This is a genomic window from Falsibacillus albus (assembly GCF_003668575.1).
Taxonomy (GTDB): Bacteria; Bacillota; Bacilli; order Bacillales; family DSM-25281; genus Falsibacillus; species Falsibacillus albus.
This window is the reverse complement of the sequence record NZ_RCVZ01000006.1, coordinates 173,015-230,685: the sequence shown is the minus strand read 5'-3', so window position 1 is coordinate 230,685 and position 57,671 is coordinate 173,015. Positions and strand designations below refer to the sequence as shown.

Annotated in this window: 53 protein-coding genes, 1 pseudogene and 1 riboswitch (2 of these 55 running past the window's edge); of the genes and pseudogenes, 11 read left to right on the top strand and 43 right to left on the bottom strand. The window is 41.3% G+C overall.

What is annotated here, in order from left to right; all coding sequences use genetic code 11:
• Together pepF and D9X91_RS11030 are read right to left on the bottom strand one after the other, a co-directional pair.
• Positions 1 to 1,507 carry the 5' portion of an oligoendopeptidase F gene (gene pepF / locus D9X91_RS11040; protein ID WP_121680672.1) on the bottom strand. The gene continues 281 nt to the left of window position 1, outside the view, so the window shows 1,507 of its 1,788 coding nt (coding positions 1–1,507); the start codon lies at positions 1,505 to 1,507; its stop codon lies beyond the left edge, outside the window.
• A gap of 410 nt (positions 1,508 to 1,917) precedes the next feature.
• The gene (locus D9X91_RS11030; protein ID WP_121680670.1) at positions 1,918 to 2,190 is read right to left on the bottom strand and encodes a hypothetical protein; all 273 of its coding nucleotides are present in this window, start codon (positions 2,188 to 2,190) and stop codon (positions 1,918 to 1,920) included.
• A 195-nt stretch (positions 2,191 to 2,385) separates the two neighbouring features.
• Here D9X91_RS11030 and D9X91_RS11025 point away from each other — a divergent pair, with 195 nt between their 5' ends.
• The 4 genes from D9X91_RS11025 to D9X91_RS11010 are packed head-to-tail and all read left to right on the top strand — an operon-like array spanning position 2,386 to position 7,218.
• Positions 2,386 to 3,390 (top strand): DUF3231 family protein, encoded by a 1,005-nt coding sequence (locus tag D9X91_RS11025; RefSeq protein WP_121680669.1) that lies wholly within the window; start codon positions 2,386 to 2,388, stop codon positions 3,388 to 3,390.
• 14 nt (positions 3,391 to 3,404) lie between these two features.
• Positions 3,405 to 4,886, top strand: a complete 1,482-nt coding sequence (locus D9X91_RS11020; protein ID WP_121680668.1) for a spore germination protein — start codon at positions 3,405 to 3,407, stop codon at positions 4,884 to 4,886.
• Positions 4,876 to 6,084: a Ger(x)C family spore germination protein gene (locus D9X91_RS11015; RefSeq protein ID WP_121680667.1), complete on the top strand. Its 1,209-nt coding sequence runs from the start codon at positions 4,876 to 4,878 to the stop codon at positions 6,082 to 6,084. Before D9X91_RS11020 ends, D9X91_RS11015 begins: the two co-directional genes overlap by 11 nt.
• Before the next feature lie 15 nt (positions 6,085 to 6,099).
• Positions 6,100 to 7,218 (top strand): GerAB/ArcD/ProY family transporter, encoded by a 1,119-nt coding sequence (locus tag D9X91_RS11010; RefSeq protein ID WP_121680666.1) that lies wholly within the window; start codon positions 6,100 to 6,102, stop codon positions 7,216 to 7,218.
• An 11-nt stretch (positions 7,219 to 7,229) separates the two neighbouring features.
• Here the strand turns inward: D9X91_RS11010 and efeB are convergent, their stop codons facing one another.
• The 5 genes from efeB to D9X91_RS10985 form a co-directional block, all read right to left on the bottom strand.
• Positions 7,230 to 8,486: an iron uptake transporter deferrochelatase/peroxidase subunit gene (gene efeB / locus D9X91_RS11005; RefSeq protein WP_121680665.1), complete on the bottom strand. Its 1,257-nt coding sequence runs from the start codon at positions 8,484 to 8,486 to the stop codon at positions 7,230 to 7,232.
• Positions 8,487 to 8,503: 17 nt separating this feature from the next.
• Positions 8,504 to 9,661 carry an iron uptake system protein EfeO gene (gene efeO / locus D9X91_RS11000; protein ID WP_121680664.1) on the bottom strand — a complete coding sequence of 386 codons (1,158 nt, stop codon included), beginning with the start codon at positions 9,659 to 9,661 and terminating at the stop codon, positions 8,504 to 8,506.
• Between the two features lie 21 nt (positions 9,662 to 9,682).
• Positions 9,683 to 11,116 carry an FTR1 family iron permease gene (locus D9X91_RS10995; RefSeq protein WP_121680663.1) on the bottom strand — a complete coding sequence of 478 codons (1,434 nt, stop codon included), beginning with the start codon at positions 11,114 to 11,116 and terminating at the stop codon, positions 9,683 to 9,685.
• Positions 11,117 to 11,312: 196 nt separating this feature from the next.
• Positions 11,313 to 12,221 (bottom strand): DMT family transporter, encoded by a 909-nt coding sequence (locus tag D9X91_RS10990; protein ID WP_121680662.1) that lies wholly within the window; start codon positions 12,219 to 12,221, stop codon positions 11,313 to 11,315.
• Between the two features lie 117 nt (positions 12,222 to 12,338).
• Complete coding sequence (locus tag D9X91_RS10985; protein WP_121680661.1) at positions 12,339 to 12,932, bottom strand: DedA family protein; 594 nt, start codon at positions 12,930 to 12,932, stop codon at positions 12,339 to 12,341.
• A gap of 132 nt (positions 12,933 to 13,064) precedes the next feature.
• Here D9X91_RS10985 and D9X91_RS10980 point away from each other — a divergent pair, with 132 nt between their 5' ends.
• The 3 genes from D9X91_RS10980 to D9X91_RS10970 all read left to right on the top strand — a co-directional run bounded on the left by D9X91_RS10980 (position 13,065) and on the right by D9X91_RS10970 (position 14,919).
• Positions 13,065 to 13,442: a hypothetical protein gene (locus tag D9X91_RS10980; protein WP_121680660.1), complete on the top strand. Its 378-nt coding sequence runs from the start codon at positions 13,065 to 13,067 to the stop codon at positions 13,440 to 13,442.
• Between the two features lie 257 nt (positions 13,443 to 13,699).
• Positions 13,700 to 14,491 (top strand): metalloregulator ArsR/SmtB family transcription factor, encoded by a 792-nt coding sequence (locus tag D9X91_RS10975; RefSeq protein ID WP_121680659.1) that lies wholly within the window; start codon positions 13,700 to 13,702, stop codon positions 14,489 to 14,491.
• A complete protein-coding gene (locus D9X91_RS10970) occupies positions 14,488 to 14,919 on the top strand; it encodes an SRPBCC family protein (RefSeq protein WP_158598294.1) in 432 nt (143 codons plus the stop codon). The genes D9X91_RS10975 and D9X91_RS10970 overlap by 4 nt, the downstream gene beginning before the upstream one ends.
• Before the next feature lie 115 nt (positions 14,920 to 15,034).
• Here D9X91_RS10970 and D9X91_RS10965 read toward each other — a convergent pair whose 3' ends face one another.
• Positions 15,035 to 15,262, bottom strand: coding sequence for a hypothetical protein (locus D9X91_RS10965; protein ID WP_121680657.1), 228 nt, complete (start codon positions 15,260 to 15,262; stop codon positions 15,035 to 15,037).
• Between the two features lie 113 nt (positions 15,263 to 15,375).
• Here D9X91_RS10965 and D9X91_RS10960 point away from each other — a divergent pair, with 113 nt between their 5' ends.
• Entirely contained in the window at positions 15,376 to 15,582 is a 207-nt protein-coding gene (locus tag D9X91_RS10960; protein ID WP_121680656.1) for a uracil phosphoribosyltransferase, read from the top strand.
• Between the two features lie 385 nt (positions 15,583 to 15,967).
• Positions 15,968 to 16,072, top strand: a riboswitch (SAM riboswitch).
• A 164-nt stretch (positions 16,073 to 16,236) separates the two neighbouring features.
• Positions 16,237 to 17,010 (top strand): alpha/beta hydrolase, encoded by a 774-nt coding sequence (locus D9X91_RS10955; protein WP_121680655.1) that lies wholly within the window; start codon positions 16,237 to 16,239, stop codon positions 17,008 to 17,010.
• Here D9X91_RS10955 and D9X91_RS10950 read toward each other — a convergent pair.
• The 11 genes from D9X91_RS10950 to D9X91_RS10900 form a co-directional block, all read right to left on the bottom strand.
• A complete protein-coding gene (locus D9X91_RS10950; RefSeq protein WP_233569771.1) occupies positions 16,981 to 17,577 on the bottom strand; it encodes an MFS transporter in 597 nt (198 codons plus the stop codon). The genes D9X91_RS10955 and D9X91_RS10950 overlap by 30 nt on opposite strands.
• Positions 17,574 to 19,010, bottom strand: coding sequence for an FAD-dependent oxidoreductase (locus D9X91_RS10945; protein WP_407644188.1), 1,437 nt, complete (start codon positions 19,008 to 19,010; stop codon positions 17,574 to 17,576). The genes D9X91_RS10950 and D9X91_RS10945 overlap by 4 nt, the downstream gene beginning before the upstream one ends.
• Before the next feature lie 89 nt (positions 19,011 to 19,099).
• A complete protein-coding gene (locus D9X91_RS10940; RefSeq protein WP_158598293.1) occupies positions 19,100 to 19,507 on the bottom strand; it encodes a sporulation protein in 408 nt (135 codons plus the stop codon).
• Positions 19,508 to 19,608: 101 nt separating this feature from the next.
• Complete coding sequence (locus D9X91_RS10935) at positions 19,609 to 21,069, bottom strand: DUF4153 domain-containing protein (protein WP_121680652.1); 1,461 nt, start codon at positions 21,067 to 21,069, stop codon at positions 19,609 to 19,611.
• Between the two features lie 75 nt (positions 21,070 to 21,144).
• Positions 21,145 to 21,786, bottom strand: a complete 642-nt coding sequence (locus tag D9X91_RS10930; protein WP_121680651.1) for a hypothetical protein — start codon at positions 21,784 to 21,786, stop codon at positions 21,145 to 21,147.
• Positions 21,773 to 22,114 carry a PadR family transcriptional regulator gene (locus D9X91_RS10925; RefSeq protein WP_121680650.1) on the bottom strand — a complete coding sequence of 114 codons (342 nt, stop codon included), beginning with the start codon at positions 22,112 to 22,114 and terminating at the stop codon, positions 21,773 to 21,775. Before D9X91_RS10925 ends, D9X91_RS10930 begins: the two co-directional genes overlap by 14 nt.
• 106 nt (positions 22,115 to 22,220) lie before the next feature.
• Complete coding sequence (locus D9X91_RS10920; RefSeq protein WP_121680649.1) at positions 22,221 to 22,691, bottom strand: (2Fe-2S)-binding protein; 471 nt, start codon at positions 22,689 to 22,691, stop codon at positions 22,221 to 22,223.
• Positions 22,688 to 23,533, bottom strand: a complete 846-nt coding sequence (locus D9X91_RS10915; RefSeq protein ID WP_121680648.1) for an FAD binding domain-containing protein — start codon at positions 23,531 to 23,533, stop codon at positions 22,688 to 22,690. The genes D9X91_RS10920 and D9X91_RS10915 overlap by 4 nt, the downstream gene beginning before the upstream one ends.
• Before the next feature lies 1 nt (position 23,534).
• The gene (locus D9X91_RS10910) at positions 23,535 to 25,859 is read right to left on the bottom strand and encodes a xanthine dehydrogenase family protein molybdopterin-binding subunit (RefSeq protein WP_121680647.1); all 2,325 of its coding nucleotides are present in this window, start codon (positions 25,857 to 25,859) and stop codon (positions 23,535 to 23,537) included.
• Positions 25,810 to 26,508, bottom strand: a complete 699-nt coding sequence (locus D9X91_RS10905) for an NTP transferase domain-containing protein (protein WP_158598292.1) — start codon at positions 26,506 to 26,508, stop codon at positions 25,810 to 25,812. The genes D9X91_RS10910 and D9X91_RS10905 overlap by 50 nt, the downstream gene beginning before the upstream one ends.
• Complete coding sequence (locus D9X91_RS10900) at positions 26,429 to 27,493, bottom strand: XdhC family protein (protein ID WP_121680645.1); 1,065 nt, start codon at positions 27,491 to 27,493, stop codon at positions 26,429 to 26,431. The genes D9X91_RS10905 and D9X91_RS10900 overlap by 80 nt, the downstream gene beginning before the upstream one ends.
• 495 nt (positions 27,494 to 27,988) lie before the next feature.
• Here D9X91_RS10900 and D9X91_RS22870 point away from each other — a divergent pair, with 495 nt between their 5' ends.
• Positions 27,989 to 28,948, top strand: a complete 960-nt coding sequence (locus D9X91_RS22870; RefSeq protein WP_233569769.1) for a M15 family metallopeptidase — start codon at positions 27,989 to 27,991, stop codon at positions 28,946 to 28,948.
• Between the two features lie 239 nt (positions 28,949 to 29,187).
• Here D9X91_RS22870 and D9X91_RS10890 read toward each other — a convergent pair whose 3' ends face one another.
• From D9X91_RS10890 to D9X91_RS10835, 11 genes are all read right to left on the bottom strand, one after another.
• Entirely contained in the window at positions 29,188 to 30,300 is a 1,113-nt protein-coding gene (locus D9X91_RS10890) for a toxic anion resistance protein (protein ID WP_121680644.1), read from the bottom strand.
• Between the two features lie 17 nt (positions 30,301 to 30,317).
• Entirely contained in the window at positions 30,318 to 31,931 is a 1,614-nt protein-coding gene (locus D9X91_RS10885) for a YceG family protein (protein WP_121680643.1), read from the bottom strand.
• Positions 31,932 to 32,372: 441 nt separating this feature from the next.
• On the bottom strand, positions 32,373 to 33,476 hold the full coding sequence (locus tag D9X91_RS10875) for a cysteine protease StiP family protein (RefSeq protein ID WP_121680641.1): 1,104 nt from the start codon (positions 33,474 to 33,476) through the stop codon (positions 32,373 to 32,375).
• Positions 33,477 to 33,502: 26 nt separating this feature from the next.
• On the bottom strand, positions 33,503 to 34,879 hold the full coding sequence (locus D9X91_RS10870) for a phosphoribosyltransferase family protein (RefSeq protein WP_121680640.1): 1,377 nt from the start codon (positions 34,877 to 34,879) through the stop codon (positions 33,503 to 33,505).
• Positions 34,821 to 36,038 (bottom strand): HpcH/HpaI aldolase/citrate lyase family protein, encoded by a 1,218-nt coding sequence (locus tag D9X91_RS10865; protein ID WP_121680639.1) that lies wholly within the window; start codon positions 36,036 to 36,038, stop codon positions 34,821 to 34,823. Before D9X91_RS10865 ends, D9X91_RS10870 begins: the two co-directional genes overlap by 59 nt.
• Before the next feature lie 96 nt (positions 36,039 to 36,134).
• Positions 36,135 to 36,872, bottom strand: a complete 738-nt coding sequence (locus D9X91_RS10860; protein WP_121680638.1) for a TerC family protein — start codon at positions 36,870 to 36,872, stop codon at positions 36,135 to 36,137.
• Positions 36,873 to 36,974: 102 nt separating this feature from the next.
• Entirely contained in the window at positions 36,975 to 37,556 is a 582-nt protein-coding gene (locus tag D9X91_RS10855; protein WP_121680637.1) for a TerD family protein, read from the bottom strand.
• A 506-nt stretch (positions 37,557 to 38,062) separates the two neighbouring features.
• Positions 38,063 to 38,641: a TerD family protein gene (locus D9X91_RS10850; RefSeq protein ID WP_121680636.1), complete on the bottom strand. Its 579-nt coding sequence runs from the start codon at positions 38,639 to 38,641 to the stop codon at positions 38,063 to 38,065.
• Between the two features lie 31 nt (positions 38,642 to 38,672).
• Complete coding sequence (locus D9X91_RS10845) at positions 38,673 to 39,266, bottom strand: TerD family protein (protein ID WP_121680635.1); 594 nt, start codon at positions 39,264 to 39,266, stop codon at positions 38,673 to 38,675.
• Between the two features lie 432 nt (positions 39,267 to 39,698).
• Positions 39,699 to 40,541 carry a DUF1206 domain-containing protein gene (locus D9X91_RS10840; protein WP_121680634.1) on the bottom strand — a complete coding sequence of 281 codons (843 nt, stop codon included), beginning with the start codon at positions 40,539 to 40,541 and terminating at the stop codon, positions 39,699 to 39,701.
• Positions 40,542 to 40,950: 409 nt separating this feature from the next.
• On the bottom strand, positions 40,951 to 41,940 hold the full coding sequence (locus D9X91_RS10835) for an LCP family protein (protein ID WP_121680633.1): 990 nt from the start codon (positions 41,938 to 41,940) through the stop codon (positions 40,951 to 40,953).
• 334 nt (positions 41,941 to 42,274) lie between these two features.
• Between D9X91_RS10835 and D9X91_RS22725 the strand changes: the two genes are divergently transcribed.
• Entirely contained in the window at positions 42,275 to 42,418 is a 144-nt protein-coding gene (locus tag D9X91_RS22725; RefSeq protein WP_199738098.1) for a hypothetical protein, read from the top strand.
• 51 nt (positions 42,419 to 42,469) lie between these two features.
• Here the strand turns inward: D9X91_RS22725 and D9X91_RS22865 are convergent, their stop codons facing one another.
• The 13 genes and pseudogenes from D9X91_RS22865 to D9X91_RS10775 all read right to left on the bottom strand — a co-directional run.
• On the bottom strand, positions 42,470 to 43,393 hold the full coding sequence (locus D9X91_RS22865) for a lamin tail domain-containing protein (protein WP_233569773.1): 924 nt from the start codon (positions 43,391 to 43,393) through the stop codon (positions 42,470 to 42,472).
• Positions 43,379 to 44,572 (bottom strand): annotated as a pseudogene (locus D9X91_RS22860) (Ig domain protein group 2 domain protein); the annotation flags it as partial. The gene D9X91_RS22865 and the pseudogene D9X91_RS22860, both read right to left, overlap by 15 nt.
• Before the next feature lie 183 nt (positions 44,573 to 44,755).
• Positions 44,756 to 45,340, bottom strand: coding sequence for an ATP-dependent Clp endopeptidase proteolytic subunit ClpP (gene clpP / locus D9X91_RS10825; RefSeq protein ID WP_121680631.1), 585 nt, complete (start codon positions 45,338 to 45,340; stop codon positions 44,756 to 44,758).
• A 20-nt stretch (positions 45,341 to 45,360) separates the two neighbouring features.
• Positions 45,361 to 46,023, bottom strand: coding sequence for a sigma-70 family RNA polymerase sigma factor (locus D9X91_RS10820; RefSeq protein WP_158598291.1), 663 nt, complete (start codon positions 46,021 to 46,023; stop codon positions 45,361 to 45,363).
• Positions 46,024 to 46,584: 561 nt separating this feature from the next.
• Positions 46,585 to 47,940: an aspartate aminotransferase family protein gene (locus tag D9X91_RS10815; protein ID WP_121680629.1), complete on the bottom strand. Its 1,356-nt coding sequence runs from the start codon at positions 47,938 to 47,940 to the stop codon at positions 46,585 to 46,587.
• 35 nt (positions 47,941 to 47,975) lie between these two features.
• Positions 47,976 to 49,442 carry a CoA-acylating methylmalonate-semialdehyde dehydrogenase gene (locus D9X91_RS10810; RefSeq protein WP_121680628.1) on the bottom strand — a complete coding sequence of 489 codons (1,467 nt, stop codon included), beginning with the start codon at positions 49,440 to 49,442 and terminating at the stop codon, positions 47,976 to 47,978.
• Between the two features lie 124 nt (positions 49,443 to 49,566).
• On the bottom strand, positions 49,567 to 51,192 hold the full coding sequence (locus tag D9X91_RS10805) for a PucR family transcriptional regulator (protein ID WP_121680627.1): 1,626 nt from the start codon (positions 51,190 to 51,192) through the stop codon (positions 49,567 to 49,569).
• Positions 51,193 to 51,303: 111 nt separating this feature from the next.
• Positions 51,304 to 51,510, bottom strand: a complete 207-nt coding sequence (locus D9X91_RS10800) for a hypothetical protein (protein ID WP_121680626.1) — start codon at positions 51,508 to 51,510, stop codon at positions 51,304 to 51,306.
• 18 nt (positions 51,511 to 51,528) lie between these two features.
• On the bottom strand, positions 51,529 to 53,007 hold the full coding sequence (locus D9X91_RS10795; protein ID WP_121680625.1) for an NCS1 family transporter: 1,479 nt from the start codon (positions 53,005 to 53,007) through the stop codon (positions 51,529 to 51,531).
• Positions 53,008 to 53,142: 135 nt separating this feature from the next.
• Complete coding sequence (hydA, locus tag D9X91_RS10790; RefSeq protein WP_121680624.1) at positions 53,143 to 54,567, bottom strand: dihydropyrimidinase; 1,425 nt, start codon at positions 54,565 to 54,567, stop codon at positions 53,143 to 53,145.
• Positions 54,568 to 54,585: 18 nt separating this feature from the next.
• Positions 54,586 to 55,872, bottom strand: coding sequence for an NAD-dependent dihydropyrimidine dehydrogenase subunit PreA (gene preA, locus D9X91_RS10785; protein WP_121680623.1), 1,287 nt, complete (start codon positions 55,870 to 55,872; stop codon positions 54,586 to 54,588).
• Positions 55,873 to 55,901: 29 nt separating this feature from the next.
• Positions 55,902 to 57,266 (bottom strand): NAD(P)-dependent oxidoreductase, encoded by a 1,365-nt coding sequence (locus D9X91_RS10780; RefSeq protein WP_407644187.1) that lies wholly within the window; start codon positions 57,264 to 57,266, stop codon positions 55,902 to 55,904.
• 94 nt (positions 57,267 to 57,360) lie between these two features.
• Positions 57,361 to 57,671 carry the 3' end of a nitrilase-related carbon-nitrogen hydrolase gene (locus D9X91_RS10775; RefSeq protein ID WP_121680622.1) on the bottom strand. The gene runs 580 nt beyond the window's last position, so 311 of the gene's 891 nt are visible here — the last part of the coding sequence; the start codon falls outside the window, past its right edge; the stop codon is at positions 57,361 to 57,363.

Sequence of the window (57,671 nt, the reverse complement as noted above, 5' to 3'; positions counted from 1 at the left end):
CGTCAAAGACGAGATCCTCACCTTGATATTGGCGATATATATCTTCATAAATGGTATTGAAGACCTCGGTGTTAAGAGGTTCGCCCCCTTCTGTTTTTTCATGAATTACTTTTTCAAATTCGGAAAACATGACCTGTGTAAAGAAAGTCCCTTTGAAGCTGTCAATAAAATGATTTATAAGGTGCTTTCGTAAATTTTCATCTTCTGTTGTTTTTAATAAATAGCGGATGAGCAGGACTTCATTGACGGTTGATGCAACTTCAGCAACGAAGATGGAATAACCGGCGCTGATCTGCGGCTGATATTTTGAACTATAGTATGAATGCATGCCATGTCCGCATTCATGTGTCAGTGTAAATAGGCTGTCAAGATCATCGTGGTGATTCAACAAGATGAATGGATGGACTCCATAAAGCCCGAGGTTATAGGCTCCAGAGCGCTTCCCCGGGGTTTCGCGCACATCAATGAAGCATTTTTCCTTAAATCCAGCCAATGTTTTCACATATTCTTCCCCTAGGGGCTCAAGGCTCTTCAGCATGATCGCAAAAGCTTCATCGTAAGAAATATTCTGCCTTACCCCTTGAACCAACGGGACACTTAAGTCATACGCACGCAGTTCCTCAACACCGAGCGTCTTTTTTCTAAGTCGATTATAGGCTTTCATCGTGTCAAGGTTATCTTTTGTTGCTGCAATTAAATTTTCATATACTTCTTTCGGGACCATATCCCCGAACAGCGATTTTTCCAATGCAGAAGGATAATTGCGCATTCCAGCCATCAGCACATTATTTTTCACTGCTGCAGTGAGGGTCGCGGCAATGGTATTTTTGGACTCCAAATACGGTTTGTAGTAAGCTTTATATGCTTCTTTTCTTTTCCCGCGGTCTTCATCCTCGATCAGTTTGGCATACATGCCCCTTGTCAATTCTATCTTCTCTCCGTCATCCTTGGTCACTTCTCCAAATTTGATGTCTGCATTATTAATCATCCCAAAGATGTTTTTCGGAGCAGCCAAAGCTTCGCCCATTTGTGATAGGACCTCTTCCTTCTCTTTGCTCAATACATGCTTTTTATACCTGTATGTTTCATACAAGTCTTCCTTGAAGTATTCCAGCCCTTCCACTTCCTGGATGTACTCTTCCAACTTATGTTCAGGAAGGCTCAATAAGAAAGGCATAAAAAAAGCAGTGGCGCCACTAATTTTTTGGCCCAATTGGCTTGCTCTGTCCAGTAGAGCGTGTGAGGAAGATACACGCGTATCCAAATCCACCTGCAGCATGGCATAGACGTACAGCTTTTTATAAATATATCCCATTTCCTCTCCAAGCTTTAAGTATTTGAAAAGGGATTGCCCGTCAATGATTTTCCCATCAAAGTCTTTTAGTTGCCCCGTCATTGTTATGACAGTTTCATAGTCTCTGTTCCAAGCATCAACATCTTTGTATATATCTTCAAGATTCCATTTTTCTTCTGATGGCACTTCATTTCTTGATTTGTATGTATTCATCGTTCATTCCCCTTTGCAATAAATTCTAAATCCTTCTTTTCACAATTTTCCTAGAAAGCGCTGTTGATCGCAACACATAATGATAACATTATTTGAGAAAACAGCTTTTCTTAAAGTGTATTGTAATTCATCGAAGGTTGATTATTTTCCACGCCAGGATGCTCGCTTTCCGATGGGCCACACCTGACCCGTTGGTCTCTCCGGAGTCTTGCACCATCCGCTCCAATCATCATCAAAGGAAGAAAAAAATCGAAAAAAACCAAACAATATTTGCAAATAGGCCCATTCGAAATACTCTTTTAAATTCATCCTATGCTTCTCCTTTTTCCTTAAGCCCAAAAAAAATAGGCATTGACCTTCATGATGATCAATACCTGTCCAATTTTTGGGCTGTGGAAATTCACTTACAATTAAATCCAAGAAAAGCCATTTCTTCTTCGGTGATGACGATTTTTATTTCGCTCTGCTTCAGCTGCTGCCCGTTCCGCTTCTTCCCGTTCTAGCGCAGCCCGTGCTGCAGCTTCTGCCTGTGCAGCTGCCACTGCTCGATCATCCGCTGAGTCTTGCGCAGACATCACATTATTGTTCCAATTATGTTCATCGACCACTATTACTCTATTAGCGCGAATGATGACTTGATCCGCATTAATTACTCTTCTTCTTCTACGATTTTGCTCCGACATTATTTCCCCTCCTTATTTTTAGATACTATACCCTATGTGAGTGTGGAGGATATGGAGTGGACAAATCATCCCTTTTTTAAAAAAATAGGCCGATACAGTAGACTGATTTCAAAATGCTCTAATATGACAAATTTGGATAAATACTATCCTCTCGGTAACCCTATAGAAAACATGTTCTTTTGAGGTGAATGATCGATGACTGAACATATTGGATTGACCAGCCCTGAAGTGACGGGATTATGGGGTACATATATGCAGAATAGTGCGATGATCTGTTTTTTTCAGCACTTCCTCCAGCATATGGAGGATGAAGAAATAAAACCGATTGTTGAAGAATCGCTTTCTAATGCCAAGAGAAGTGTCCAGGAAATCAAAGCATTATTCGAAGAAGAAAGCTTCCCCGTGCCGAAAGGTTTTTCAAATAATGATGTGGATTTGAACGCGCCTCGGTTATATTCAGATCTATTCTCGTTGAGCTTTGTCTATCGGTTGAATCAAATGACCGTCAATTTTTACGGAACGACGTTGACAAAAGTGGCCCGTTCGGATGTAGTCAAACTGTTTCAGTCATATTTGCAATCATCGACAGCTACCTTTGTCAAATCACTCAATCTAATGCTGTCTAAAGGAATATACGATCGGCCGCCCAAAATGACATATCCTGATGAAGTCATCATGATGAAAAAGCAGGAATCCCTACTTGAAACCTTATTTGGAGAAAAAAGAGCGCTGAATTCGGCAGAACTTGGCGAGATTTTTTATATTATCGAAAGGAATTATATCGGCCTTATTTTATTGGTCGGTTTAATCCAAGTTACGAAAGACCAGGAAGTAAAGAGCTTTTTCCTTAAGGGCAAAAAGCTGGCAGAAAAACAGATTGATGCATTCAATGGAATTTTGAGGAAAGAAGAAGCATTCGGCACCCTCCCCATCAGCATGGAGGTCACTGCTTCCATGACAGCGCCTTTTTCAGAACGATTGATGTCCTTCATCATCGCCACTACGACAGGGACAGGGGTATATTTAATCGGCTATGCCATATCTGTTTCTACAAGAAAAGATCTAACGGCGCACTATTTGTTATTAATGAGCGAAGTCATGGCTTACGGCAAGGAAGGAATGAGCTTGATGATCAAAAGGGGATGGATGGAGCAGCTTCCACAGGATATTAATCGAAAGAGCCTGATTAATAAAGAATAAGCGAGTTGAGAACGATGAAAAATATCAGTGAGCATGAAATGATTCAAAACCACATTGACATAAACCTAGACAACATAAAGAAAACACTATGCAATAGCTCAGATATACATGTACGGAAAGGAGTTACCGCTGATTCCATTCCGTTTGCCCTGATGTTCATTGATGAAATTGTCGATTCTGTAAGGATTGAGCAGTTAATCATCGATCCTCTCTTAACAATCTCGATACAAAAAAAGGACACTAAAGACCATTATTTAGTACAAATTGAAACAAGTATTTTAAAGATTAAATCAGTCAAATCTATTTCCAATATTAATGTCATCTGCGAGGATCTTTTAGATGGGAAAACGATCATTTTCTTCGAAGGTTTTTCAACTGCCCTTTCAACAGGAACATCACGCTGGCCGGAAAAAAGCCTTGAGGAGCCAAAAGCACAACGTACCCTTAAAGGTCCGAATGTAGGCTTTAATGAATCACTGCAATCCAATATTGGCCTGATCAGGAAAACCATTAAATCCCCAAAGCTAAAAATTGAAACGAAGCGATTCAACGAGACAATGGATACGGAAATCTCTCTCATTTACGTCGAAGGTATTGCTGATGAGGAAATCGTGAAGGAAGTCAAAAACAGATTAAAAAAAATCAATATCCCGATGATCCTCGATTCCAATTATCTCGAGGAAACGCTGACAAGTGAATCAAAATCCATCTTTCCTTTGACACTCTCAACCGACAGGCCTGATGTCGTTTGCGCTGAAATCATCGGCGGGAAGATTGCCATCATTGTGGATGGCACGCCATTCGTGATTACCCTGCCAACCGTGCTCATGCAACTAATCCAATCACCGGATGATTATTATACAACGACAAAATCCATCTTACTAAGGAGAGTATTACGATTTTTTTCATTTTTCCTTTCCATTATTCTACCGGGTCTATATATTGCCTTTGTGGTAGCTCAGCCTGGACTGCTACCGACTAGTTTATTGGTGAGCATGATGGCTCAAAGGGAATTGGTGCCGTTTCCGACATTGGTAGAAGTATTAATATTTTCGATCCTGATTTTATTCATTACAGAAAGTTCATTACGGCTGCCGCAAGGTGTGGTCTTCACTGTATCGGTTTTTTCGGCTATTTTGCTTGGCCAGGCAGCAGTGGAAGCACAGCTAGTCCAGCCTCAGACTTTGGTTGTTTTAAGTGCCTCCTTCATCATGAGAAGCATCGTCCCGATCAATTCCTTAAGAAGAGTGGCCAATGCATTGTCTTTTTCATTCATAGCCGTTGCTGCGTTTTTAGGTTTATACGGTGTCATCATCCAATGTATCTTCTTAGTCGTTCACCTTGTTTCATTGAGGTCTTTTGGAGTCCCTTATTTATCCCCGATGGCACCGTTTAATTTGGCCGATCAAAAAGATACATTACTCCGGGTCCCAATGGAACAAATCATAGATAATAAGAAAAAATATACGAAGGAAGATCCGATGAATGAAAAGTAACGGAACTGGCTTTAAAAAAAGGATTATAAGGTATACATGGCTTTCATTGCTCTGCATCGTGATTACCATCTCTTTAGGGAAAACGCTCAATGGAGCACCAATTAAAAAGATTGGCATCGTTTCCGGCATTGGCATCGACCTTGATGGAGATCAATATAATGTGACACTTCAGGTGATTTCGCCTGCTCTAAATGGAAAAACCAATACAGGTTCGTTGCCGACGACTGTTTACCATGAATCCGGAAAAACCATTCTAGATGGAATAAGAAAGATTAAACGGATCTGTTCACGTCGACTTTTTTTTGATGATACAAAGTTGATCATCATTCAGGATGAAGCGGTGAAAAAAAACAAACTTCCAGAAATCATCCATCTCTTGATACGGGAAAAAAATATATCCTCCTTGCTTTCGATCGTCATTACCAAAGACGTAAAAGCAAATGTAATATTAAGGACCTTCACCCCTGTTCAAAGCATCAATGCAGATCGGCTTCTTCAAATGCTTGAAACAGAGCAGGATATCGAGGGAGATATTTATATCGTCCACCCAAACAGCATTCAAAATGATCTGTTGGACAAGAAACGTGAATTGGCCATTCCATATATGACCATAAATGGAGACCCCAACGAGGGTACCGAACAGTCCAATGTGGAATCTTTTGAACCTCCATCATTGTACGAGATCCGAGGCATGGCTTATTTTAAAGGCACAAAACTGAAAGGGATGTTATCTCCTTCTGAAAGTAAGATGCTCGTCCTTCTGGAAAATAAATTGAATAGTTCCAGCTATGAATCAAAATGCAATGATGGAGAGGGCTTTGTCAACATGTTCATCAACCAGTCAAAGACTAAATTAAATGCTTCCATGAAAAATGGAAAGCCAGTTCTCTCGGCAAACATTTCGATTAAAGGACAAATCTTGGACAGCAACTGCCATCAGTCATTTTCAGGTGAAACAATTGAAAAGTACAATGGAATGTTTTCAGCCTCAATAAAGAAAAACGTCAAGAAACTCATCAAGAAAAGCCAAGAGGAAAAAAGTGATTTTATTGGTTTCGGAAAAGCTCTTTATATTCATGAACCTTCACAATGGGTAAAAGCAAAAAAACATTGGAATGAAATCTACCCCGAAGCCCGAGTTTATGTAAATGTCCATGTCAATCTGACCGATGCCGGTGATTCCTATAAACTAGAATAAAGCAGGGTGAAAACCATGAATGATAAAACCATAACCATTTTCCAAGTTTTTTCCATGATGGTGCTGTTTCTCCTCGGAAGCACCCTTGTGGCCGGCTTGGGCACTGAGAATGAAGGCCTTGCGTGGCTGATAATTTTGGTTACAATGATGATTGGAATCGCAATTTATTACGGCTATACGTATTTAAGCGTAAACCATCAATCGCTGGATATGTCCAGCCTGCTTTGCCAGGGTTTCGGAAAATGGTTGGGGAACACAATAAACATTGTTTATTCCCTTTATTTTGTTTATATTGCCAGCAGGGTGGTGAAGGACTTCACTTATTTCATCAGCCAAACCCTTTTCTATAATATTCCTTATTGGGTGATCAGCTTTACTTTGGTTTTCCTTGTCTGGTATGCGTGCATCAAAGGAATCGAAACAATCGCTCGATCATCGGAAGTCTTGATCTTCATTACGTTCGGATTAATGTTCTTTGTCATCATATTCAGTGTTTCTTCGTCACAAATTTCATACATGAATTTAAGACCCTATTTCCCTAATGAATGGTATACTCACTTATTACAATCCATTCCAGCTAAGATCACATTCCCATATGGCGAATTGGTTGTCTTCCTTTGGGTATTCCCTTATTTAAATAAGCCGAGAAGCCTTTATTCAAAAGGGGTGCTTGCCGTATTGCTGGCTGGCGGGACAATCATTATCCTCAGTGAAATCATCATTGCGATGCTCGGCCAAAAAATGGCAGCCGTCTATACCTATCCACTCGTCAAGGCAATCGAAATGATCAATTTTTTCAATATCATCCAGCACGTAGAATTCCTATCGGTCATCGCCTTTTTATGTGTGGGATTCATTAAAATCGCCATATTCACCTTTGCTGCGGCAAAAAGCACATCCATGATGTTTAAGAAACCGATGCTTAAACAATCCATCCACTTATATTCTCTAGTCATTTTCTTCTTAACTTTTATGATCGCACGCAATCTTCCCGAGCATAACTTTATCGGGCTATCGATCGTTCCCATATACATTCATATACCCCTTCAATTTGGGATTCCAGCTATATTGGCCATGACCTTATGGGTGAAGAAAAAACGGAATGGAAAAAAGGCCTTAAACGAAACGTTTTAAGGCCTTCGCATTTAGAACAGCGTCCCTTCCAAAAGGCGCTGCCCGACGTACCCCCCCTTTTTTATGCCTCCGGGGCAGGCAAACATCGCACTTCCAACATGCTTTGTATACTCGTTCAATTTATCTTTTTGACTCATCAGCTTCAGCATGGGGATGAACTGTTTATCCGGGTTTTGCTGGAAGCTGACGAAGAAAAGGCCGGCATTAATGGATCCCGTTTTGGGGTCGACCCCATCTGTATAGGAATAAGCCCTTCTGAAAATTTCCTGTTTGGTGCTCTTCGCCAGGCGAACATGGGAATCGACAGGCATTTTGTTCAACAAGACAGGATCTTTTTCATGGATTTGCCCAAATGGTGCACCACTGTCTTTTTTCCTGCCGAATGTGTCTTCCTGGTCCTTTAATGAAGACCGGTCCCACACTTCTAGGAACATCCTTATTTTTCGGACAGCCATATAGGTTCCCCCAATCATCCATGAGGGCTCCTTTTCATCCGCCCAAATGATTTTGTTTTGTTTAGGTTTATCCTTAGGAGATAAATTCGCCGTACCATCCTTGAAGCCGAATAGATTACGGCCGGTTTTTCCTTCTGACGCATTCAAAAATCCTGCCTGCATCCAATTTACTTCTGCCGTTCCGATCGAATTCTTGATGAAGTTTCGCAATGCATGAAAAGCCACTTGCTGAATGCTGGCACAAATTTGGATGCAAACATCCCCGCCGGTAAAGCCATCTTCAAAATCATCACCAGGCATGGATGGAATGCTTTTTAAATGCTTAGGCTTCAAGTGGCCAATGCCATATCGGCTGAGACCATTCTTTTGAAAAAATCCCGGGCCAAAACCGAACGTTACTGTTAAGTGTGCAGCAGATAGATCATTGGCTTCCCCTGTATCTTTTGGAGGCAGCCAGTCATTGGAGAAGCCTTTTGCATAAGAATTCCCCTTCGAAAATGTCTCGGCCATTTCTGTCCATTTTTTAAAAAGCTTGATTACATCAGACTTGCTTTCAGTCAATAAATTGAAGGATGCGGTATATGAATAAGTTTGCTGAGGATGAATGATACCCGCTTGGTGTGCTCCATAGAAGGGTACGGTCATCTCATTCGCAGAGGCATTTTGCGTTTTGCCGAATAGTTGATCGGCAAACATTGAAAAAGTTCCAAGGCCACTTGCTCCCACCGCAATTCCGGCCCCTGCAAATGCAGATAACTTCAAAAGTTCCCTTCTTGAAATTTTGTTTTTTTCTGTTGCAGCCTCTTTGTTCATAAACTTGCACTCCTTATTTATTGAAATACTTCAGCCGTTTGTGCCATAAGTTCGGACAATACATTCAACTCCTGGCTCAATCCCCTCACTTGATCTTTGGAAAGCTCATTATATGCCATGTATCGATCATTTTTTTGATAGTTTCTTAGAGCATTCTCCATTTTGGTGAATTGTTCGTCGAGTTTATCGGCAAGATCGGAATTTGGGGCTGTCAGTGCTGGGAGTATGGCATGATACACGGCTTTGGAACCCTCGACATTGGCAGCAAGATCGACTAAATCGATATGTGAATATCTCTCCTCTTCACCAGTAACTTTAGAAATGGCTGCTTCATTTAGAAGCTCCATGGATCCAGCGACGACTTGTGTAGGATTCAATTCCACAGATTTCATTTTGTCATGCAGCTCATTCACATCTTTATCAAGCTGGTCGGCATATTCAGCGGTACCTTCCAAGTTTCCACGTTCCCAAATCGCTTTTTCCAGCCGATGGAAACCTGACCAATCAGCTTGATCGACATCACCTTCGCGAGCGTCGATTTTCGGATCCAAGTCACCAAAACTCTCTGCAATCGGTTCGATTCGTTCATAATATACTCGGGCATATACATAGGCAGTCTTAGCAGCTGTTAAATCCTTGGCTCTTACGGCATCCGTGAATTCCTTTGTCGCGACCGTCAGTTTCGAAGTTTGATCAAGGACATATGCTTTGTAATCCTTTACCGCTTGATCCAAAGCCGTTGAAGCTTTCACGGCATTTTCCTTCGCATTTTCCAAATTAGACAAAGCCTTTTTCAATGGTTTCAGATTAGCTTTTACCTTTTCTAAATCAACAGAATCTTTTGTTGCCTCTATATAAATTGGCTGAAGGTATTTTTCAACATCGGTATAAAGAAGGGGATATTGATTTCTTACTTCATTTTCAAAGGAAAGCCATTGATTGTTCATCGCTTTTCCTTGTTTTTTCACATCATTTACATGTTCATCTTTAACCGACTGCTCCAGTTTTGTCAGCTGATCTTTTAATTCTTTTGTTTGCTTCTTCAAATCATCGGATTTGCTCTCTTGATGTACAGAAGCAGGTTGACTTTCCTTTTGCTCCGAACATCCCCCCAATACTGAAACGGTTAGTAAGGATAGGCAGAATGCCGTTGATAGCACTTTATTAATTTTCATAATGAATAGACTCCTTTTCTATTATTTCTTTTGGCCACCTTTTTTGATCATGATCATCACCAGGATGAAAACAATCATGATTAATTGCGGGATGCTGCTGTACCAGCTTGGATAAATGCCAAGCCAATCGATCCCGATTAGATAATCCACTGTATTGACCGGAATGTATCCTGATAATTGCAGACTATGAATTCCCGTCCCAAGAAATTTTATCGATAAATAAAATACAATGATGCTAGAAACCAAGAAAAATGGTTTAATCGGAATATTGACACCACATTTAATGATGGCAGTCCCAACCACCAACAATATTGCAAGGCCGATTCCAATTCCCGTTAACAGGTCCTGCACACTCATCTTCTGGATCATCCCGATCAAGAAAATGACCGTTTCAGCCCCCTCTCTCAATATCGCTAAAAAGGATATGAAGAAAAATGCCATCTTCCTTCCGCCATTTAGTGCGTCCTTTGTTTTTCCTTTGATATATGCGTTCCACTTTTGAATATTTGAATTTCGATGGAGCCAATATGTAACATATAGAAGCATCAGACTTGCCAGTACACCTGATATGCCATTCAGGAGAAAATTGTTCTTCCCAAATGCTGAGGATGATAATACATAACCGACAATGATGCCGATGATTCCACTGGCAAGAAGCCCTGCTGCAGCACCGCCCAATACCCAGTGAGTATCCTTCTTGGATTTCGACCTGCCTGTTATAGCCAATAAGGCACCAATCACAAGGAGAGCTTCCAGACCTTCTCTAATCGGTATCATCGCTGCATCCCAAATGCCATATGTATGTTCTGCTAAAGGCGCAAGATCTCTAGACATTTGATCTAATACATCGCTTGCTTTTTTGTAATCTTTTTTTTCAACATACGAACGTATAATCAATAGCCTTTTTTCAGAATCGTTATAAGCTTTTTTGGATTGGCTCACCACATTCCCTTCAACACTCAGCCAGTTTTCCTGAAGCTGCTGCACATAGGAGATCGACACATAATCATGATGTTCGAGTGCCGTTTGAGTTTTCTTGATCAGGGACAGATAACTCTCTAAATCTATCTTTTTTATATTTTGACCAGGTTCATTCAAATCACCACTATCATACGCCTTTACGAGAATGTTAAATTGGCGTACTGCCCGTTTTATCTTTTTGTGATTCCCATCGATCAATGCGAGAGAAATGGATGCGATCCCAGACTGGAGCATCGTGTATGCATATTTCGATTCATTTTTAACTTCAAGTTTTTGTTTGTTCCAGCTGTCCTTCAACATTCGAAAGTCTTCTTGAAGCTTTTCGTTATCTTTCTTTCCAGCATCTGTCATCAATATTTGTGAATATGTAGAAAAACCATTTCCTTTATCCGCTGCTGCAGCTCCTCCCGGCAGAAACAAGACACTTGCGGACAATAACAAAGTGCATAGGATAATCAGGATTTTATCTTTCATGATCGAAGTTACCTCCCTTCGCAATCACGAAGCATCATTTGATAATGATTCTCAATCGCACTTACTATTATGGATTCATTGAGAATCATTGTCAACTATAATTGAGAATTATTTTCACTAGTGGAATAGAAATTTGTATTCGCCTTTGACGAATAGATCCAAAAGAAAAGAGACCGCAGATGATTCCTGCGGCCCCTTACGAATGAAATTGACTCTCTCTTAATTCCTCTATTTCCTTTTTATCCTGAATGATGATAACAGAGAAAATAATCAAAAATACTCCTGCAGTTTGCCAAATTGTGAGCGTTTCTTTAAAAAAGATAACACCCGCCAATACAGCAATGACTGGTTCAATTGTTGCCATAATTGACGCCCTGCTTGATTCCACCGTCTCAAGTCCTTTTGTATAGAAAATATATGCCAGGACTGTAGACAGGAGTCCAAGACAACAAATATTAATAACAGCCCCGGGATTGGTGAGCACATCTCCTTTTTCCCATAGCTTGCTGATTGGAAGCATGAAAACGGCCGCGAAAAGAAATGTGTAGAAGGTTACTGTAAATGAATCGTACTTCAGAAGGGCGAATTTTCCGAAAATGCTATATAGAGCATACCCTACCCCCGCCCCTATGCCTGAAAGAAAGCCGACCATCGTAATATCTGCGTCAAAGCCGGGCAGCAATCCAACGACAAATGAACATCCCATAATAGATGTAAGGAGTGCAATCATCTTGGAAGGAGTTATCCTCTCTTGAAATAGAATCGCTGATAACAGCATAACAAATGCAGGCGCTGTGTATAAAAGTACGGCTGCAACCGTCAAGCCTGATTCCTTTATGGTGAAAAAAAGGCACCAATTAAAAAATACGATGCTAAGGATCCCTGTCCCGACAAAATATTTGACATCGGAAAGGGAAATCTTTGGAATGCGATGATTTTTGAATAACGCGAACCCGACAAGTATGAGTGCAGCTGCTGACACCCTAATTGCCACCACTTGCATAGGTGTATATCCATATGTATAAAGATTATTCACAAATATCCCGATGATCCCCCACAAAGATGCGCCGATAATGATCTGTATATAAGGCAATTTAGCCGTCAATTTTGCACTCTCCCTTTTTATCAGAAAAAAACGAACTTTACACTTCGCTGTTTCAAACTAAAAAAGATTGTCCCTTTTTAGCGTGCAATGCACAAACAGGACAATCTTTTCAGGCAATTATCTATTTTTCTTTTGCATTCCCTTAACGGAAAAATAAATGATGCCGATAATCAATGCCACAATGATGGAAGGCAGCACATACGGATGAGCCTTTTCTTTGATTTGCATCCAATTGTCCCCAAGGACCATTCCTAAATACAAGAAAAATATCGTCCATGGAATGATGGCAGCAACTGTATATAATGTAAACTTCCGAAAGGACATCTTGGCAATTCCTGCCGGTATGGAAATGGCATGTCTAACAACTGGAATGAATCGTGCGCTGAAAATGACACCCGGCCCATATTTTTCAAACCAATTCTCTGATACATCAATATGATGTTTATTGATCAAAAGAAATTTTCCGTATTTCTCCAAAAAAGGTCTTCCTCCATATGATCCGAGCCAATATAGGAACAATTGTGCAATCGTGCCTCCGATGGTGCCCGCGATGACAGCTCCAATAAAATTGATTTTCTCAATGGAAATGAGATAACCGCCGTATCCCAAGACGAACTCACTCGGAATGACTTCAATCATCAAACCCAGCGCGATTCCGAAGTAACCAAGATCCGACAAGGTATTTAAAACAGATAAGATAAACTCTTTCATAGTTTCCCCTTTACTTCATTTTTATTAGTTTTATATGCAAATATAAACGTATTATACTAAAAAAAAGCAACTCTACTCAATAGAAATCTAGATCGCTGTAATTTGTTCTATACAAATCCAGGCGGCTCGATTATGATAAGATTAATATTTTTGAAAGGAAATAATTCCATGGCCGTCTATAAAAAGCTCCAATGGTTTTTCATTTCCATCCTTTTGCTTCAGACCCTTACAATATACCCTTTCATTCATGGCAAAAACTCAGGACAGCCCCTGACTATTCAAGAATTAAATGATTCTGCCTATACTATCGCCATCGATCACACTCCAAAGGTAAAATTATTCTATACACCCATTTCATTTTTATCATTCATTTTGATTAGTCTGGTCATTTGCCCATCCATAAAACTATTTTTGCATTCGACGACCAGCTTAATTAAACAAAAGGAAAAATTATTGCCTGTCATCTATCAATCGGCGTACTTCATCTACTCTACTTCCATTAAGAAATGATATAGGAGGTGGAAGTGGTGAAGGATTCTCATCTTTGGATGTTGACGATACTATCTGTACTTTCTTTTTACGGATTGATCGCGGTTTTCTATTTTACCATAGGAAGATAAACCATTTTTTCAACTGCCCTTGACGTGTGTCATCACATATCAACGTGGCAGTTTTTTATGTTGTACAAATTATTTTTATCATGTTACTATATAGTCACATAACAAACATGTTACCTATACGTAACATGTTTTGCAAGGATGATGTGAATGTTTAACAATGGTCTGGATGATGTTTTCAAGGCGCTCAGCCATGAAACTAGGAGACAAATTCTCGATTTATTAAAAGACGGTCCAAAGACGACTGGTGAATTAACCGATCACTTTCCAGAAGTCTCTAGGTATGCTGTCATGAAACATCTGTCCATATTGGAAGAGGCTAAACTATTGCTCATTCGACGCAAAGGCCGGACAAGATTGAATTATTTGAATGCCGTCCCCCTTCAAGCGTTATATGAGAGATGGGTCAGTCAATACCAAGGAAAAAATGCATTGTCACTGTTGACATTAAAAGACACTTTGGAAGGGAGTATGATGGATATGAACGAAAGTACAGGATTGAAGCACGGAACATTTCAAATTGAACAAGAGGTTGAAATCAATGCACCTAAGGACATTGTTTTTGATTCATTGACCCGGCATATTGATAAATGGTGGGCCTATAGACTGTGCGGCGCTGAATCCAATTTGTCAATCGATCCAAAAGCAGGGGGAAAATTCATTGAAAAAGGAAAGGGTGGAAATGCAGCCCTGTGGGGAACTATCACCTATTTTGACCCTAATAATGAAATCAGACTTGAGGGATTATTGGGTATGCAAGGAGCTGTTATAAGCGCCTATGGCTATAGACTAGAAACATATGGAAACTTAACACTCCTTAAGCTTTCTCATCAAGCTTCCGGATTATTGGATCCTGAATGGCATCAAGCCCATGAAGAAGGATGGAAGGAATTGCTGGGTACTTTCTTAAAAGAGTTTGTCGAAGAGGGGAAAACAAGATGATCAAAATCGAGGTCAACAATTATATAGAGCGGCCTCCACACGAGGTATTCCGCTATATCGCTAACTTTGAGAACAACCCGAAATGGCAGGGAGGCATGGTTAAGGCTAAATTTACAACTCCTGGACCGATTGAGATAGGGTCGACCTATGAACAGACTGCAAAGTTTCTCGGGAAACGGATCATCACCACTTTTAAGGTCACTGAATTTATGGAGGATCAAAAAATAAAAATTGAAAGCATCTCCAGTTCATTTCCGATCCAAGTCACTCGATATGTAGAACCATCTTCTTCTGGTACAAGAGTTTTTGCAATCGTTCAAGGCGATGCACGCAGATTTTTTCGGATTTCTGAACCACTTCTGAAGCTTATGGTTTCATCTTCTGTCAAATCTGATTATCGAAAGTTGAAAAAACAACTGGAAGGTTGATATTTCTTAATGTCGAACCGCATGCGATCCAAGCTTTCAGGGAGAATAGCTCTCCCCCCTATTCTCTTTGTTGGCAAGCCAGTATTGAATTTTTATTAGATCAACATTGGCGAATTCAGATAATATGGTTAAGGAAATGCACAAAGAGTACCCCAAGGCCCATCACGATTGCTATGGCTGGGCCAACAACAAATGCTCCAAATGCCAATGATTTCAATGCATCGAAAAATCCTGAAGTAAAGGATTCGTTTTGATGATGATATGACTCTTTTTCTAACGCTTCAAGTCTGCTATTGATTGATTTCAATTCATTTAATATGTCCTGTTGGATTTTGTCGCTCATATAAGTACCACCTTTCCAATATCCATTTCGACAAATAGGCGAAAATCCCTTTACAAAAACTAGAAATAACTCTATCATCATGTTGTACAAAGAATAACAAGGAGAGTGCTATCATGGCGAAAAGCAATGCGCGAAAAAAACGAGATAAGTTGATCCGCGAAGGAAAACAAAATCCGGAAATGCATCGGGGTTTATATGCTTTGGCAGATTTAAGGACCCGAAAGACAAAAACGAAAACAGAAAAACAATTTCAGATGAAGCATAAAGGTCGATTATCCCAGGATTTCCACGAGGATCATCGACTTTTTTTGTTCTGTTAAACACCGCTGTTGATTTCCGTGCAAGTCTTCGCTTTCCGCGGGCCACACACGAAGAGAGGTCCTTCGATGTTGGCACAGGACAAGGAATTCTTCGACAGCGACACATCACACGAAGAAAAATGACTGGCATTTTTCGAGGAAGTGCCGAACTTAATTGAACATCCGCCCAACCTCTCCTCGCTTTCTGAGGGGGGTCCCCTATCCCGCTAATCCCGCCGGAGTCTTCGTCTTGCACTCCAATCAACAGCTTAAAACGTACTAATCTCAACACCTAGCTTTAATTTTTAGACGCTTGCTCATTTCGCCATCATTAAAAATAATTATTCCTATTGACTTAATCGGAATTAATATCATATAATACATTGAAACTATTCAATTTCATATTCATTTATCAAGAGTGAACGAGAGTACTGGCTCGACGACTTCACAGCAACCTGCTTTTCATGCAAGGTGCTCCTACCAGCAAAGCATTTGCTTTGGGTGATAAAGCTATTATGTTGCTTCCCTTTTTGCTCAAATGCAAAAAGGTTTTTTTATTTTTCTTTAGCTGTCTTGAGCATTCCCTCTATTATTAATTTCGCAAGTCCATGAGAGACTATTTCCTGCTGTTGAATCATTTTGGTTTAAATTTTTTAGAAAGTTTGGTGAGAATGAATGAGTCCAACAAGATATTCAGTCATTGAAGGTGCAGAAACGATCTTCCTAAAGGGCAGCCATATTGGCATTTTAGTATGCCATGGATTTATGGGCACACCACAAAGTGTCGTAGAGTTCAGCCGTCAAATTCATGAACTTACAGGATGCACAGTATTGGCCCCCCGCCTAAAAGGGCACGGTACTTGTGAAGCTGATTTGCACCAATGTACCCATCATGATTGGTTCAATGATTTAGTTCAAGCATTTCATTTCTTGAAACACAGCTGTCAATCGATATTTATTGCCGGGCAGTCGATGGGGGCGATCCTTGCATTGAACCTTGCAGCAAAGGGATTTGCTGTGCAAGGGATAATCACCATCAATGCAGCATTATCAGTGCCGGGCTATGAATGCTTCCGCCACCAAGAAATTCCAACTTACATTCGGGAACAAACGCCCGATATCCGTCATCCCATCTTTGAAGAAATCACCTATGATCATGTTCCGATCAGCGCAATCAAAGAACTCCTGAAGCTAATTGATGAGACGAAAGATCAGCTTACGAAGATCAATTGTCCTGCGCTTCTGATAAAATCGTATAATGACCATGTTGTACCGCATGAAAATACGGATGTTATTTGGGAAGCGATTAAATCAAAGGAGAAAAGGATCATCAGCCTTGAGAAATCCTACCATGTAGCAACACTGGATTGTGAGTTGAGTGAAATCGTATTGAACGTATGTTCATTCATCAAGCACAATTCAGTCCAAGCCGCTTTTCATCCAAATTGAAGAGCCAGTTCGGCGTTTTAATGACTTTTTTATGTTTGACTCTTTCATACAAAGAAGAGTCAGTCCACTGCAAAAATAAAACAAAGAGCAAATGTAAAAAATCACATGAATGGTAAAATAGTCAATCAGCATGCCGCACCCCATGACGGCAAGTGCGGAATAGATGGATGTCCAGAAATGATAGTTTCCAATGATCCTACCTTGATTCGAGCCTTCACTCATTTTAGCAATATAGGATTTTTCTCCATTCTTTTGAAGAGACCCTAGAAGGCCAAGCAAAAACTGGAAAAAATAAACTTCGTGCAAGCTTATAATATTGGGAATGAACAAGAAAATCAATGACATCCCAACGGCATGGAACCCCAAAAGCAGCTTGCTTCCGAAAGCATCCACTGCACGACCGGCCAATCGATGAACCAATGCCGAACTAAGTGTGAAAAGACCGTATGCTATGCCAAAACTGGAAAAATTGGATCCGATATTTTTAATAAATAAGAGATAGAAGGGAAACGCAACACTTGATGCCATAAGCGACAGACTTTGAGAAACAATAAACCATCTGATCATTGGCCATATTCCTCATAAAACTCATTCATGAAACGCTCTGATGGATCCAGCTTCCTTTTCGACTCAAAAAAATCATCTGCTTTTGGATAGGCTGCCTTCATTTGCGCCTTGGTCGGGTATGCATAATACGGCAAATAATAACTCCCATCATGATTCAGTGTCACATCGATCATTTTTCGGATGATCTTTTGTGTTTTCATTATCCCTTCAGATGACTTTTTCTGATTGATCAACAGAACGAAGGCAAACATATCTTCCTTGGCATAAGATAACGCTGCGGCATTATTTTTTTCCACATAGCGGATCGTGATATTCATAAGGTTCAGGTCCTCACCCTTCAAGGTTTCACGAAGATCATCGATATAAGGGACGAACTGATCCACAGGAACATAGTATTCTTGTAAAATATCCGTATCATCACTATTTTCATATTCCAAGAACTTCGATTCAGATCGCATAGCATTATTCCTTGTGATATACTGTCCATCCAATGACTCAAAATACCTCTTTTGACTTTTCCATAACAATGTCTTTCCCCAGTCAAAATCCCTGGATAGTCCAAGCATAAATTTGGTCACAAACGTCCCTTCATCTTCTTTCAATTTTGTATAATCATTAAATTTAGACTGATCATCCGCTCTTAAATAGTCTATTGCGTACATATCCGTTAAAAATGTATCCGGCTCTGTCGATATCCGGGCAATGTGCATTTCTGCCTTCGGATCGTGCAAAACCTTGTTTTTGAAAAAATCCGGATATTCCTTATAATTCATCGCGGTTGTACGATATGTATATAATGAATCATCTGTCAATTTCAGGGTAGCATCCAATATCACACCAAAAAGTCCATAGCCGCCGATCACCAATGGGAAATATTCGCTGTTTTCGGTTCGAGAAACATTGATGACTTTTCCATTTGCTGTCAGTAATCGGAATGATTGAACAGTGTCAATCAATGATCCGTTTCGTATATCCCTCCCATGTGCATTCACCGACAATGAACCCCCGATCGTAAAAATATTTTGAGACTGCATGACTTTGACCGAAAAGCCATATGGATTTATAGCTTTTTGAACATCATCCCAGGTTGCGCCACTTTGGACCGTTATTGTTTTGCTCACTCGATCGATGTGAAGGATTTTATTATATGGTTTCATATCCAGGACGACAGCTCCAGGATAATAGGTATGCCCTCCTTGACTGTGCCTCTTTCCCGCAATCGAAACCTTTAAACCCTTTTCATTCGCTTCCTCGATAACATCGATCATACCCTGTTCTTCCCTGCCTGGAATGATTTGATGAACTTTGACTGGCATAAGATGGCTGACATCCTCCATTACATCACCGGGATTTTTATGCTGCTTATTTGAAACGAAAAATGCTGCTATGTACAATAGAATGATTATGCAAATGATTATCGATTTCCTTCTCACCACACCACTCCTAATAACAAAAGAGTCATTAAGTGTATTTTTACACTTAATGACTCTTTTTGCAATCATTTTTTACTTGTTTTTCAAATTTATTCCACTACGACTATCGTGTCTTCATCCTGAGGGTTGATGGAATTAGGGATTAATAAAATCGTTCTTAACACGGTTTCAGATGATCCATGTGTGAGAGGATGATCACTTTCCAAGGCGATTTCAAAAGGAATGCGCTTCGTTTCTTTCGGCTTGATTTTGCCAATATCACTTATGCTTTTCTCCATGATTTCTCTTTCATGTTGGGTAAAATCACTGTCTTCTTTGATTTCCTCATATCTGTATAACAACGAAAGCAGAATGGCATCCACCTTTTGAACGATATTCCCCCCGTAAATCACAATTTCCCCTTCGATTCTATCCTTCCTACTCAGTCTTGGATTACGAACGATCGTATCCACTTTCATATTCCCAATCCCGATGCTTGACAAAAACTCCTTCCACATTGCGCACACCACCCTTTCATCCATTCTACTAACAATATACCAGCAGCACCGATTTCAAACCACCCCTGCACTTTGGTGCCAGGCACCTTGGTACAGGGCCGTTATTTTAGACGGAGGCTGGTGAGTTGTTTTTTTGTTCTTTCGGATTGGATGTTATAGGATTGCCATGGTTGTTCAGAGTTGATTACAGCTTGTTTTTTCTCCGACAGGATCTTTTTTAACTGAGGGTCATTCGGACTCTTTTGATATAACTGAATCATGGCTTCTATTCCCTCATCCGTTTGACTTAAGTATTGTAGATCTATTTTTCCTGTGCTCTCGAACCGTTCAATATTTTTGGAAACGACGATACTTTCAATATTGATCATATTCATGATCGAGTAAAAGAGGAGCCCGGTGATAATATAAAACCTCATCAATGAAAGCCGGTCAATCCAAACGCGGGTTAATGTATAGGCAAATACAATGAACAAGAACACCATGAATGCATGCACGGCCATCCTTAAAAACGTGTAGCCGTAAGCATCCTCATAAAGCGATAGACGAAGAAATGCGGAACAAAGGATGATCCCGCTGGAAACAACAAGGAGCGACAACAATCCCTTTAATAAATATTTCAAAAGACTTTTTCGGTATACCGTAAACGATAGAATGGTATTCAACAGTGTCAAGTTCACAATTGTGACAAATACCAACTCGAAAAACCCGCGTCGTGCATATTCTGCATAAGTATAATCGCTTTGAAGCGTCCCACTGAAGAAATACTTAAATTGAACGAATATAAACAAAAGGTACATCCCATTGATCGAGAACAGGACGATAAGCGAGATGATTGCATCTATCGAAAACATATTATCAGTTTTTGCAGAAAGCTGCTCCAGTGAACTTTTTTGATGAATGACATGTAAAAAACCAAACAATATAAAGGCGAATCCAAAAGCGATTACCGTTCTGAATCCGTACTCAACAATATTGAAATCCCCAAATGTATTTGGCATCATTTTGATGATTTCACTGAATTTTTCATCCGCAGAACTTAACAAAGTGGTAACGAGAACTAATATTGGAATGGAAATCAATAGTCCCGCAATAATTTTTGCCAGCACTTTGTAGGACCGATGATGAACATTTGATTTCATATATTGGCTCAGTTTTCGTACACTGCATGCACTGAATGCAATGGATCCAAAAATTTTGCCGATCACCACTCCAATAAAAGACCAATGCTGCCATTCAATTCTTGATTCGCGTGAGATTAACACAATATGGGAAATCATTAATGCAGGGATCAGCAGCAAATTCAATCCATAAAAGACGGGATTGGTGTAAAGAAAATATCCTAATGATAAGCACCAAATACAAAACAATATTAACATCCCCATTCGTTTATGGGTAAAAAGTTTTTTGCGGTTCAAAGTAAAAAACACTAGATAAAAAACAGATACAAAAAGAAGATAGGAAATTCCGATCTTACCATGAAAAAATGCGATTTCGTATAATACCCCCATCAGCAAGCTTGCTGCAATTGCCATTTTACTCTTCATAATCACGTGTTCAGTCATATCTATATTCACTCCTTATAACATAGTTTATCTATGTACATAGTTATTCTATGTATATATCGAAAAAAAAGACTGCTAGACAGAAATTCTCTTTCCCCAGCAGTAGCCTGCCCAGCTTATGGGATACAGGCATAAAGTTATCACGATGCACAACAGGATAAATGGTCCATCCAACAATGGTTCGAACCATTTATACGGAATAAACCGAAAAACAGTCAATGACATTAATACCAAGTTGGGAAGCAGCGTAAAAATAAAAGTCCGGATTAATAGCCGTTTGCCTCCATGACCGAATTCTTTTCCAATCTCATATCCGAGGAGAACCCAAAATAGTGAATAAACCAACATGATGACAGAAGTCACACTGGTCATACCGGACCATATTTGATCAATCCACGTCCAATGAAGCCAATTGTACAAGAATGTCAATCCGCTTCCCCCTAAAAATAAGCAAAGGTTAATGAACATAAAAATCCATTGTGTTTTCCTTGGTGTAATGGACTGTTCTTGCTGCCAAAGAACTGCAATTTCCTTTGGATAGCCAATCCGATCAGATAAATAAAATTCCCATTCAACTTCAGGTATCCCTTCTTTTAAAAGTTCATCCAAAAGCTCTTGAACATGAACCTCATATTCAGACAGTATGTTATTTTTATCAGGATGGAAGGCCATTTCCCTCTCTAGTTCTTTTAAGTAACGATCTTTACATTGAATCATGTCCGGTTCTCCTGATGACCTTGTTCATGACCTTGACAAATTGATCCCATTCCTTCGTTTTTTCATTGAGGATCACTTTTCCTTCATCTGTAATGCGATAGTATTTCCTGGCTGGTCCCTTTTCCTGCTCCTGCCAGTAGCATTGGATATACTCCTGTTTTTCAAGCTTGTGCAGAGCTGGATAGAGAGTTCCTTCCTTCATCTGAAGATGATTGTCGCTTCTCATATTCATTTCTTTGACCAATTCATATCCATACATATCCTTCTCATTCAATAGCTGTAAAAGGATGATGGATGTACTGCCTTTGACCAATTCTCGATTAAACATGATTATCACCTACCTAGTATTAAGAGGTATGGTTTCATCATATATAAATTACAATTCTTTGTAAAGGATTTTTCTAATTTTTCCATCTGGGGGTTTCCATAAGTATTTATCCAACCGAATTCCCCAATACCGATTTAACCGCTTCTTCAATTTCTTTGTAACCTGTACAACGGCAAATATTAGACCCTAGCCATTCCTTAATGATGCAGGGATCTGCATCCGGGTGATTCAATAACATTGCGCGGATATTCATGATAAAGCCCGGTGTGCAATATCCACATTGGAATGCGAAATGATCGATGAATGCTTCTTGAATTGGATCATGGCTCAAACCTTCTATAGTTGTGATGCATTTTCCTTCTGCTTCAACTGCCAACATCATGCACGACTTGATCGGATCCTGATCCACCATTACCGTACACGCTCCGCAATCCCCGTTCAAGCACCCTGGCTTTGCACCTGTCAGTCCGAATTTGGTCCTGATCATGTTCAATAAGCTTTCTGAAGATGAAACAGTAATTCGCCGCTCCTCATTATTGATCGTTAACGCGACTTTATATTCGCCTGAAGACCTCATGCCAAACCACCCCCGATTGTCTTAAGCATATCCAGAAGCATATTTTTAAACACAAACAATCGATATTCGCTAGATCCTTCTTGGTCATCCAATATCTGATCGGGAAGCTCATTCATCGCTGAAGTCACTTTATGTTCAATAGATGCACCAAACATGTTTAACTTCTTCTCCATTTCCAATGACCGAAATGGAAATGGACATAATCCGCTTACCGCAACCCTGATTTCATCATCCACCCTCATCCCATTCAGTGTGATCAAAGGATAGCCAGTATCCCACTGCTGTCTCTTTTTTACCGCGTGATAGGGCATTGTGATGAACTTTTTTGGAATCGAAAATAAAATGATGAATCCTTCTCGTGCAAGTTGAATCTCCTGATTGAAAATGTCATGAATGTTCACATACTTCATTTCCTGTTCACCGGGACTTGCAATCAGGACAAGGCTGTCTGTCAACAATAAAGGGAGCACTGCCTCTCTATAAAATATCTTCCCACAGATATTCCCTCCGATTGTAATTTTATTACGAGATGTATGATCCGCAATCTCCTTTACAGTATCTCTTAAAAGAGGGAAAAAGGCTTGCTGGTCAATTTCCATCAATGTAAGCGCGGAACCGATATATAAAAATTCATCATCCGATTGATAAACCTTACAAAGAGGGATGTTTTTAATATCGATCATGGCATCCGCATAATACATACCCAATCGTCCAAGAGTGAGGATTTCAGTTCCTCCACCATAATACAGCGCTTTAGCACCCTTTCGATTGATCGATTCTGCTGTTTGCAGTGCCTCCGATACCGTTATTGGCCGGAAATAGTCAAAAGGGAACGTCAGCATTTTACGACTCCCCCTTTTTGGCTCTCCAGATGGTTTCAGGAATGAGTGGAAGTTGATTGACTTGTACTCCGGCCGCAAGGGACAGGGCATTGCCTAACGCGGCAGGCATTCCCAATATTCCGTGCTCTCCTGCCCCTCTGGCTCCGTATGGCGCATCAATCTGCGGCGTCTCGACAAATTCAACGTGATATTCAGGATGTTCTCCATATCGAAGCGGACGGTACGTTCGAAGCTGGGGGTTGAGAATTCTGCCTAATTCATCGAACACAAAGGTTTCCCTGCCTCCAAAAGCAAGCCCCATACTCATCGCTCCCATCAACTGGCCCATGGCCGCCTTTTCATTCAGCACCTTCCCGATATCGACCACTGCGAAAGCTTTAACGATCTTATACGTGAAATCTCGCTTGTTATATTCCACTTCTACACCTTCTGCACCGACTATCCATTCTGGACCAAGCTGACCTGCTCCTGTTTCGGGATCCATATGGGTCATTCTCCTAAGGATGTAATTTCCACGGCCGATAATCTGTCCTCCGATTGAATTCCCATTCGGAAATTCATACCCGTACGCAATATCTTTTATTAATAAATTCTTATTGGGATCATCCCTTAGGTACACCTCACCATAACCGACTTCCAAATCGTAGGCAGATACCCTTAAAATACATGATGCTATATTTTTCAACTGATCAATGACATCGTCCGCAGCTCTCAAAAGTGCATTTCCTGCCATGAATACTCCCCTGCTGGCAACTGTCTTCCAATGCTCAGGAGTTGATTGTGTGTTGATTTCCATCTGCACATGGATCTGATCGATGTCCATCTTTAATTTTTCAGCCAATAACTGGGCGAGTATCGTTTTCGTACCCGTTCCGATCTCGATGATCCCGGATATGATGTTGATGCTGCCATCTGGATTGAAAGTTAAAATGACGTTCGAACTTGAATCCGGATCGATTGTGGATGTCTTCCAAACACAGCTGACCCCTTTTGCACGGATCGTATTATCATCGATTTGTTCGATCAATCCCTTCTCCCACTCCATCAATTTTTTCAGTTTTTCGATACAAGCAGGCAGGTTTCCGATATTACTTTTATTTAGCTTCACTTGTGTAGGAGTGGCATCTCCTGGTCGGATGGCATTGATCTCCCTGAAATGTAAAGGATCCATACCCATCTTTTTGGCCAGCTCATCCATGGTCCTTTCGAACGCAAATAAAAGTTCAGCATGGCTGAACCCGCGATATGGTGCTGCGTAAGGGTGATTTGTATAGATGCAGAGAGAATCACACTTGATATTCTCGATACAATAGGGGCCTGTGCAATCGACCGCTGCCGCCCTTGCTAAATCCGCAGCTTTATCTGAGTATGCTCCACCATCGAATAGATATAATATATCTGCCGCTTCTATCAGACCATCTGAATTGCAGCCGATTCTTATCTTTGCATCAAGGCCGATATGGCAAGGCGAAGTAATCAGGTCTTCTTCCCGTGTATTCCAAATCTTCACTTTTCTTCCGCCAGCTGCCCTTGACGCAAGGTAAGCCAATAATTCCAGCTGTACCGAAGCCTTACCTCCATAACCGCCCCCAACAAAAGGGGTTTCAACGATAATAAGTCCCATATCAACGGAAAAATAGTCTGCAATCAATCTCTTCACCATGTATGGGGCTTGGGACGATGTCATCATTTTGACCTTCCCATCAAGCGTAATTTCGCATACGGCGCATCTGGTTTCCATGGCCGCATGATCAGATGGTGCAAAAGAAAAGGCTTCCTCGACGATGAATGAACACTTTTCCCATCCGTTCACCATGTTTCCTTTACGGATTTTTACCGAATTAGCGATATTCGTTCCAGGGATCGGATAAACAAATTCATCTTTATAATAGGTTTCTAGTTTTTCATGTACAAGCGGGGCAGTAGGGACAAGTGCTTCCGTTGGAGAGTTGACTACAGGAAGAAGATCGTATTCCACTTCGATCAGATCCGCTGCCCTTTTGGCTGCCATTGGAGTGGCAGCCACAACCATAGCTACTGGTTCGCCAAAATATCTAACTTTATCCTTTGCCAGCGGCGGACGATCTCTTATTTCCTCCCCTGTCAAAGGAAGGTCGTGTCCTAGTACAATCGCCTTTACTCCAGGAACCTCCCATGCTTTTGATACTTTGATATAAATGATTTTTGCATGGGCATACTTGCTCAATAATAGCTTTGCATGCAGCAAATTACTGTGGTGAAAATCATTTGTATACATGGCCTTTCCTGTAACCTTCTCATATGCCTCCTTTCGAACGACGCTCTTCCCCAAGATGCTCAAGTCCATCAGCTCCCCTCTTTTTACTATTCTCTTTCTCCATGGCAGCCTCAATTCTCCCAGCCATTTCAAAATCATCTCTCGTGTCAATGTCAAAATTATAAAATGGATCATGAACCTCCATGATGCTGTAAGAATCTTTATATTTTTCAAGTAAGAACCTTGCCCCGTGATCACCTTGAAGCTTATGAAGCTCTGAAAAAAGTTTACCGGAAATAATTACAGGAGGGATTGTGGCAGAATGAATGGATGTTCCGAGAAAAGGAGGAAGCCGTTTGTTGAAAGTTATGATCATTCGATTGAGGAGCATTGCCGATTGGAATGGTTGATCAGCCAAAATGACCATCATTGCAGTGGCCTCTAGTGCTTCTGCGAATCTCACGCCTTCTCTCAAGGAATGGGACATGCCTACACATGACTCAGGAGAATAATGATAGGACCAAAGCGATTGCAGAAAGGCATTCTTCAAATCACCCGAGACCCATGAAGGGAGTATAACATCAGAACCGACAAAGATGATATGATCCAAATTCGACATCAAGGCTGACCGTAAGGCATAATGACCGACGGGACCATGCTTAAGCTTCATCGCCAGCTTGTTTTTGCCCATCCTGCTGCTCTTTCCTGCCCCCAGGAGCACTCCAATCATCTTTCCCATTTTCCGCCTCTCTCCTTTCTCCTTTTCTCCTAGATACATCGATTATTTCCCCCATGATGCTGATTGCAATTTCAGCCGGACCTTTAGCACCGATTTTTAATCCTATAGGAGCATATAGGTTCTTTGGTATTTCCCTTCCTTCTAATAGTTTTTGAGTGCGGTCCCTTGATCCTAGTATCCCCACATACTTTACACCAGCTCCCAAAGCATGATTGATGACTTGCTGATCGAATCTATAAAAATGGGTCATGATGACAACATAATCACTTTCCTTAAAGCAAATATTCCCTGGTATTTGTTCTGGCAGGAGTTCAAGCAATCGATTTGCTGCCGGGAAATTTGATCGAACCAGCCTTGCCGGCCTCCAATCCACTATCCAAATAGAGAAACCGCACGCTGAAGCAAGTGCACACAATGGCTCAGCATCCCTTCCTCCCCCAAATAATATCAATCTTGGTTTTGGATGGAATATTTGACGATAGATATAAGAAGATGAATCAAAACCAGTTTTTTTCAATAAATGACTTTGTATCATCGCATCATCAGAAACGATGTCGAAAGAATATTCCTTCAGTTCGTGATTTATAGAAAAACATTTGGTATGCATCACCGAATGTCCATTGGCCAAATCTTTTTGCAGTACCATTAATTCATCCCTTAATCGCTCATTGACTAATTCCAGTGACACAAGTAAGGTTCCGTTGCACCCTGCACCTCTTCCCCATCCGCTTTCTTCCTCGTCAGACAAATCATATTCAATCGTTTGTTGCATTTGGCCATTCAACATCATCTCTTTTGCCCTGGCAGCTATATCCTGTTCCAAACATCCTGCAGAAATCATCCCGATCTGCTTTTCATCCTCGGAAAATAACTGCAAGCTTCCTTCTTTTAAATAAGCTGATCCATCAACATCGATGATTGTAGCAAGTACAGACTTTTTCCCCGTTTCAGAAAGGTATTTTAAAATAGAATGGATCGATTCCATCGAAATCCCCACCCTTTTGGCGTATCAGCTTTGTTACAATAGAAATATCGATCCATACATATTATGGATTTCTGAAAAATTTCAGAACCAGCCCACCGCGCTTTCATTTGAAGTCAAGGCCGCTTTTAGGCTGTCTTAATAATAGCTATTTTCGTAATGTTTGTTGCAATTAATCATAGGTTTTGTAAGTTTGATTTCCGCTGCGGGGTCTCACATGGCACGCTGGTCCCTCCGGAGTCTAGCACTTTCGCTCCAATCAACACCTTATGATGAATTTTTATCAAAAGACTGTTTTTGTATAGTTTATTTTTAAAATCCTAATGCCGATTTCAACATAAAATAGCTATTTAGTTTCGTTGAAATAAAGTTTCCCATACGCTATTTTGAAGTTGAAACTTTGCTTAAACAATCCTACTTAGCTAAAGCAACAAAACACGAGAAAAGAGCCTAATAATTTGAAGATCAGGATAATTTATTTTAGGAGAATGATACGAAATGAAAAAAACACATACGATGATCTCAGTGACTCTCTTACTGCTCTCAGGCTGTGGGGTCGAATTACATAAACACACTTCTCCAAAGGACAACACCGATGCGTTGATCCAAAACTCAGATAACAGCGAGCCGCAGCAACAAGAAAAAACTGAAATACCACCAAGCAATGAGAATTCCACGGCAGATGCCCACAAACAGACTCAGCAAAGCAAGGAAAAGGAATCCAAAGAACCTGAAAAACAGCCTGAAGATCAAAATCAATCTCCAAAACCGCCACAAAGTCAATCAGGTGATAAAAAGCAAAATACATCTCAACAAAAGGATGATTCTTCTGACAGCAAAGCATCCAGTCAACAAAAGGGACTCCCTACAGTGGCTGACCCAGCTGCCCTCCAAGTAATGGTGAATAAATCGATTGCACTTCCAAAAAACTATCGCCCTGCAGATTTGGTCCGACCGAATGTCGCCTTTTCATTCGGCAGCCAAAAACTTGAAAAGGGATTACTTCGTAAATCGGCTGCGGCTGCGTTGGAGAAAATGTTCAATGGTGCCAAAAAAGACGGCATTGTTTTGATAGCAGCATCCGGATTCCGTTCTTATCAGACGCAAGCCTATTTATTCAATCGTGAAGTTAAACAAGTTGGTCTTAAAAAAGCCGAGATTGCTGTAGCGCGTCCTGGAACGAGCGAACATCAGACTGGATTGACAATGGATATCACTTCAAAAAGTATGAACTACAGCTTGGGAGAACGGTTTGAAAGTACAAATGAGGGAAAATGGCTGCAGCAGCATGCGTACGAGTATGGATTTATCATGCGTTACCCAAAAAGAAAGGAAGCCATCACAAAATATGAATATGAGCCATGGCACTATCGATACGTAGGTATTGAACTGGCAAACATCATTCATGCCAAAGGTTTGACACTTGAAGAATATTTCGGAGATAAGAAAGGCATTTAAGGAAAGGATTCAGTCTAATACTATATTCGAATGTGGACGTATCAAAAAAGAAAGGGAATCGAGTCCCTTTCTTTTTTGATACGCTATCAGTACAGTTTGTTGGTTATTCATAAAAGGCTGTCCGAGGTTGATTTTCGCTGCGGGGTCCCGCACCTTCCGCTCCAATCAACAGCAAATGTTGAATCATTTTATAGGTAGACTATTAAAACAGCAACATTTGAGAAAACAGCCTTTTTCCTTTATTGCTTAGTTTTCATTTTTTCATAGTTGTCCTGCAGCTGGGCAAGCCTTGTACGGCCTTCTTCACGCAGGCGCTTGTTCTCTTCTTCGATGGCTTTTGTTTCTTCCATTCCTTTTACGATGATGTTCCATGTTTCTTCCATGGTTTCCAGCTTGATGCTCGGCCTTCCAGCCATTCTTGCAATATCCACACTTTGTTGTGAAATATTCTGGGCATTTCTCAGCAGCATTTCATTTGTTCTTTTATCAAGTTCATTCATGGATTGAGCTACAAGATTCTGCCTCTTTGCCGCAATTGCATTAATGAGGCTGTTTTTAAAAATTGGGATCGTTGTGACGAAAGCAGAATTGATCTTTCCGATCAGCTTTGTATTTCCACGCTGCAGCATCCGAATTTGTGGTGCAGATTGGAATGAAACCTGTTTGGCCATTTCTAGGTCATAAACACGCTGATCCAGAAGCTCCACTGCATTTTTGAGTGAATCCAATTCCATCCCGGCAAGCTGATCACCGTTTTGGACTTTGCCCTCCAATTCGGGAAGGCGTTTTTTCAACTCCTCCAATTTCAATTCTCCTGCCACGATGTATTTTTCAAGCTCCAAATAATATTGGAAGTTCTGTTCGTATAACTGCTCCAAAGTTTGGGTTGAGCTTTTCATTTCTGATTCATATTTTGTTATTTCCACATACACCTTATCGATTTCCGATCCCATCGTTTGGTACTTTGCAAATAACTTTTCAATCATTTTTTGGCCGCGCTTAAAAATCTTTGAGATGAATCCCTTGTCTTCCACAAAGTCTTTGCTGTCGAACTTGTCCATGATCTTTCCAAGCTGTTTCAGCAATTGACTGGACTCTTCCATGCTGCTTGATTTAATGGAATTCAACACACGCCCGGAGAAGGCTGATATTTCATTGGCTGTTTCCTTCCCGAATTCCAATAGGGCAATTTGATTTTTATGGTCAATATTATTGGCAATCTGAGCCACTTCCGGTTCTTTTTTTAATTTTTCCTTTAATTGCTGTGCACCGCTTTGCATGACTTCTTCTTTCTGGTCGAGGTTCAACGTTTGAAGCTGATTGACATCTTGAACGGATGTAAGATTAGACATAACTTAAAACTCCTTCATTAAAAAATTTTTTTCATCAATTTTTTGAATACAGAGGCCTCTTTAAATTCTTCACCGAAGCTCACATCTTCCAACCAATGGGTATCGTAATATTTTTCGTCCATAAACAACTCTATATCGTTTTGGCCAGGGGGGTTAAAAATAACGATGTCCAGGCCGATTTCATTCAATAATGCAATCAGTGCCGCATCGGATCTTGTCATTTTGCCATTTTCTTCAGTATTATACAGAATAAGCTTCGGTACATCCTGTGCATAGTCAAATTTTTGAAGAAGCTTTAATATTTCTGCTGGAATGCCCATGGCTTGAGTAAATAGGAAAAGCTGCAGTTGTTCATTCGTTTCATGCTGAAGAGCTTTTAGCCTTGGAGATGCGCAGTAGCGTGATACAGCAGCAGCAATGCCCAATTGCAATCCATTTGGCAGTTCCTTATACTTCCACCAGTTGCTCTGGATAATTTGTTCCGGCTGAAGCACTCCTTGGGAATCCAAAGCATTTTTATAATGGAATAATAAGTTCGAATTTATTTCTTTCGTAAACGGGAAGCGTCTCACTGTAAGGGCATTTTCCCGATCGGTTAAATCCTGGACGCGATCCCAATATTGCTTCCTGTTTTTCGATACTCCCTGGACCTTGGCAAACAAGACCGGGATTCGCACTTTATTTCCTTTGACTTCAAAGTTTGGACGGATGAATGATCTTTCCTTCATCAGAATAAATAATTCGTCATAGGTCGTCTTCAGTGTTATGGACATAGGTTCATAATTGCGGAATTGCCATGGTTTATAAAGCATGGATTCGTCCGAGTGCAGCACCTTGTCAATTTCCTGAGACGCCCTGAAAGCAACCGTCGATTTCCTTACCGGCCTGGTTTTAGGAAAAGGAGTAAGCTGAGTTTTTGAAGGATATGAAAGAACTTTGGATACCTGCTGGTCATCGTCTAATTCGAGGAGGATGTCCTTCCCTTCCGGATGAAAAATTAATACGTCGCACCCTGCTAAAATTAGGTAATAAAGAAAATAACGCTCACTTTCTGTTGCATCTCCATACCAGAGAACTTTAGGTGGATTTATGAGGAAATCAGAGTCTTGAACCCAATGATCCAAATGGTTCCAAAGCCATTTGACCATGTCGACCATGACCCTTCTAAACCCAGGATCCATCAGCCCTTCTTTATGTTTATGTTGGTAAGTATTCAGCAACTTGGTGAATGCTGTCCGAAAATGAAAATATAATTGGCGATTCTCAGATTGTGGAATCAACTTTTCCCCATCCAGAAAAGCAATGAGGCGGTTTACGGACAGCCCCCTTTCTTCCTGATGAATCATAAGAATCTTTTGGATGGCTTGAAACCGTTCCGTCTCAATCGATTTATCAAGTTCTTCCTGCAAAAGGTGGATGGATACTTGCTCATTGTGGACCGCATCATAAAGCTCTTCAAAATATTCATCCTCAGAGAGATGCGTTCCCAGCAACCGTCCGGCCACCTGGCCAAAAGAGATGCTTCCTTCATCCTGCTTATACCCCTCACGCTGAGTCAGTGGTTTTTTCAGCATTTGGAACCAATCATTTACTGTAAAGGAGAGTGGAAATGGTGTTATAGGATCATTCATGTATTGATCAACTCCTTCCATGACTTAATTTTACTCTTTTCCATCTAAATTCACCCATTTCATCCATGAGCATATAATAAATTGCTCCGCAGCATACTAATGCTGACATTCAAATGAAAAAGGTGATTCGCCTCATGAGGGTCCATGTGCGGAAATTAAAAAACATTCGATTTTATCAAGCTGTGAAACAATATGAGCTTGTTTCCACTTCATCTTTCTTTATGTTATTTGACATTCTTCTGCTCGATTTACTTCTGTCGCTCTTTATTTCTTCGAACACTTCGTATAAGTTTTCACATATTTTCGAAGCTGGATTCCTTGTATTTTCAATACTCTACGTCTTTGTATATTTCATATTTCGCAACCATGGCTCCAGCAGGCAAAACTGAGTTAAGGATACTACTATTTTACCAAATGAAGACCAGAAGCGCACAGGTTAATTCACTTCTCCGCCTGCATTGGCTTGATGATCCCGCAGCATTTATATTCCATATCCGCAAATGGTTCAATCGGGACATCCTTTTCCTTGGCAAGCATTCGTATATGCTCAAGATTGGGATCATGAATATCTTTCATCAGCACTTTCCAAGGATGCCTTCTTAACAGAACCCTTGTCGTTTCCCCTATTCCCGGTTTGATGAAATGAGCGTTTTGAATATTGAAATAATGTTTTATCACTTCGATATCTTTCATTCCTCTCCACAAAGGAGGCTGTATTTTATATCCCTTTGAGATTAAACAGGTTTGGACATCATTGCTAACAGCTGGAAATTGAGAGCAAACCACTTCAACAAATTCCCTCGAAACGTCATCCTCTTCCCATTCCTGATAATATTTAGCTCCATGAAAATCATCTTGTTCAATATATAATCGATTCAACACGGTCCTGCTGATCAGTCCAGACACAGTCGAGTTCAGACAGGCACTCGGGATAAAGATATCATTTTTTGTACCATACAACGACGCACAATCAGCAGGGTCTGCCAAAACAGCAAGCTGATCATCCAATTGAAAACCGAATTGTTCATTAAGACTTTTCACAGATTTCGTCAGTTCTTTTTGAATGGACCCTTTGCCTGTCCATCCGTCAATAAATTGAATGCTGCTATTTCGATGATGTTTTCGTATATACTTGATCGCATTCCCATCCAAACCCGCTCCCCTGATGATGGAGACGCTATAATGGGGGATATCCAGTTGGTATCTATACTTCAAATACCGTTTGATCAAAATACCGATCGGGGTGCCGGCGCGTGCAAGCGATACAAGAATCAAGTCCGTGCCTTTTTCATTCACTATAAGTTCTGAGACAAGCCCTGTCAAAGTGGCCAAATCACGCGCCTCACGATCCAGCGACCGTCGAAACAGATCCAGATAACCCGGTGAGGGCAGTTTTTCTGAAGGGAGTGTTTCTGAATAATGCTGACCAGACTGAATTCGTTTTTCCCTCTCAAGAGTCTCCCCTTCCAAAGGAACATTGCTTAGATCTTTAAGTAGCATAATGACATCATTGCGTGTATAACTGCTTTTGATCAGACACATCATTTCAACACCTGCTTCAAAGAATATGTTTATCCTCCAAACGTAACAATATGGATCGTTTTGAATAATCGATGACAATGGGAAAGCAAAGGATTTAGCTTTTCACGCTCGATATTCTTTTCAAAAAAGATGAAGACTTCCTCATATTGACCGGGTATGACATTATAAAAAAAGTTCCTTACACCTGGATGTTCCGGGCTTTCGAAAGAATATTTTTGTTTAGCCCCATACCCCGGTGCGTCATGATGAAAGATGGGGCTCCTTGTTGTCGACTGAAAATTGACCCCTTCTCCCATTTCTGCAGCAATCCTCATCGGTACATACATAAATTCCCCTGTTCCGAGACAAAGTGCTTTATCTCCCGACATTTCATCGCTTAGAGACTTAGCCATTTTTTGAATGAAGCGATCCATTTTATCCTTTTCGAAATCACGAAAACCGAATCTCCCTGTCAAAGTTAAATAAGTCGTATACTCTCTTTCATTCCTCGAAACAGCTTTGACAATAAGATCGGTCTCAACGCTTTTCGAGAAATCATGAAATTGAACCGAACTCTCCATTATTTTGGATTGGTCCCTATCATCACGCAATAAACCGCTTTCAGGTGAGCCTTCAACTTCAATGGTCCCTTCCACCAGGGATATTTCATTGATCTGTATATTCAATTTCTTCTCAAGTTCCTTGAAATGCCGACGGTCTTCTTCCGAGCGCCAATCCAGAATGGAAACGATATGATACTGCTTCCTTGGAAATGATCGATGAATTGATTCAATAATATTCAAAGCTGTCTTTCCTGTTGTTAATTCATCATCGACCAACACGATCGGATGATGATTATCAATCAAGTGTTTTGGAATGTAGCATCGATGAGAGGTCGCATGCGAGTGTTCTTCTTCAAAGTCGATGACGGATATATGGTCCGTGAGATCCTCGCGTGTAGTATGAAAAAAATCGCTATTTTCAAAGCTATTGAACATCGCATGGCCAAGGGCAGTGGCTGTTTCAGCAAATCCAATGAATAGAGTCCTTTGCTTCAGTTCATATGTATGGCTGGTGATTTCACCGAAAAGATGATCAACGCACCTTCCCCTTTTTAGTGCTTCCAGCATTTCACCCAATAATGGATGAAGCCGGGAAGAATTCTTTTCCATGAATCTGCTGGCCAGCAGTCCCCCAGTCAGGAGGGCCAACCTTGGATTTACAGGAATATGCTTTCCCAACAGCTTGCTGACAAACAGGAATCCTCTTTTTTTATTGATTCTGGCAGCCATTTCAAACAATGAGTCCAACGGAATTTGATACGGGTTTCGATCAATATTTATCTTGACTCTTAATCCATCAATGACGTCAATAGAATAAGTCTTGTTCTTTCTTATCTCCAAGGAGATCGATGAATGATTGCCCATCCTTTAACACCCCATAAATTTTAGATTTCAGCAAGATTTTCCTTGCCCAGTTTAAATGTGGTTTTATTTCGTTCATTTTATTGGAAAATTGACTTTTGATGACTCCGTTTGTAAAGACTTCATGCTCCATTATCGAACATGCATCCATATGCTCTTCGAGGGTAATTACATTCAATGCCTGGACAATTTTGATGTGAGATGGATGTATGATGGTTTTTCCAACCAGCCCGTTTGATTTATCCAACAGGACTTCTCGGATGAGGCCATCTTCATCACGGTTGATGATTTGTGACCTTAATTTTGTCCCGGTTCTTCCAAAGGCCTGTTCAAATGGCGTTTGACGAATCTGGGGCTTTAAAATTCGCTGGCTTCCATTGAAATATTCCCATACAGGGCCGGAGATGACATAATCTGACTCAGAGCGGCCGAATAAGTTGATGATGTCAGATATGCAATCCCTGATAACAAGAATATCGTAAATGGTTGTGTCCCTGTTTCTTCTAAGGCCAAATAACCCTGAGAAATCCGTACCGCCTATTCTAATATTCAAAATCAAGTCATGATACTTGTCCAAGAGTGCTTTGAGATTCATTAGAGTGATATCCCTTTGTTCCCTGTAGATCACCGAGGCAGACTCCAAAATGGGCATGCCATACAAGCAAACCCCTTCTCTTTCATTGAGATCCCTTAGTGTTGTTAAATACAATTCGCCATTTTCTGGCGAGAATTTCGGAAAAACGAATCCACATATCAATTCAACGGCTTCTCCAAGACGTTCAACGATTAGAAACATTTGCCGCGGAGTCCTTACCCTAATGAATACCATCGGAAGATCTTGTTCCATGGATACACCGGCGTTTATTGCCTTATGCACCCTTTGCAATTGATGGACGATGTTCCATTCCGCGTTTTCCAACTCATCATCACCTATCGAATCCTCTAAGCACAAAACGATGGAAGTAAGACCTTCATGCTTTCCTTTAATGAATTTCCCCGAAAGTAGATCATCCGAAATTTGCCTCCTATTTCCCGGCATATAAAGAGTAGCGCCTAAACTATAGGCTAAGATTTCCAAAGGCGAATGTTTGGAAAATTCAATCGGGCTATGATAAAACATTTCCTCTTTTTCATCTTTAGTCAAATAAGAAAAATGCTGCAAACGACTTGCCTCCTTAACGAATACCCTTTTGATAATATGTTCATAAAGTAGAAAAAGAGAGAAAGATCATCATTGAATCCTTCCCTCAGTAAACTCTTATTTACCTGCTTCAGATTCCTTCGTCCTTTTCTTCCACAAATGAACCAGAAATGTTCCTAAGAAGATGGCCACCAAAATTCCGAAGAATAAGATTTCCTCCATGTGGAACCCAAAAGAGGCGGCAATCATTTTCACCCCGATGACAGCAATCAGAATAAAGGCGGTGGCTTCAAATTCAGGGACACGTTCGATCAAAGCAAGGAAAATCTGAGCTACTCCCCTCATCATCAAAACGCCGAGCATGCCCCCAAGCAGCAATACCCATAGTTGATCGGACACCCCAAATGCAGCGATGACGCTATCAATGCTAAAGGCAATATCCATAAGCTCCACCGTAAGCACCGTTCTCCAAAAGCCCATTTGTTTCGCTGTTACTTCCCCATCGTCTTCTTCTTTTTTCAGGAAATGGGAAAGTGATAAATACAACAAATACAGACCGCCAAGAATTTTAATCCAAGTGATTTTTATTAAGAATACGCCCAAGCCAATAGCTAAAAAACGAAAAATATATGCACCGATAATCCCATAAAAAAGGGCTTTCTTCTGCTGTTTTGCAGGAAGGTGCCTGACCAGCACAGCCAGCACAAGTGCATTATCCGCTGACAACAGCCCTTCTAATATGACCAATGTACCAATGATCCCCCAACTCGCAGGGTCCGTCAAAACATGTTCAAACGTTTCCAAAGAAAAGAATGATGCATAATTTTGTATGAGCCCATGAAAGAAATCTGCCATTTCTTTTCCCCTTTACTCCAATTTTGTTGGTCCTTAAATGACGGAATATTCTGTCATCTAGAGCGGCAAAAAGGGTATATGAAGCCCCTTTTTGCCATAAAATCAAACATCCAAGCCATAATTACGGCATAATGCCGCCAGACCGCCTTGGAAACCGCTGCCGATGGCATTGAATTTCCAATCACCGCTGTGTTTGTAAAGTTCGCATACAACTACAGCTGTTTCAATGGAAAAATCTTCGCCTAAATCGTAGCGCAGTACCTCTTCATTCGTAGATGCATCCAATACACGGACAAATGCATTGGACACCTGCCCGAAGTTTTGTGAACGGGCTTCGGCATCGTGAATGGTCACAGTGATTCCAATTTTCTCGATATGCCTTGAAACCTTGCTGAAGTCAACGATCAGCTGTTCATCGTCTCCCTCACCTTCACCCGTACGATTATCTCCGGTGTGCTCAACTGCCCCATCGGGACTTTTTAAATTGTTATAAAAAATAAACTCGTTGTCATTAATAACTTTCCCTTCAGATGTAGCCAAGAAAGCTGATGCATCCAGGTCAAAATCCTGTCCGCCTGAATATTTGTTTGTATCCCAGCCAAGACCGATGATGACTTTCGTCAAGCCTGGATTTGTCTTGGTCAGATCAATTCGCTGCCCTTTAGATAATGATATTGATGACATACAATCACTCCATTCCGTTCTTTACATATTATCTTTTAGCTCTTTCGAAATCCTTAGTGGTTTTTTAAGGCTCTATTCTCTCAAAATATATTATATAGGAAGAAAAGAGCTGGTAAACTTTATTTCAACAAACAAAATAGCTATTTTTACGTAAGGTTTAGTTAAATGCCGCTGTTGACTTCCGTGCAAGTCTTCGCTTTCCTCGGGCCACACACGAAGTGAGGTCGTTCGATTGGCACCGGATGTGCCGAACTTAATCGAACATCCGCCTGATCCCTCCTCGGCTAGCGCCTCCGGGGTCTCGCTGACGCCGCTTTTCCCTTCGGAGTCTACGACTTGCACTCAATCAACAGCTGGAAACAGGCTAATGTGAAAACCAAGACTTAATATCGCCTTACGTTAGTATCGTCACTAGGATTGACAACACCTTTACAAAAACAGCCTTTTTAACCATAATAAAATGTGATTGATTTCAGCTGCAGGAGCCTTTGTCCATTGTTTGACCTTTAAACATCCAATCCAAAGTCTTTGACAAGCGATGCAAGACCGCCTTGGTATCCGCTTCCGATGGCGTTGAATTTCCATTCTCCATTATGGCGGTATAGTTCACCGACGACAACGGCCGTTTCGATTGAGAAATCTTCTCCAAGATCGTAGCGGATCAATTCTTCATTTGATTGTTCATTTACAATGCGAACGAATGAATTGGAAACCTGCCCAAAGTTTTGCCCGCGTTGTTCTGCTTCATGGATGGTGATCGTAAATGCGATTTTTTCAATGGAAGCGGGGACGTTGTTGAGATCTACACGCACGCGTTCGTCATCACCTTCGCCTTCCCCCGTGCGGTTATCGCCTCCGTGAACCACTGCACCATTGGCTCCAGTTGTATTATTATAGAAAATGAAATCAGTTTCTGCTGAACATTTTCCTTGACCATTCAATAGGAAAACAGAAGAATCGAGGTCAAAATCGTTTCCACCGTCATATTTGTTCGTATCCCATCCCAGACCGACGACGATTTTTGATAATCCTGGATTTGTTTTTGTTAAATCTACCTTTTGTCCTTTTGATAAATTAATTGCCATTTTAGCCACTCCTTCAAGTAGTTTGAATTAATCAGCGATATTTGTTTGCAATTTTGTCGATGCCTGTATCATTGGTGCCTTCACCCACTGCAGAAAATTTCCATTCTCCGTTATGGCGATAAATTTCGCCTGGGAACAGCGCAGTCTTGCCGGAATAGTTGTCAGATAAATTATAATGGATCAACTCGGCATTTGCCGATGAATCCACAATTCTGATGAAGGCATTTTGGATCATTCCGAAATCTTGGCGCCTTTGGACCGCCTGATAAATATTCACGACGAAAACAAGTTTATGTACGTTGCCCGGAACTTTGTTGAGATCGATGAAAACTTGCTCATCGTCACCTTCGCCTTCTCCTGTAATATTATCCCCAGAGTGTTTAATACTTTGACAAGTACTTACTTTTTTTCCGAAATAGACGACATCTTCCAAGCGTTCCTTCTCGTCCAGCATCAAAACAGACGCATCACAATCAATATTGCTATTTCCGCCTCCAAATAAACCTCCTAAGAATCCTGAACTTTTTTTCACGGGGTCCCAGCCCAATCCAACTAAAATTTTTGAGAGGCCGGGTTTACCTTTTGTCAGATCGATCTTTTGCCCCTTTTGTAATGAAATCGCCATACTTTCACTCCTTCTTTCTATCTAAAAATAGTGAATTCATACTAAAATGTTACCATACTATCAAAATCTTTTAAAAAGATTTATATCAATTCTGACAATTTTTGTGAATAGTTGTTTTCGTAAAAGTTGCTTCTTTTATTCAAATGTTGTTTAAGGATGATTTCCACTGCAGGATGCCGGCATTCCAAGGGGCGTTGCACTGAATCCTCAGAGTCTTCGCACCATCCGCTCTCCAATCAACATCTTAAAATTAAATATTTTTTTAACTTTTTAAAAAAACAACTTCTTTAGGATAATAACCGAGTGAATTGAAAGAAAGCTGATAGCTGGGCTGTTACTATTATGTACGAACATCACAAAATAAGGTTTCATAAATTTAAAATATTTTCTTCGGAGCATAGTAAAGAGGAGCCTTATATGCTCCCCTCATTTTTAAGATATTACTTGCATATATCGATTTTTCCCCTTTACGATTTGAAAAACCCCATAAAGGCTTAGTCCAATGGCTACGATCGCCAACATCCATTGTCCGAAAGGCTGTTGGGCGATTTTTAAAAGGGCACCGTCCATTGAGATCGAATCACTTGGTTTTGCTGTGTATGCAGTCATTGTCACAAAATAGCCAATGATGCAAAAAACGACTCCCCTGGCAGACAGCCCGATTTTACCGGATTTGATCCCCAATTCCCATTCATGTTTATTCATTTTATGCTTTTTAAATTTCTCTGCAAATTTTCCTTTAAAAGCATAATAAAATTCATAAATACCGAAAATGATGATTCCAATTCCAACAAGTCCCACTGCCCACTGCCCAAATGGTTCTGCCATCACCTTTGCCAGCATGGTCTTTTTCGAGCCCCCGGAATTACCGGAACTGCTATGGAGGGCGATTTTAACTGCTTTGAAGATCAAACCAGAATAAATGATCCCGCTGATCAGGTAGCCCAGCTTTATTAATATCCCTTTCATATCAAACCCTTTTTCTTCAGGATCGAAAATTATTTGGATAAAGCGCCAGGAAACATATCCTGCCAGCCCCGCCGCTATAACCCACAGCAATATTTCCCCATAAGGCTCACTGGCCACTGCCGCGAATGCCCCGGTTGCGTCTTTTGTGCCTCCACCGACTCCAAATGCTGCCAGCATGGAGAGGACTCCAATAAGAATGTAAACAAACCCTTTCGCAAAATAACCAAGTCTTGCAAACCTTTTGATCCACGGTCGAGCCGTTATCTCATGTTCTTTGATATTTTTGGTCAATAACCCCTCACTCATCGCCTTTTTCTCCCTTCAATGACTCTCATAAGTGAGTTATTCCCTTTTTACACAGATTAAAAACAACTAATTACTGTAAACAATTTATAGCTGCTTTCGAATTCACATCGATTTCGCAGCCATACAAAAGACACGGGGACACAACTTATTCACTTTACTCTAGAGACAAACAATATCTAAAACATGTTTTTAGTTTCTATTACGCCGCTGTTGATTTCCGCGCAAGACTTCGCTTTCCACGGGGGGCCGGAGTCTTTGTCTTGCACTCCAATCAACAGCTGGAATAAGCTAAAATCTACAAACATTCTTAAACATGAAAAGCCCGAACGAATCCGAAATATAAGGAAACATTTCGGATTATAGTTCGGGTTTTTCTTCTATTAAAACTCTTTTGTCTCAGCCTCAAGTTTTATTGGTTGTCACTGCTGTTTTCTGAATCACTGCTGCCATCTTGATTTTTACCGTTCAGGAAATCCTGGATGGCTTGACGGTTCTTGTCAAAATCAACTTCCAGAACCGCACCTGCGTGGCTATAATATCCGTTTTGATAAGAGCCTTCAACAGGTACCGTCAAGGTTTTGATTTTTTTGTCATTATTAAATAAAACGTCCTTCAATAGGGAGATTTCGTTCCACTTACTCATGTTTGTTTCGTAGTAAGGCTGGACAGCCCCGATCATTTTAGGGAGCTTTGCTACACCGCCGACACTTAATACTTTCTCCTTTACAGCTTCAAGAACTTTCTGTTGGCGCGCAACCCGGCCAAAGTCCCCTTGTGCATCGTGGCGGAAACGGGCATACCCGAGCAATTCCTTCCCATGCAATTTTTGAACGCCTGGTTTTAAAGTCACCCCGATATTCTGGGACATTTCCTTTTCTACATTGATTTCGATCCCCTCGGGAGCCAGTGTGTCGATCGATTTTTCGAATCCTTTGAAATCGACAATCATGTAGTATTGAATATCAAGGCCGAAGTTTTCCTTGATCGTTTTTCTCAATAGCTCTGGACCACCCAAGAAAAAGGCAGTATTTAATTTATAGTTTTGATACCCGGGAATTTTCACATACATATCCCGCATTAATGAAACCATTTTCGTTTGTTCTGTTTTCGGATCATATTGGGCTACGATCATTGTGTCAGAACGTGATTTTTGTTCGCCCCGGCTGTCGATCCCCAAAAGTAAGACATTGATTTTGCCGTTAGCGTCCTTAGTTCCGTTGAATTTATAATCTTTCTTCAACGTAGTGGGCTCATCCTTGGCCATTTTCGTTCCTTCGTAATATTGATAGGCGGAATATCCTACTACAGAAAAAATCAACAGCAGCAAGACAGCAAGAATTCTATATCGTTTTTTCTTTCTTCCTTTTCGTTCTTTGCGTTTGTTGTATCTTGAGTCCATCATAACACCTGCTTCTATATAAAATAACTTAGGATGTTCAGTGTTCTGCTTAATATTTATTATCCCATTGTTCCTATTGAAGAAACATGTTGAAACCAAAAATCTGCACACATTGATTCTAATCATTATGACTATTAAAAACAAGTAGAATTTTGTCGTTTCATAATCTGACTAGTCTTTTCCAAACAAACCTTATATTTCTGATGGGAAGTTTTTCAATTGTTTAAAGGTATAATTCCCCCACAATCTCTAATAATAAGGAAAAAATATAGCCGAAGTTTCTGTTGATTTTTTTTGATCAACCGTTACCAGAGCCTGGAAGGAGCTGAAGGCAGTGGGAAAAACGAAGCGCGGGAATGCAAACGCTCAAAGGAACAATAATGCAAAATATCATGATAAGGATCAAAGCAAAGAAATGGTTGAATTTGCAGCAGATAAAGGACCACGTACTAAAGAAAATCTTCAAAACGAAAAATAACAGAAAAAAGACTGTCCAAATGATACATTTGGACAGTCTTTTTTCTAATGTTTAATTGAGTATTTTAAAATCATCAAAATTCAAGCGGCTTCCACTGGTTCCACTTACAACAATCCTGAACCTGACAGGTCCGCTTTGATTGACAGTGACCGATGTTTTCGAAAGAGCTGAAGAACTCGTATTCGAATTTACGACATTCACCCAGGTGCCGCCTTGATTGGTAGACATCTGCACCTGCCAGGATGCACCTGTGTCAGAGCCAAAGTTGGCATGTGATACCTCAATGGACTTTGCCCCGCTGACATCAAAATTCATCGTTATCGCTCCGCTTGCTTTCACTCTGGCAGATTGGGCTCCATTTTTCTTATCAGTGCTTAGATTGCCAAGCAATGCATTATCAAAATACCATGAACCGCTCCCAAGCGTTACGTTCGCTGAGGAATAAGCACCCTTTGATCCAGTATCGAAATTTTCATTCAACACTTCCGTGCCAGACACAACACTTCCTGTATGACTTCCCAAATAGCTGAATGTATCGACAGGGTAGCTTGTCCATTCACTTGCTGAGTATGCAGTAGTTCCCGTTGTGACAGAACTATTTCTAACAAGCGTCTGGTCAGCACCGAAAGATGTGCCTGCACTCCCTACCACATCTACAGTTTGTCCACTGTTTTCAAGTGTGACGGAATCATCACCATTGAAAGATAGGCTGCTGCTCAATAAATCGGCTTTGTCCAAAACGGCTTGAGCTGCTCCGCTGTTGGCGACGACATATACATCACCACTCGCAACCGTTCCAGATAATGAAATTGGATTGGCTACATTCGATAATTTAAGCGAATATGAAGACAAATCAAGCGAAGAAGCTGTTCCGTTATAAATTTCTATCGCTTTGTTCAGACTGCTTCCTTCTACATATTCAGAAATAAATACATTTTCCGTTGGACTGCCTGTGCCGCCGGTTCCTCCACCCATATATCCATAAGAACCTGATTTAAACGTTGATGGATCGTACCATTTGTAGCCGGCATCCGGGGCTGCCCATGGTTCAGCCTGAGGCTCGGTAGAATTTTGCGGCGTTTCCATGGATAGAAGCGCTGTCGGCTGATCCAATTGAAGGCCGCTTACTTGTGAAAGACTTGTGTAACTTTCTTGTTGTGACAACCAATCTATCATATTCTCTAAAAGAGTTCCGTCATTCTGTTCTTGAAACCCGTCATACGTTGTTTTAGTTTGGCCATTTTCTTCACGTTTGTATTTTGGCGATGAATCTTCAACCGGTGAAGAATCCCCGATGAAAGCCGCTTTACCGAGGCCGACTTTGGATATTGCAACAAATGGACCTTCGGGTCTGCCTCCTCCGTCATATACACCTTGATCTACTGCATGACTCCAGCTGGTGCTGGTTTGCGGCAAATAAACAATTCCTTTTGCCTTGTTGCCATCCGTAATTGCTAGAGTGGAACCAGCATGCATGGCAACGGTGGAGACACCATTCGTAATACCGAATGATTGACTTGGAGAGACAATATCATTGGCTGTGATATCGCCTAAAGCATTGTATCTGAATCTGATGCCAAAATTGGTCGACAGCCAGTCCGAACTTGCCACTCCCTGCATGGCTGCTGAACCGGCTTCTTCGGATGTCATTCCTTTTGTTGGATCGGACCAGGCTCCGCGTCTATATCCATTAAATACTTCCGAAGCGTCCCAGCGGTTCTTATTGCGGTCAGCATTATAGTGATCGGCAATAAAGAAAATGCTGCCGCCATTTTGTACATATTGAAGAAGTGCATCCTGCTCCGAAGATTTGTATGGAATATTGGCTTCCCCTATGACCAGAACATCATAGTCCTGTAGATCCTGATAAGTGATTGGAGTATTTTTTCTTAGTTCTTTTACATAATACCCATTTCCAGCAATTGCATTGGCAAAATCAGAGAACCCACCATCAATGACCCAGTCTGCAGCGCCGGCAGTTTGTCCATGGGTATTGTCGAATAAGATTTTTTTGCCATTTGATGCCCCAGATGGCTGAATTTCCGGTGCTGGATCATTCGGCCCCTCCGCAAATGCAGTCGGGAAGTTGGAGAACACAGATGGCAAGCATAATGCAAAAATCAATAAAATAATTCCAGATTTCCTTGCTTTCATTTTTATCACTCCTTTGTTTGTCAATCAAATCAAAATTATCACAAAATTGTTAGGCCAATGTAAATTTTTATAAAAATAATAAAATATACCTATTTTTTCACATGATTTCCATTAAAATAAATTAAAAAACGGAGTACAAATTCCATTGAATTCATACTCCATTTTCGGTGCTATTCGACTGTGTCACTTATGGCAGGTGATAATCTCATCAATGATGCCGTACTCCTTTGCCTCCATTGCCGACATAAAGTAATCACGGTCTGTATCAAAAGCAACTTTTTCCACCGATTGGCCCGTACGATCGGAAATGATTCGATTAATATGCTCCTTCAATTTCAAGATTCTCTTCGCTGAAATTTCAATTTCGGTAGCCTGCCCCCTTGCACCGCCAAGCGGTTGATGAATCATGATTTCACTATTCGGGAGCGCAAATCTTTTTCCCTTTGTACCGGCAAGAAGAAGCATCGCACCGAATGAAGCAGCCATCCCGATGCAAATCGTCTGTACATCGGGCTTGATGAACTGCATGGTATCATATATGGCAAACCCAGCAGAAGTAGATCCTCCAGGGCTGTTGATATAAATGGATATATCCTTTTCCGGATCATCAGCAGCCAAAAATAACAATTGGGATACGACGCTGCCGGCCAATGAATCATTGATTTCATCCCCAATCATGATGATCCGGTCCTTAAGCAACCGTGAGTAAATATCGTACGATCTTTCACCGGACTTAGTTTGTTCAATTACATACGGAATGGTATTCATTTGTCTTTCGCTCCTTTTTATTAGGCAGCGGACATTGAACAACTAGGACAGTCAGGTACTCCTTTATCATAAGCTTTCTGACGCAATACCGGATTTAAGGTGATATATTTCATTATTTTTTCGGATGATTGTTCAATGACCGCTTCATAAATGATCTCCAATAATTCTTGGGAATAAGGATCTTCCTTTTTCAGCTTTTCCAAATTCGATGTCCTCAGCCTTGTGCGGATTCTAAACAACGTCCCTTTCACCGCACCCTCCGAGATGGATAGCCACGCAGAAATTTCTTGCTGGCTATGTTGAAAAACTTCCTTGAGTACAAAAGCCAGTACTTGCTGTTCTGTAAAATGCTTCAATAAATCTTCTATAGCAGAATGAAGGTCTGCCATATGCTTAAACGGTTCATAGGAAGGTTCTTTCACCAATTCACATTTTTGTTCCTCTTTTGATTTCAGTTGATCGATCCATTGATTTTTAGCCACTTTGTTCAAGAGCGCTTGTGTTATCAGGGATTGTTGAGATGAAGCTCCTGCAATATATTTTTTAAATACCTTTAAGACTGTTTCCTGGGCAAGATCCTCGGCGTCCCAAGCATTTTTGGTCAACGATTTGCAATATCGCTTCAATGCTGGATAGAATTCAAGCAGTCCGGATGGTGCTTGATTGTGTTTATGGGTATTCAAAGTGATCACTCCTTTTTACCTCTATACATTTAACGAATGAATGCTTCAAAAAGTTATGGCTATGTAAATTTATTTTATTCCATTACATTATTGACTCTCCATTTTTTAGTACTTTCTTCTATATATGATATTTTTAATAATGATCCTACACTCCCCGCTTCAGAGTGATGGAATGCAAGGCTTCTGTTCCAATCAACTTAACGCAGAACAAGAGCAGCAATGTCGTATCACCATAAAAAAACTATTCTTAATGATAAGTCTCTGTTAAACCCAGCTGTTGATTTTCGTGCAAGTCTTCGCTTTCTGCGGGCCTCACAGGAAGTGAGGTCGTTCGATGTTGGCACCGGACGTGCCGAACTCAATCGAACATCCGGCTATCGCCACCGGAGTATCACCGACCCCGATTTTCCCGCCGGAGTCTTCGACTTGCCCTCCAATCAACAGCTGAAAACGGCAATATATCAACCCAAGCTTTAACATAGCCAATTATTAAAAAGACTGTAAACACACTCAAAATTCCTTGAGTATATTTACAGTCTGTGACGAGAGGCATACTCTCGCTTATTTAACTTGTTCAAAAGCTCGATTGATTGTTTGGACAATGTAGTCCAGGTCTTCGATTTCAATATTCAATGGAGGGGATAGCGTAAGTACATTGTTATAACCGGCAACGGTCGCCCCATTTTTTCCGATGATCAATTTCTCTTTTTTGCAGAAATTGATGATTTCATTCACTTTTCCGACCCCAAGCGGTTCTTTCGTCTTTTTATCCTTGACCAATTCGATGCCGACGAGCAAGCCTTTGCCCCTGATATCACCGACTAGCGGATGGTCTTGCAGATGTGCCTTCAAATCACTTTTCAATTTGTCCCCCAACTCTGCCGAACGTTGAAACAATTGTTCTCTTTCCATGATTTCAATATTTTTCAAAGCCAGTGCACAGGCTGCCGGGTTGCCTCCGAACGTGTTAATGTGGCGCAAATAGTCATATTCCTCTGAGCCTTTGAACGCTTCGTAGATTTCACGCTTTACAGCAGTGGCAGACAAAGGCAAATAAGCACTTGTAATACCTTTTGCCATGGTGATGATGTCCGGCTTAACCCCATAATTCATGAAACCGAATGCTTTTCCTGTACGACCGAATCCACAGATCACTTCGTCGACAATCAGCAGCGCTCCGTGTTTTTCACAAACTTCCTTGGCTGCTTTCATATAGTCATCATGAGGGACGAGAATTCCGCCGCCTGTTATGATTGGCTCCATGATCATCGCCGCGATCGTTTCACTTAATTCCCAGGTCATTACCCGGTCAATCTCTTTGACAGCAGTCAGTTCATGTGCCTCTTTCCCAGTATCTTCGTCGCGATATGCATCTGGAGGTGCGACGTGTACAAATCCAGGGGCGAGCGGTTCATATTTATATTTTCTTTGAGCTTGGCCTGTAGCTGCAAGTGCCCCCATCGAATTCCCATGGTAGGCGCGGTATCGGGAAACTATTTTATATCGGTTCTGGTCTCCCTTTTGCTGATGATACTGCCTGGCAATCTTGAAGGCTGTTTCATTCGCCTCAGATCCACTGTTCGAAAAGAAAATGACATAATCATCTTCTAATAGCTCATTCAATTTTTCCGCCAATTTAATCGCGGGAACATGGCTTTGGGTCAAAGGGAAGTAAGCGACATCCTTCAGCTGCTCATACGCTGCCTGTGCCAGCTCCTCCCGGCCGTATCCAACATTCACACACCACAATCCTGCCATCGCGTCAAGAAACCGATTCCCCTCGGAATCGGAGATCCATGAGCCTTCAGCTTTGGTCACCACCATGGTGCCATCTGGATTGTACGGCTTCATGGAGTGCCAAATATACTTTTCGTCCTGTGCATGCAACGTACTTTGTGATTGACCTGCTTTAACCATTTTTACCCCTCCACTTCTAAATAGAAGATCTGAAATTAATAATCAAATCGGGAAGTAATCATTTTTTTCTTTGTATAAAAGTTAACGCCGTCTTTGCCATTGACATGTAAATCACCATAGAATGAATCCTTCCAGCCTGAGAATGGGAAAAATGCCATCGTCGCAGGTACTCCCACATTCACTCCCAACATGCCTGCATCCGCTTCTTCCCGGAATTTCCGGACAGCACTTGCATCCTTTGTATAGATCGTTGCTCCATTCCCAAATCTTGACTTACGGATATATTCGAGCCCCTCATCAAGATCCTTTGCTCTTAATAGGCTTAACACAGGTGCAAATAGCTCCTCGCGGGCGATCGTCATTTCCGGTGTGACATGATCAAATATTGTCGCCCCAAGGAAGCTGCCTTCAGTATTATCGTCCATATCATGCCGCCCGTCACGAATCAGGGAAGCCCCTTCTTCCAATCCCTTTTGAATGTAGCCAAGAACCTTTTCACGATGCTCCTTGCGAATGACAGGGGTTAATAATACTTCTTCATCCATACCATTTCCCATGACCAATTCATCTGCTTTCTTTTTTAACTCCTCTACAAACTTTTCGTTATCCCCGACTACGACGACTGCACTGCAGGCCATGCAGCGCTGGCCGGCACTGCCGAATGTGGAGCTGATGATATGCTGTACGGCTTTTGCCATGTCCGCATCTTCCATCACGATATGATGGTTTTTCGCCCCGGACAGAGCCTGAACCCTTTTTCCATTGGCAGCGGCTCGTTCATATACATATTTGGCCACCGGCTGTGAACCGACAAATGAAACGGCTGCAACATCTCGATGTTCAATCAGCCCATTCACTACATCATGTGCACCATGGACAATATTTAGAACTCCTGAAGGCGCGCCTGCCTGGGTGAATAATTCGGCTAATTTATTTGCCAAAATCGGGGTCCGTTCAGAAGGTTTGAGGACAAATGTATTACCGCATGCAATGGCCAATGGGAACATCCATAGAGGCACCATCATCGGGAAATTGAATGGAGTGATCCCTCCAACGACCCCAAGAGGAAAACGGAACATTTCCGAATCGATTTCTTCTGCAATCCCGGATAAAGATTCCCCCATCATTAAAGTGGGAGCACCGCAGGCAAATTCAACACATTCGATTCCACGCTGAACTTCTCCAAATGCTTCTTTGTATGCCTTCCCATTTTCCTCAACAATGAGCTTCGCCAGCTCTTCATGGTGTTCAGTGAGCAAAGTATGGTATTTGAATAAGATTCTTGCCCTTTTTGGAACAGGTATCGCTTTCCATTTTGTGAATGCAGCCTTTGCGGATGATACAGCTTCTTCCAAATCCTCTTTCGTAGAAATAGGAACCTTTGCCAAAAGCTGACCAGTTGCAGGATTGATGACTTCAGATGCTTCAAGTGCTGTTGAATCGACCCATTTTCCATTTACAAAGTTTTTAAGAATTGTTGTTTCATTTTTTAGCAATGCCATAGAAAAGCCCTCCCATTATTTATATTTCTGTAATTCCATTATCTCTCATCCATGTTTTACAAACATTAGACACAATGTTAAATAAGACTTCTTAGGTACAGAACATTTTGCAAGCAAAGCTCAATCAGGATTGCGCCGCCCCTTTTGAAGATAACTGCGAATTCATTGTAATGAATTCATGGGACATGATCATGAATTCGATGGCCAAACGTTTGCCAGGCTCCATGAAATCATCGCCAAGAAGCTGTTCCAATTTGGATAAACGATGGTAGAGTGTCTGTCGTACAACGTACAATTTCTTGGCTGTTTCTTTCTTAGATCCATTGCAGGAAAGATAAACCTTGAGAGTCTCCAATAATTTCCCATTGTAGTTTTCGTCATATTTAATGACTGGAGATAAATATTCAGAAATATACTCATCTAAATCAATGTGCTTCCTGCATTTTGCGATGATTCGATATAAATGCAGATCTTCATAAAAGTACGAGCTGCATCCCGAAACTTTATCCTGTATGCGGATGGTTTCCTCAGCACAATGAAAGCTTTGCGATACCTTCTCAAGATCCTCCACATATTTGCCGATGCCGCATGTGGACCTCGCCAAATTTTTTCGTTTTATCAAATCGGATTCGTTCATGCGATTTACGACGATGCTAAGACGGGATTTCCAAGTCTTTTTGGAACGTTTGTTCAATAATATGAAAATCATCATATTATTTTTCTCTGTTATAAATGCTTGAAATCCTTGCTGCTGAAAAAAAGAACGGAATTGAAGCTTATAATACGTCATGTCTATTTCATTATTTTTTCTTAAACAATCCAGTTTGAAGATGCAAACGACCGCCCCATGGGAGTTATGCTGAATATCAAGTTCAGATAAATATTCAAAAATATCCTCTTTCCTTCGTTCACCTGCCAGCCATGCGTCAATCCATTTCGATTCTTCCACTCGTTTTTTTTCTTCAACATACAAATGTCTTAATAGATGATGTGCAAGAGCGGTGGATGTTCGATCTAATATCAATGTTTCAAATTCATTCAACGAGTGTTCAGGGTCATAGATCGTCAACTCTGCATATTCTTGATCGAACAAGTAAATAGGCGAGGTGATGAGATGCTCGTTCTTGAATGGTTCCTCATTTTTTTGTTCCCTTGCCTCTCTCCATTTTGCTTGTTGGGACTTGACGACTGGTGGGACAAAACAAGGCTCCTGCTCCTTAAAAGAAAATATTACTTGTACGCCAAGCTCCTCATGTAAAAACTTCAATATATCCTTATATGAAGATATATTTAACAGCTGCTTATTCAGTGACTGTGAATAATGCTCAAGCTCTGAAATCATCATATATTGTTGATTTATCAAGTTGGTATGTAAATCTTGAGTGATTTCCACAAATGGAACTTCCTGGTTAAATACAATAATCGGAAATTGTTTTTCGTCTGCCAGCCGTATGACATCTTCGGGAATTACGTCCATATATGTTCCGATTTCCAAACAAATACCAGCTGCGTTACATTCAATCAATTGATTCACCATTGATAAAAATGTGGCCGGGCGGTCTTTCCAAGCAACGCCAGTTGATAAGATCAGTTCATTTCCCTTTAATAGGTTTTTGATTTTTGTCACTTCGACAACATGAACCCATTTTATTATTCTTGAGGTTCCGTTATGTCCTGCGATGATTTCTGCAGATTCAAAGTGCTTGCGGTCAAGAATTCCATCAATGGTCAGTTGTGCATGTTTTTTCAACTTGTCACACCCTTAAAAGAAAATTCATTAAAGCGGCCATCTGCTTTGAAAATGAACACCTTTATCACTCATTCACCTTTCACGCATCCGGCCGCCATCATGCTGATTGGATCAATTGTTCTTTAATACAATGATATTAGAAAAATATTTCCTTCCATTTGCAGTTTTCACATGAAGAGTTTTCGTGTCTTTATTTTTATTTTCAAATGCAACGAAAGCACCACTAAGATTTTCTTGGACACTCTTGATCTTATACCCTTGATCGATCAAAACATCAATATGATCCCTTTCAGCCAAGAACTCCTGATGATCCGACATCGATTCCCCCCCTTTTTCCTATTCAAAATTTATCGTAGCATCCTGTGGGACTTCTCCAACAAATCCTTCATTTAAGGATTCCTCTATACTCCACTCCCTGCCAACTGAAATTCCCAGATATTTTTCATCGCTAGGATCCAATATTTCTGCTTGCTCGTATTTCTTAAACCACCAATATTTTGCCAATACGTAGTAACAGGCAGAACCGATCACAAAGCCGACGACAAAAGAGTAATTAGGGACAAAATATGATGCCGTCCCCCCGATGATCCAGGAAATGAATCCCGCCAGGTTTACTCCCTTCATATACCGATACTGTCCATGATCTTCGTAAAGATCTGGCACATTCACTCTACGCTTCCGTATAAAGTAGTAATCTGCGACCAATATCCCTATGATCGCCGAAAGGATTCCTCCTACAAATAATAAAACGGGAATAATGACTGCAAACAATTCCCAGGGCTGAACTAAGATCCCGACAATACCGGCTGTGATTACCCCTGCCCAAAACGGGAATTTCGGACCTCCGACATTTGAAAATATCGTCGCAGCCGGGACGATATTGGCTGCAATATTCGTTGACCACTGCGCCAATACGATCATCAGAAGCAAAATTCCGAGAAAGAAGCCGGTTGCTGCTTTTTGCAATGCTACAACAGGATCATAATTTAAAACCGCAATGTAAGACACACCGCCGATAACGACCATGAACGCTTGGGTCAATGGCAGGGCGACTAAATTGCCAATCAAAGAACTCTTATTGCGCCTGAACCAATTTTTTTCATTGATTGGCGCCTTCATGAACCTTGATATGGATGGAATGTCAGCCGCAATGGTTGCCCAAAATCCCATGTTGCTGAAAATCACCACCAGGAATGCTGAAAATGCAGCAGCGCCGGTGACAGGATTTTCAACCCAACTCCAAATATCCCTTCCTTGTGCAGCAGCTGTATCAGAGAGTGAACTGTACATCCAGACAGAAATGAGGATGATGATAGGTGCTGCCAAATCGGCGAACCTTTCCACTGCTTTTATCCCCAAAGCGGTATTGACCAATTGAAAAATGGCAAAAATCAAAAAACATACAAACCAATTATCAAAGCCAAATAAAATATTTAAGATTCCGTTCATAGCAGTCGAACCAAAGTAGGTATTGATCCCAAACCACATTGAAGCTGCCATCCCCCTTGCAATTGAGGGGATATGCGTTCCAATCGTCCCAAAAGGGGCCCTCATGTAAACGGGGAATGATAATCCGTGCTCAATTCCTATATCCGCAGTCAATGAAGTAAAGATACCTATTGCAAGTGATCCAATTATTGTGGCGAGCAGGACCATTGGGAGAGGCAATGACATGACCCCCGCGCCACCGATTGCAAAAGTGGCCAAAACAACGACCATTCCTACCCACATGAAAGAATAACCTAATGCAGTAATCTTTCTTCCGCTTGCAGAAATCGGATATAAATCGGGTGATTTCAAATAACTTTTTCTCATCATCAACACTCCTTAATTAGGCATAAAAACAATCAATCATTTTCATTGACTGAACAACTACAGCATTTAATGCAAGGGCTGAAAATCATCCAGCCCTCAAATCCTGACCTTATGAAAAGCGTGATGAGATGATTATTAATTTGAAGATGTGTGCAATTCTTTATTTTGTTGGGCGGAATGTTCACCAAATTTTGAACGTTTCAGGAATTTTCCTGAACCAGGGTTTCCCACAAATTGTTTGTCTTTAATGACATATTCCCCTCTGGATAGGACGGAAACAGGTTCACCAGTGACTTCCATGCCTTCAAAAGCGCTGTAATCCACCGCTAGATGGTGTGTCTCTGCAGATAATGTCCTTTCTGCATTTGGATCATATATGACGATATCTGCGTCAGTTCCAACAGCGATTGTTCCTTTTTGAGGGAATAGCCCGAAAAGCTTCGCTGCACGGGTTGAAGTCAAGTCAACAAATTGATTCAAGGAAATTCGTCCCTTTTTAACACCTTCCGAAAATAAAATCGTCATCCTGTCTTCAATGATCGGTCCACCATTTGGAATTTTCGTGAAATCATCCTTGCCTAAATCCTTTTGACCTTTGAAGTCAAAGGAACATTGATCAGATCCAATCGTTTGGAGTTCTCCATTTTTCAATGCCGTCCAAAGCTTTTCTTGGTTCCACTTTTCCCTTAATGGTGGCGACCATACATATTTAGCGCCCTCAAAATCCGGTTTTTCCAGGTATGATTGATCTAATACCAAATATTGCGGGCAGGTTTCTCCCCACACATTCCATCCTTTTTTCCTTGCTTCGGCGATTCGATCGGCAGCATCCGCACACGAAACATGGACCACATACAACTGGGAGTCAGCGAGACCTGTAAGACGTGATGCCCTTCCCGTCGCTTCCCCCTCTACTTCTGGCGGCCTGGTCAACGCATGATAAATAGGGGAGGTATTTCCTTCTTCCAACGCTTTAGTGGTTAAATAATCGATCACATCTCCATTTTCAGCATGCACCATGACGAGTGCACCGAGCTCCTTTGCTGCAAGCAGGGTACGGTAAAGAGTTGCATCATCTGCTTGAAAAACATTTTTATAGGCCATAAATACTTTAAAAGAGGTGATCCCTTCTTCATTGATGACAGAAGGAAGCTGATTCAATACATCTTCCGTTATTTCTGCAATCATTAAATGGAAACCGTAATCAATGACGGCTTTATCCTTGGATTTCGCGTGCCATGCATTAATGGCATTCGCCAGCGGCACACCTTTATTGGTGAGGCAGAAATCAATTACTGTAGTGGTTCCCCCGAATGCAGCTCCAATCGTCCCAGTTTCAAAATCATCCTTCGTCACAGTCCCCCCAAATGGCATGTCTAAGTGCGTATGGGGATCGATGCCACCAGGGAATACATAGCACCCTTTGGCATCCACAACTTCTGCATCATTTGCTTGAAGATCATGCCCGATTGCCTTTATTACACCATCTTCAATCAAGATTTCTGCCTCATACGTATCTGATGCCGTAACGATTACCCCATTTTTAATTATTTTTTTCATCAAAATCAACCTCCTCTATTATTTGGATGCATCCACTTTTGGCTTTTCAATGGAACTTAATGCTTCCTGCCGCTGATTCCAGCTCATCGGGGGCTGGCCGCTCGGTATTTCGATCATGTCGATCGCACCATCCACAGGACATACAATGGAACAGAGGTTGCAGCCAACGCAATCATCTTCCCGAACCTTCAAATAATTATTTCCAGAAGCGTCCTTCAGCATATCGATACATTGATGAGACGTATCCTCACAGACTATATGACATTTGTTGCAATTGATGCAGACATCATTGTTGATTCGCGCCACCACTTGGTAGTTTAGATCCAAGTTCCCCCAATCGGAAAATTTTGGCACAGATTTCCCCACCAGCTCAGAAACAGAGGCAATTTCTTTATCATCTAAATAATTGTTAAGTCCATCTATCATATCCTCAACGATCCGGAACCCATGATGCATCGCTGCAGTACAGACCTGGACCCCGCCTGCTCCCATAAGCATGAACTCAACCGTATCCTGCCAACTCGATATTCCGCCGATCCCCGAAATCGGAACATTTATCCTAGGATTCCTTGCACATTCAGCTACCATATTCAACGCAATCGGTTTAACAGCAGGCCCGCAATATCCCCCATGGGCACCTTTCCCGGCAACATGTGGAATCGTGTTCCATGTGTCAAGGTCCACCCCGGCAAGGCTGTTGATCGTATTGATCATACTGATGGCGTCCGCACCACCTCTGACAGCAGCCTCTGCTGTGACGGTTATATCCGTGATATTCGGTGTGAGTTTTACAATGACAGGCGTCTTTGCCACTTCCTTTGCCCAATAGGTCTGTTTCTCGACGAGTTCCGGCACCTGTCCGGAAGCTGATCCCATTCCCCGCTCAGCCATGCCGTGTGGGCACCCGAAATTCAATTCGAGCCCGTCCACTCCCACATCCTCTACTTTTTTGACTATTTCATGCCACTTCTCCTGCTTCGGTTCAACCATCAGCGAAGCAATGATGGCATGGTCAGGAAACCTTTTTTTGGTTTCGTATATTTCCTTCAAATTGACTTCGAGAGGTCGATCTGTTATCAATTCGATATTGTTGAAACCTGCTACGCGCTGTCCATTAAAATTGACTGCTGCAAACCTTGAAGAAACATTAATGATTGGATCCCCCAGTGTTTTCCACACAGCACCACCCCATCCAGCTTCGAATGCACGCTGAACCTGATATCCTGAATTTGTCGGCGGTGCAGATGCCAGCCAAAAAGGATTTGGGGACTTAATTCCTGCTAAATCGATTCGTAAATCTGCCATGACTCATTTCCTCCCCTTTTATCATTAATTCAAGCTGTCTCTGCCTTCATCAATTGCTTATGAATGGCGTAGGCCGTTTCTTTCCCCTGCTGTGCAGCCGTAACTACCATTGCTTCACCGACCCCTTTACCAAAAACGATGTCGCCGCATGCATAAACCCTCGGGTTGGAGGTTTGAAATGTCTCTTTATTAACCTCCACAACCCCTCCTTGATGATTCAGCTTGAATTCATTGATCAGCTCGATGTGCCTTGTTTGACCGATAGCTTTTATAACGGCATCCACCTCAAGGATAAATTCCGAGCCAGGCACTACAGACGGTCTCTTCCTTCCGTCCTTTTCCGGGTCCCCCAATTCCATCCTGACGCATTCGATGCCAATGACTTTTCCATCTTTGCCGATGATCTTTTTCGGCGCCGTAAGCCACCGGAACTCGACTCCATCCTGCTTGGCAAAGTCATATTCGAAATCATAGGCAGTCATTTCCTCAAGCGTTCTTCGATATAAAATTTTCACATTTTCCGCCCCTAGACGAACAGAACAGGTTGCCCCATCGATGGCCGTATTACCTGCACCAATCACGGCAACCTTTTTCCCTTTGATATCATTTGACAATGGTTTGGTTTTTGTCTCTTTAACAAACTCGATTGCGTCGTATACTCCTTCCAGTTCCTCCCCGTCAATGTCCAAACCAGGTACTTTTGACATCCCTGCTGCAAGGATGACGGTATCAAATGAGTTCAATATTTCCTCAGCCGATACATCTTTTCCGACTTTTGTATTCGTCTTGATGTTCACATTCAAGGATTTGACTTGATCGACTTCCCAATAAGAAATCTTCTGTGGCAGCCGGAAGGAAACAATCCCATATGTGTTCAACCCGCCAGCCTTTTCCAAGGCCTCGAAAACCGTGACATCATACCCGAATAAAGCGAGTTCACGTGCCGCCGAAAGTCCTGCCGGTCCACTACCGATGATGGCAACTTTCTTGCCATTCCGTTTTTCCTGCCTGAACAGAACTTTTTCGTTTTGAATTGCCCAATCGGTCGCAAAGCGTTGAAGATTGCCGATCATGATCGGCTTGGTCGAATGATTGAGTACACATGAGCCTTCGCAAAGCTCTTCAGTGGGGCATACACGGGAACAGCTCGCCCCAACCGGGTTTGACTCCATGATGGTTTTGGCTGATCCCAATAAGTTCCCGGATGTGATTTTCTTTATGAATTTAGGGATATCAATTCCAGTCGGACAAGCTTTAATGCACGGCGCATCGTAGCAGAACAGACATCTATTGGCTTCTTCCAATGCTTCCTGATTGGTTAGTGCTGCCTCTACTTCTTCGAAATTCTTAGTGATATCACTTAAGGAAATCCTCACAGAATCCAATGTGGCCAAAGTAAAACCTCCCTTTTTTGATTGATTCAGCCCATGACAAAAAGAGGGTTCCACATTCAGATAATTGATATGTAACCCCCTATGCTGTCTTTTTTTATGGTAGCAGCGCCGTCATCTCCTGATAGGTCTCAGGGCGTCTATCACGGTAGAATTGCCAAGTATCACGGACTTCCCTTATCAACTTTTTGTCCATCTCTCCGATTATGACTTCATCCTTGTCCCTGCTGGCCATCGAAACGAAATTGCCCCTTGGGTCCACTAAATACGATTGTCCGTAAAATTCCCCCATGTTCCATGGCCCTTCAAAGCCGACACGGTTTATCGCCCCAAGGTAATATCCATTGGCTACGGCGTGCGCAGGCTGTTCAAGCTTCCATAAATATTCGGACAACCCTGCAACAGTAG

Excerpts from the sequence above, each read along its gene's own strand:
- D9X91_RS10980 (WP_121680660.1), top strand. The coding sequence starts at position 13,065 with ATGATAAGATTAATATTTTTGAAAGGAAATAATTCCATGGCCGTCTAT.
- D9X91_RS11030 (WP_121680670.1), bottom strand. The coding sequence starts at position 2,190 with ATGTCGGAGCAAAATCGTAGAAGAAGAAGAGTAATTAATGCGGATCAA.
- D9X91_RS10815 (WP_121680629.1), bottom strand. The coding sequence starts at position 47,940 with ATGGTTAAAGCAGGTCAATCACAAAGTACGTTGCATGCACAGGACGAA.
- preA (WP_121680623.1), bottom strand. The coding sequence starts at position 55,872 with ATGGCAGATTTACGAATCGATTTAGCAGGAATTAAGTCCCCAAATCCT.
- D9X91_RS10930 (WP_121680651.1), bottom strand. The coding sequence starts at position 21,786 with ATGATTCAATGTAAAGATCGTTACTTAAAAGAACTAGAGAGGGAAATG.
- efeB (WP_121680665.1), bottom strand. The coding sequence starts at position 8,486 with ATGAACAAAGAGGCTGCAACAGAAAAAAACAAAATTTCAAGAAGGGAA.
- D9X91_RS10985 (WP_121680661.1), bottom strand. The coding sequence starts at position 12,932 with ATGAAAGAGTTTATCTTATCTGTTTTAAATACCTTGTCGGATCTTGGT.
- D9X91_RS22865 (WP_233569773.1), bottom strand. The coding sequence starts at position 43,393 with ATGGGTGGAGGAACCGGCGGCACAGGCAGTCCAACGGAAAATGTATTT.
- D9X91_RS10995 (WP_121680663.1), bottom strand. The coding sequence starts at position 11,116 with ATGAAAGATAAAATCCTGATTATCCTATGCACTTTGTTATTGTCCGCA.
- D9X91_RS10810 (WP_121680628.1), bottom strand. The coding sequence starts at position 49,442 with ATGGCATTGCTAAAAAATGAAACAACAATTCTTAAAAACTTTGTAAAT.
- D9X91_RS10950 (WP_233569771.1), bottom strand. The coding sequence starts at position 17,577 with ATGATCAGATGGTTTATTGTTTCTCAAAGTCTGTCGCTTATGGCATCA.
- D9X91_RS11025 (WP_121680669.1), top strand. The coding sequence starts at position 2,386 with ATGACTGAACATATTGGATTGACCAGCCCTGAAGTGACGGGATTATGG.
- D9X91_RS10905 (WP_158598292.1), bottom strand. The coding sequence starts at position 26,508 with ATGGGAAAGATGATTGGAGTGCTCCTGGGGGCAGGAAAGAGCAGCAGG.
- D9X91_RS10835 (WP_121680633.1), bottom strand. The coding sequence starts at position 41,940 with ATGGACTCAAGATACAACAAACGCAAAGAACGAAAAGGAAGAAAGAAA.
- efeO (WP_121680664.1), bottom strand. The coding sequence starts at position 9,661 with ATGAAAATTAATAAAGTGCTATCAACGGCATTCTGCCTATCCTTACTA.
- D9X91_RS10900 (WP_121680645.1), bottom strand. The coding sequence starts at position 27,493 with ATGGAATCGATCCATTCTATTTTAAAATACCTTTCTGAAACGGGGAAA.
- D9X91_RS11010 (WP_121680666.1), top strand. The coding sequence starts at position 6,100 with ATGAATGATAAAACCATAACCATTTTCCAAGTTTTTTCCATGATGGTG.
- D9X91_RS10960 (WP_121680656.1), top strand. The coding sequence starts at position 15,376 with ATGGCGAAAAGCAATGCGCGAAAAAAACGAGATAAGTTGATCCGCGAA.
- D9X91_RS10875 (WP_121680641.1), bottom strand. The coding sequence starts at position 33,476 with ATGATGTGTCTGATCAAAAGCAGTTATACACGCAATGATGTCATTATG.
- D9X91_RS10965 (WP_121680657.1), bottom strand. The coding sequence starts at position 15,262 with ATGAGCGACAAAATCCAACAGGACATATTAAATGAATTGAAATCAATC.
- D9X91_RS10845 (WP_121680635.1), bottom strand. The coding sequence starts at position 39,266 with ATGGCGATTTCATTACAAAAGGGGCAAAAGATCGATCTGACAAAAGGT.
- D9X91_RS10935 (WP_121680652.1), bottom strand. The coding sequence starts at position 21,069 with ATGACTGAACACGTGATTATGAAGAGTAAAATGGCAATTGCAGCAAGC.
- hydA (WP_121680624.1), bottom strand. The coding sequence starts at position 54,567 with ATGAAAAAAATAATTAAAAATGGGGTAATCGTTACGGCATCAGATACG.
- D9X91_RS10860 (WP_121680638.1), bottom strand. The coding sequence starts at position 36,872 with ATGGCAGATTTCTTTCATGGGCTCATACAAAATTATGCATCATTCTTT.
- D9X91_RS10915 (WP_121680648.1), bottom strand. The coding sequence starts at position 23,533 with ATGCTGACGTTCCCTTTTGACTATTTCCGGCCAATAACGGTATCGGAG.
- D9X91_RS10795 (WP_121680625.1), bottom strand. The coding sequence starts at position 53,007 with ATGAGAAAAAGTTATTTGAAATCACCCGATTTATATCCGATTTCTGCA.
- D9X91_RS10870 (WP_121680640.1), bottom strand. The coding sequence starts at position 34,879 with ATGGGCAATCATTCATCGATCTCCTTGGAGATAAGAAAGAACAAGACT.
- D9X91_RS10920 (WP_121680649.1), bottom strand. The coding sequence starts at position 22,691 with ATGAGGTCTTCAGGCGAATATAAAGTCGCGTTAACGATCAATAATGAG.
- D9X91_RS10850 (WP_121680636.1), bottom strand. The coding sequence starts at position 38,641 with ATGGCAATTAATTTATCAAAAGGACAAAAGGTAGATTTAACAAAAACA.
- D9X91_RS10975 (WP_121680659.1), top strand. The coding sequence starts at position 13,700 with ATGTTTAACAATGGTCTGGATGATGTTTTCAAGGCGCTCAGCCATGAA.
- D9X91_RS10840 (WP_121680634.1), bottom strand. The coding sequence starts at position 40,541 with ATGAGTGAGGGGTTATTGACCAAAAATATCAAAGAACATGAGATAACG.
- D9X91_RS10940 (WP_158598293.1), bottom strand. The coding sequence starts at position 19,507 with ATGTGGAAGGAGTTTTTGTCAAGCATCGGGATTGGGAATATGAAAGTG.
- D9X91_RS22870 (WP_233569769.1), top strand. The coding sequence starts at position 27,989 with ATGAAAAAAACACATACGATGATCTCAGTGACTCTCTTACTGCTCTCA.
- D9X91_RS11015 (WP_121680667.1), top strand. The coding sequence starts at position 4,876 with ATGAAAAGTAACGGAACTGGCTTTAAAAAAAGGATTATAAGGTATACA.
- D9X91_RS10800 (WP_121680626.1), bottom strand. The coding sequence starts at position 51,510 with ATGTCGGATCATCAGGAGTTCTTGGCTGAAAGGGATCATATTGATGTT.
- D9X91_RS10955 (WP_121680655.1), top strand. The coding sequence starts at position 16,237 with ATGAGTCCAACAAGATATTCAGTCATTGAAGGTGCAGAAACGATCTTC.
- D9X91_RS10970 (WP_158598294.1), top strand. The coding sequence starts at position 14,488 with ATGATCAAAATCGAGGTCAACAATTATATAGAGCGGCCTCCACACGAG.
- D9X91_RS10910 (WP_121680647.1), bottom strand. The coding sequence starts at position 25,859 with ATGGACTTGAGCATCTTGGGGAAGAGCGTCGTTCGAAAGGAGGCATAT.
- D9X91_RS10885 (WP_121680643.1), bottom strand. The coding sequence starts at position 31,931 with ATGAATGATCCTATAACACCATTTCCACTCTCCTTTACAGTAAATGAT.
- D9X91_RS10925 (WP_121680650.1), bottom strand. The coding sequence starts at position 22,114 with ATGTTTAATCGAGAATTGGTCAAAGGCAGTACATCCATCATCCTTTTA.
- D9X91_RS10890 (WP_121680644.1), bottom strand. The coding sequence starts at position 30,300 with ATGTCTAATCTTACATCCGTTCAAGATGTCAATCAGCTTCAAACGTTG.
- clpP (WP_121680631.1), bottom strand. The coding sequence starts at position 45,340 with ATGAATACCATTCCGTATGTAATTGAACAAACTAAGTCCGGTGAAAGA.
- D9X91_RS11020 (WP_121680668.1), top strand. The coding sequence starts at position 3,405 with ATGAAAAATATCAGTGAGCATGAAATGATTCAAAACCACATTGACATA.
- D9X91_RS10855 (WP_121680637.1), bottom strand. The coding sequence starts at position 37,556 with ATGTCATCAATATCATTATCTAAAGGGCAGCGAATTGATCTGACCAAG.